The organism is Phytoactinopolyspora limicola (genome assembly GCF_011320225.1).
Taxonomy (GTDB): domain Bacteria; phylum Actinomycetota; class Actinomycetes; order Jiangellales; family Jiangellaceae; genus Phytoactinopolyspora; species Phytoactinopolyspora limicola.
Map to the genome: position 1 here is coordinate 115,343 of NZ_JAAOEN010000009.1, position 56,342 is coordinate 171,684.

At 67.6% G+C, this 56,342-nt stretch carries 57 protein-coding genes and 1 pseudogene (2 of these 58 running past the window's edge); 35 read left to right on the plus strand and 23 right to left on the minus strand.

The genetic code is table 11. The annotated features are described in order from the left end of the window. A protein-coding gene (locus G8760_RS30625) for a helix-turn-helix transcriptional regulator (protein ID WP_166354400.1) crosses the window boundary here: on the plus strand, positions 1–730 show its end. It extends 2,027 nt beyond the left edge of the window; the window shows 730 of its 2,757 coding nt (coding positions 2,028–2,757); its start codon lies off the left edge, out of view; the stop codon is at positions 728–730. Positions 731–749: 19 nt separating this feature from the next. On the opposite strand, the gene G8760_RS19865 is transcribed toward G8760_RS30625, so the two are convergent. After that, the gene (locus G8760_RS19865) at positions 750–1,292 is read right to left on the minus strand and encodes an RNA polymerase sigma factor (protein ID WP_166354402.1); all 543 of its coding nucleotides are present in this window, start codon (positions 1,290–1,292) and stop codon (positions 750–752) included. Between the two features lie 247 nt (positions 1,293–1,539). On the opposite strand from G8760_RS19865, the gene G8760_RS19870 reads away from it, so the two are divergent. Next, complete coding sequence (locus tag G8760_RS19870; protein ID WP_166354404.1) at positions 1,540–2,403, plus strand: hypothetical protein; 864 nt, start codon at positions 1,540–1,542, stop codon at positions 2,401–2,403. 118 nt (positions 2,404–2,521) lie between these two features. Here G8760_RS19870 and G8760_RS19875 read toward each other — a convergent pair whose 3' ends face one another. Beyond that, a complete protein-coding gene (locus G8760_RS19875) occupies positions 2,522–3,460 on the minus strand; it encodes a hypothetical protein (RefSeq protein WP_166354406.1) in 939 nt (312 codons plus the stop codon). Beyond that, positions 3,453–3,974 (minus strand): SigE family RNA polymerase sigma factor, encoded by a 522-nt coding sequence (locus G8760_RS19880; RefSeq protein WP_166354408.1) that lies wholly within the window; start codon positions 3,972–3,974, stop codon positions 3,453–3,455. The genes G8760_RS19875 and G8760_RS19880 overlap by 8 nt, the downstream gene beginning before the upstream one ends. 345 nt (positions 3,975–4,319) lie before the next feature. Between G8760_RS19880 and G8760_RS31190 the strand changes: the two are divergent. Then, positions 4,320–4,445, plus strand: a pseudogene (locus G8760_RS31190) (di-trans,poly-cis-decaprenylcistransferase); the annotation flags it as partial. A 17-nt stretch (positions 4,446–4,462) separates the two neighbouring features. Here the strand turns inward: G8760_RS31190 and G8760_RS19885 are convergent. Further along, the gene (locus G8760_RS19885) at positions 4,463–4,855 is read right to left on the minus strand and encodes an SHOCT domain-containing protein (protein ID WP_166354410.1); all 393 of its coding nucleotides are present in this window, start codon (positions 4,853–4,855) and stop codon (positions 4,463–4,465) included. Positions 4,856–5,233: 378 nt separating this feature from the next. Between G8760_RS19885 and G8760_RS19890 the strand changes: the two genes are divergently transcribed. Beyond that, positions 5,234–7,348 carry a phosphoinositide-specific phospholipase C-related protein gene (locus G8760_RS19890; protein ID WP_166354412.1) on the plus strand — a complete coding sequence of 705 codons (2,115 nt, stop codon included), beginning with the start codon at positions 5,234–5,236 and terminating at the stop codon, positions 7,346–7,348. Between the two features lie 178 nt (positions 7,349–7,526). On the opposite strand, the gene G8760_RS19895 is transcribed toward G8760_RS19890, so the two are convergent. The 5 genes from G8760_RS19895 to G8760_RS19915 form a co-directional block, all read right to left on the minus strand. Continuing rightward, positions 7,527–8,498: a type 2 periplasmic-binding domain-containing protein gene (locus tag G8760_RS19895; RefSeq protein ID WP_166354414.1), complete on the minus strand. Its 972-nt coding sequence runs from the start codon at positions 8,496–8,498 to the stop codon at positions 7,527–7,529. A gap of 106 nt (positions 8,499–8,604) precedes the next feature. Further along, complete coding sequence (locus tag G8760_RS19900) at positions 8,605–10,065, minus strand: aminopeptidase P family protein (protein ID WP_166354416.1); 1,461 nt, start codon at positions 10,063–10,065, stop codon at positions 8,605–8,607. Continuing rightward, positions 10,065–10,928 carry an alpha/beta fold hydrolase gene (locus G8760_RS19905; protein WP_166354418.1) on the minus strand — a complete coding sequence of 288 codons (864 nt, stop codon included), beginning with the start codon at positions 10,926–10,928 and terminating at the stop codon, positions 10,065–10,067. Before G8760_RS19905 ends, G8760_RS19900 begins: the two co-directional genes overlap by 1 nt. Then, on the minus strand, positions 10,925–11,497 hold the full coding sequence (locus G8760_RS19910; RefSeq protein WP_166354420.1) for a CGNR zinc finger domain-containing protein: 573 nt from the start codon (positions 11,495–11,497) through the stop codon (positions 10,925–10,927). The genes G8760_RS19905 and G8760_RS19910 overlap by 4 nt, the downstream gene beginning before the upstream one ends. A 108-nt stretch (positions 11,498–11,605) precedes the next feature. Further along, positions 11,606–12,334, minus strand: a complete 729-nt coding sequence (locus tag G8760_RS19915; protein ID WP_166354422.1) for a class I SAM-dependent methyltransferase — start codon at positions 12,332–12,334, stop codon at positions 11,606–11,608. A gap of 172 nt (positions 12,335–12,506) precedes the next feature. Here G8760_RS19915 and G8760_RS19920 point away from each other — a divergent pair, with 172 nt between their 5' ends. The 3 genes from G8760_RS19920 to G8760_RS19930 all read left to right on the plus strand — a co-directional run bounded on the left by G8760_RS19920 (position 12,507) and on the right by G8760_RS19930 (position 14,552). After that, complete coding sequence (locus G8760_RS19920; protein WP_166354424.1) at positions 12,507–12,788, plus strand: hypothetical protein; 282 nt, start codon at positions 12,507–12,509, stop codon at positions 12,786–12,788. Positions 12,789–12,872: 84 nt separating this feature from the next. After that, a complete protein-coding gene (locus G8760_RS30930; protein ID WP_343074430.1) occupies positions 12,873–13,061 on the plus strand; it encodes a hypothetical protein in 189 nt (62 codons plus the stop codon). 48 nt (positions 13,062–13,109) lie between these two features. Further along, positions 13,110–14,552: an ATP-binding protein gene (locus tag G8760_RS19930; RefSeq protein ID WP_166354426.1), complete on the plus strand. Its 1,443-nt coding sequence runs from the start codon at positions 13,110–13,112 to the stop codon at positions 14,550–14,552. Between the two features lie 98 nt (positions 14,553–14,650). On the opposite strand, the gene G8760_RS19935 is transcribed toward G8760_RS19930, so the two are convergent. From G8760_RS19935 to G8760_RS19950, 4 genes are read right to left on the minus strand one after another with little or no spacing between them, the layout of a single operon-like run. Continuing rightward, positions 14,651–15,676: a FecCD family ABC transporter permease gene (locus G8760_RS19935; protein ID WP_166354428.1), complete on the minus strand. Its 1,026-nt coding sequence runs from the start codon at positions 15,674–15,676 to the stop codon at positions 14,651–14,653. After that, positions 15,673–16,752 (minus strand): FecCD family ABC transporter permease, encoded by a 1,080-nt coding sequence (locus G8760_RS19940; protein WP_166354430.1) that lies wholly within the window; start codon positions 16,750–16,752, stop codon positions 15,673–15,675. The genes G8760_RS19935 and G8760_RS19940 overlap by 4 nt, the downstream gene beginning before the upstream one ends. After that, positions 16,719–18,479 carry a siderophore-interacting protein gene (locus G8760_RS19945; RefSeq protein ID WP_166354432.1) on the minus strand — a complete coding sequence of 587 codons (1,761 nt, stop codon included), beginning with the start codon at positions 18,477–18,479 and terminating at the stop codon, positions 16,719–16,721. The genes G8760_RS19940 and G8760_RS19945 overlap by 34 nt, the downstream gene beginning before the upstream one ends. A gap of 3 nt (positions 18,480–18,482) precedes the next feature. Next, complete coding sequence (locus tag G8760_RS19950; RefSeq protein ID WP_166354434.1) at positions 18,483–19,478, minus strand: ABC transporter substrate-binding protein; 996 nt, start codon at positions 19,476–19,478, stop codon at positions 18,483–18,485. Positions 19,479–19,596: 118 nt separating this feature from the next. Between G8760_RS19950 and G8760_RS19955 the strand changes: the two genes are divergently transcribed. Continuing rightward, positions 19,597–20,316 (plus strand): AraC family transcriptional regulator, encoded by a 720-nt coding sequence (locus G8760_RS19955; protein ID WP_166354436.1) that lies wholly within the window; start codon positions 19,597–19,599, stop codon positions 20,314–20,316. On the opposite strand, the gene G8760_RS19960 is transcribed toward G8760_RS19955, so the two are convergent. Further along, positions 20,306–20,914: a histidine phosphatase family protein gene (locus tag G8760_RS19960; RefSeq protein ID WP_166354438.1), complete on the minus strand. Its 609-nt coding sequence runs from the start codon at positions 20,912–20,914 to the stop codon at positions 20,306–20,308. The genes G8760_RS19955 and G8760_RS19960 overlap by 11 nt on opposite strands. Positions 20,915–20,932: 18 nt before the next feature. Next, complete coding sequence (locus G8760_RS19965) at positions 20,933–22,111, minus strand: PEP/pyruvate-binding domain-containing protein (RefSeq protein WP_166354440.1); 1,179 nt, start codon at positions 22,109–22,111, stop codon at positions 20,933–20,935. Positions 22,112–22,170: 59 nt separating this feature from the next. On the opposite strand from G8760_RS19965, the gene G8760_RS19970 reads away from it, so the two are divergent. Both G8760_RS19970 and G8760_RS19975 read left to right on the plus strand, forming a co-directional pair. Then, positions 22,171–22,563 (plus strand): DNA-binding protein, encoded by a 393-nt coding sequence (locus tag G8760_RS19970; protein ID WP_166354442.1) that lies wholly within the window; start codon positions 22,171–22,173, stop codon positions 22,561–22,563. Continuing rightward, the gene (locus tag G8760_RS19975) at positions 22,560–23,195 is read left to right on the plus strand and encodes a transcriptional regulator (protein ID WP_166354444.1); all 636 of its coding nucleotides are present in this window, start codon (positions 22,560–22,562) and stop codon (positions 23,193–23,195) included. The genes G8760_RS19970 and G8760_RS19975 overlap by 4 nt, the downstream gene beginning before the upstream one ends. A 10-nt stretch (positions 23,196–23,205) precedes the next feature. Here G8760_RS19975 and G8760_RS19980 read toward each other — a convergent pair whose 3' ends face one another. Then, positions 23,206–23,628 (minus strand): uL11 family ribosomal protein, encoded by a 423-nt coding sequence (locus G8760_RS19980; RefSeq protein WP_166354446.1) that lies wholly within the window; start codon positions 23,626–23,628, stop codon positions 23,206–23,208. A gap of 117 nt (positions 23,629–23,745) precedes the next feature. Here G8760_RS19980 and G8760_RS19985 point away from each other — a divergent pair, with 117 nt between their 5' ends. Next, the gene (locus G8760_RS19985) at positions 23,746–24,525 is read left to right on the plus strand and encodes a MerR family transcriptional regulator (RefSeq protein WP_246222623.1); all 780 of its coding nucleotides are present in this window, start codon (positions 23,746–23,748) and stop codon (positions 24,523–24,525) included. Between the two features lie 205 nt (positions 24,526–24,730). Continuing rightward, on the plus strand, positions 24,731–25,960 hold the full coding sequence (locus G8760_RS19990) for an NAD(P)/FAD-dependent oxidoreductase (protein WP_166354448.1): 1,230 nt from the start codon (positions 24,731–24,733) through the stop codon (positions 25,958–25,960). Positions 25,961–25,991: 31 nt separating this feature from the next. Here G8760_RS19990 and G8760_RS19995 read toward each other — a convergent pair whose 3' ends face one another. Beyond that, on the minus strand, positions 25,992–27,281 hold the full coding sequence (locus G8760_RS19995; RefSeq protein WP_166354450.1) for an MFS transporter: 1,290 nt from the start codon (positions 27,279–27,281) through the stop codon (positions 25,992–25,994). Between the two features lie 252 nt (positions 27,282–27,533). Between G8760_RS19995 and G8760_RS20000 the strand changes: the two genes are divergently transcribed. Both G8760_RS20000 and G8760_RS20005 read left to right on the plus strand, forming a co-directional pair. After that, positions 27,534–28,292 carry a PIG-L deacetylase family protein gene (locus G8760_RS20000; protein ID WP_166354452.1) on the plus strand — a complete coding sequence of 253 codons (759 nt, stop codon included), beginning with the start codon at positions 27,534–27,536 and terminating at the stop codon, positions 28,290–28,292. After that, positions 28,289–29,137: a methyltransferase domain-containing protein gene (locus G8760_RS20005; RefSeq protein WP_166354454.1), complete on the plus strand. Its 849-nt coding sequence runs from the start codon at positions 28,289–28,291 to the stop codon at positions 29,135–29,137. Before G8760_RS20000 ends, G8760_RS20005 begins: the two co-directional genes overlap by 4 nt. A 29-nt stretch (positions 29,138–29,166) precedes the next feature. Here G8760_RS20005 and G8760_RS20010 read toward each other — a convergent pair whose 3' ends face one another. Next, the gene (locus G8760_RS20010) at positions 29,167–30,648 is read right to left on the minus strand and encodes a cation:proton antiporter domain-containing protein (protein ID WP_166354456.1); all 1,482 of its coding nucleotides are present in this window, start codon (positions 30,646–30,648) and stop codon (positions 29,167–29,169) included. A gap of 46 nt (positions 30,649–30,694) precedes the next feature. Further along, on the minus strand, positions 30,695–30,922 hold the full coding sequence (locus G8760_RS20015; RefSeq protein ID WP_166354458.1) for a cation:proton antiporter regulatory subunit: 228 nt from the start codon (positions 30,920–30,922) through the stop codon (positions 30,695–30,697). 205 nt (positions 30,923–31,127) lie between these two features. On the opposite strand from G8760_RS20015, the gene G8760_RS20020 reads away from it, so the two are divergent. After that, positions 31,128–34,367 (plus strand): M14 family zinc carboxypeptidase, encoded by a 3,240-nt coding sequence (locus G8760_RS20020; RefSeq protein ID WP_166354460.1) that lies wholly within the window; start codon positions 31,128–31,130, stop codon positions 34,365–34,367. A 1-nt stretch (position 34,368) separates the two neighbouring features. Here G8760_RS20020 and G8760_RS20025 read toward each other — a convergent pair whose 3' ends face one another. After that, a complete protein-coding gene (locus G8760_RS20025) occupies positions 34,369–34,794 on the minus strand; it encodes a helix-turn-helix domain-containing protein (protein ID WP_166354462.1) in 426 nt (141 codons plus the stop codon). Positions 34,795–34,808: 14 nt separating this feature from the next. Continuing rightward, positions 34,809–35,537 (minus strand): hypothetical protein, encoded by a 729-nt coding sequence (locus G8760_RS20030; protein ID WP_166354464.1) that lies wholly within the window; start codon positions 35,535–35,537, stop codon positions 34,809–34,811. 258 nt (positions 35,538–35,795) lie between these two features. On the opposite strand from G8760_RS20030, the gene G8760_RS20035 reads away from it, so the two are divergent. The 20 genes from G8760_RS20035 (at position 35,796) to G8760_RS20130 (ending at position 55,310) form a co-directional block, all read left to right on the plus strand. Then, complete coding sequence (locus G8760_RS20035) at positions 35,796–36,863, plus strand: FecCD family ABC transporter permease (RefSeq protein ID WP_207782532.1); 1,068 nt, start codon at positions 35,796–35,798, stop codon at positions 36,861–36,863. Beyond that, positions 36,863–37,678: an ABC transporter ATP-binding protein gene (locus G8760_RS20040; protein WP_166354468.1), complete on the plus strand. Its 816-nt coding sequence runs from the start codon at positions 36,863–36,865 to the stop codon at positions 37,676–37,678. Before G8760_RS20035 ends, G8760_RS20040 begins: the two co-directional genes overlap by 1 nt. A gap of 10 nt (positions 37,679–37,688) precedes the next feature. After that, positions 37,689–38,693: an ABC transporter substrate-binding protein gene (locus G8760_RS20045; protein WP_166354470.1), complete on the plus strand. Its 1,005-nt coding sequence runs from the start codon at positions 37,689–37,691 to the stop codon at positions 38,691–38,693. Continuing rightward, positions 38,693–39,943, plus strand: a complete 1,251-nt coding sequence (locus G8760_RS20050) for an MFS transporter (protein WP_207782533.1) — start codon at positions 38,693–38,695, stop codon at positions 39,941–39,943. The genes G8760_RS20045 and G8760_RS20050 overlap by 1 nt, the downstream gene beginning before the upstream one ends. A 46-nt stretch (positions 39,944–39,989) precedes the next feature. After that, complete coding sequence (locus G8760_RS20055) at positions 39,990–40,256, plus strand: putative sulfate exporter family transporter (RefSeq protein WP_166354472.1); 267 nt, start codon at positions 39,990–39,992, stop codon at positions 40,254–40,256. Positions 40,257–40,280: 24 nt separating this feature from the next. Further along, the gene (locus tag G8760_RS20060) at positions 40,281–40,511 is read left to right on the plus strand and encodes a hypothetical protein (RefSeq protein WP_166354474.1); all 231 of its coding nucleotides are present in this window, start codon (positions 40,281–40,283) and stop codon (positions 40,509–40,511) included. A 114-nt stretch (positions 40,512–40,625) separates the two neighbouring features. Continuing rightward, positions 40,626–41,363: a FadR/GntR family transcriptional regulator gene (locus G8760_RS20065; protein ID WP_166354476.1), complete on the plus strand. Its 738-nt coding sequence runs from the start codon at positions 40,626–40,628 to the stop codon at positions 41,361–41,363. After that, a complete protein-coding gene (locus G8760_RS20070) occupies positions 41,363–44,095 on the plus strand; it encodes an alpha-L-rhamnosidase (protein WP_166354478.1) in 2,733 nt (910 codons plus the stop codon). Before G8760_RS20065 ends, G8760_RS20070 begins: the two co-directional genes overlap by 1 nt. Continuing rightward, a complete protein-coding gene (locus tag G8760_RS20075; RefSeq protein WP_166354480.1) occupies positions 44,092–45,096 on the plus strand; it encodes an ABC transporter permease in 1,005 nt (334 codons plus the stop codon). The genes G8760_RS20070 and G8760_RS20075 overlap by 4 nt, the downstream gene beginning before the upstream one ends. Then, positions 45,093–45,917: an ABC transporter permease gene (locus G8760_RS20080; RefSeq protein ID WP_166354482.1), complete on the plus strand. Its 825-nt coding sequence runs from the start codon at positions 45,093–45,095 to the stop codon at positions 45,915–45,917. Before G8760_RS20075 ends, G8760_RS20080 begins: the two co-directional genes overlap by 4 nt. Continuing rightward, positions 45,917–46,936, plus strand: a complete 1,020-nt coding sequence (locus G8760_RS20085; protein WP_166354484.1) for an ABC transporter ATP-binding protein — start codon at positions 45,917–45,919, stop codon at positions 46,934–46,936. The genes G8760_RS20080 and G8760_RS20085 overlap by 1 nt, the downstream gene beginning before the upstream one ends. Then, positions 46,933–47,751 carry an ABC transporter ATP-binding protein gene (locus tag G8760_RS20090; protein WP_166354486.1) on the plus strand — a complete coding sequence of 273 codons (819 nt, stop codon included), beginning with the start codon at positions 46,933–46,935 and terminating at the stop codon, positions 47,749–47,751. The genes G8760_RS20085 and G8760_RS20090 overlap by 4 nt, the downstream gene beginning before the upstream one ends. Beyond that, the gene (locus G8760_RS20095; RefSeq protein WP_166354488.1) at positions 47,748–49,376 is read left to right on the plus strand and encodes an ABC transporter substrate-binding protein; all 1,629 of its coding nucleotides are present in this window, start codon (positions 47,748–47,750) and stop codon (positions 49,374–49,376) included. Before G8760_RS20090 ends, G8760_RS20095 begins: the two co-directional genes overlap by 4 nt. Positions 49,377–49,404: 28 nt before the next feature. Continuing rightward, positions 49,405–50,223 carry an SDR family NAD(P)-dependent oxidoreductase gene (locus G8760_RS20100; RefSeq protein WP_166354490.1) on the plus strand — a complete coding sequence of 273 codons (819 nt, stop codon included), beginning with the start codon at positions 49,405–49,407 and terminating at the stop codon, positions 50,221–50,223. After that, entirely contained in the window at positions 50,220–51,173 is a 954-nt protein-coding gene (locus G8760_RS20105) for a C-terminal binding protein (RefSeq protein ID WP_166354492.1), read from the plus strand. Before G8760_RS20100 ends, G8760_RS20105 begins: the two co-directional genes overlap by 4 nt. Continuing rightward, positions 51,170–52,099, plus strand: a complete 930-nt coding sequence (locus G8760_RS20110) for an alcohol dehydrogenase catalytic domain-containing protein (RefSeq protein WP_166354494.1) — start codon at positions 51,170–51,172, stop codon at positions 52,097–52,099. The genes G8760_RS20105 and G8760_RS20110 overlap by 4 nt, the downstream gene beginning before the upstream one ends. Positions 52,100–52,121: 22 nt before the next feature. Beyond that, entirely contained in the window at positions 52,122–52,919 is a 798-nt protein-coding gene (locus G8760_RS20115) for an MBL fold metallo-hydrolase (protein ID WP_166354496.1), read from the plus strand. Then, positions 52,912–54,480, plus strand: coding sequence for an AMP-binding protein (locus G8760_RS20120; protein WP_166354498.1), 1,569 nt, complete (start codon positions 52,912–52,914; stop codon positions 54,478–54,480). Before G8760_RS20115 ends, G8760_RS20120 begins: the two co-directional genes overlap by 8 nt. A gap of 3 nt (positions 54,481–54,483) precedes the next feature. Continuing rightward, the gene (locus tag G8760_RS20125; protein ID WP_166354500.1) at positions 54,484–54,951 is read left to right on the plus strand and encodes a helix-turn-helix domain-containing protein; all 468 of its coding nucleotides are present in this window, start codon (positions 54,484–54,486) and stop codon (positions 54,949–54,951) included. Beyond that, positions 54,948–55,310 (plus strand): HepT-like ribonuclease domain-containing protein, encoded by a 363-nt coding sequence (locus G8760_RS20130; protein WP_166354502.1) that lies wholly within the window; start codon positions 54,948–54,950, stop codon positions 55,308–55,310. The genes G8760_RS20125 and G8760_RS20130 overlap by 4 nt, the downstream gene beginning before the upstream one ends. Here G8760_RS20130 and G8760_RS20135 read toward each other — a convergent pair. Further along, entirely contained in the window at positions 55,284–56,303 is a 1,020-nt protein-coding gene (locus G8760_RS20135; protein WP_166354504.1) for a phosphotransferase family protein, read from the minus strand. The genes G8760_RS20130 and G8760_RS20135 overlap by 27 nt on opposite strands. Next, on the minus strand, positions 56,300–56,342 hold the final stretch of the coding sequence (locus G8760_RS20140; RefSeq protein ID WP_166354506.1) for an acyl-CoA dehydrogenase family protein. 1,148 nt of this gene lie beyond the right edge of the window; the window shows 43 of its 1,191 coding nt (coding positions 1,149–1,191); its start codon lies beyond the right edge, outside the window; its stop codon occupies positions 56,300–56,302. The genes G8760_RS20135 and G8760_RS20140 overlap by 4 nt, the downstream gene beginning before the upstream one ends.

Consider the following 56,342-nt stretch of genomic DNA (forward strand, 5'->3'; position numbering starts at 1 on the left):
GAACGCCTTGGTGGCAGCCGAGACGGGGGCGCTGTTGTTGACTCTGGGCCGGGTCGGTGAAGCAGTGGCGACCCTTGGTGCGGCGCGTTGCTACGCCGTGGAGCATCCCGATCCGGCGATGTTCGCGACTGAACCGGACTACATCGAGGCCTGTGTCCGCAACGGCGAACATGAGCGTGCCGTCGCCGCCCTCGAAGTGTTCGAGGAACGGGTCATCGCCGTCCCCACCGCGTGGGCCCACCACACGTTGGCCCGCTGCGCGGCCCTGGTGAGCGCGCCGGAGCCGTCGGTACCGTTGTTCGAGGAGGCCATCACCACACCCGCTGACGGGGTCTCCCCGGTTGAGCTGGCCCGCACCATGATCTGCCTGGGGGAGCGGTTGCGTCGGCTCGGTCACCGGATCGACGCCGGCCGGTGGCTGCGGCAGGCGATGGCCGTGGCTGAGTCCATCGGTGCCACGGCGCTCGTCGCACATGCTCAGGAGGAGATACGTGCCACCGGCCAGGGCCCCGTCGTCGATGTGGCCACGATCAGTGGGCTCACCCGCGCGGAACGGCGGGTGGCCGCTCTTGTCGCGGCCGGGCGGCGCAACCGGGAGATCGCCGCCGAGTTGTACGTATCGGTCCGGACCGTCGAGACCCATCTCGGCCGGATCTACCGCAAGACGGGTATCGGTTCGAGGGCCGAGCTCGCCAGTTTGGCCGCGGAGACGGCTGAACCCCGACGTTGAGATCCGTCAGACGGGGACCTTAGCCTTGCTGGGCCTGGAACTCCGCGCGCAGCGCCTGGCGGGCCCGGCTGGCCAGGCTGGACACCGCGTTCGCGTTGAGCGACATCTGTTCGGCCAGCTCGGCGGGTGTATACCGGTCCACCTCCGTGAGCCACAGGACGCCGCGCCACCGCGACGGTAGCGCCGCCAGGGCCGCGGCCGCGGCGTCGCCCTGCGGGTTGGGGTGGGCCGGCGCGAGGTGGGGTTCCAGTTGGGCGGGGTCGTCGACGTAGATGGTATGGGTATTCCGACGGGTGTATCGGTAGGCAAGCCGGCGCACCGCGGCCATCACGTAGCCCACGTACGAGTCCGACGGGCCATGGCCGGAACTTATCGCCTTCAGCATCGAATACATGGCGTCGTGGACGATGTCCTCGGCGACGATCGGGTCTCGGACGATCCGGCACGCCACCCGTTGTGCCTGCGGCGCGACCCTCCGATAGAGCGCGGCGAACGCGGCTTCGTCCCCGGCTCGTATGCGTTTGAGTAGTGCTGTCGAATCTTCGCTCTCCACCCCATTCATCACGATCACCACACTTGTGGTGGGGGCCGTGGGGGCGCGTCGAGGTGAGCCACATCATCAACTCGGGGCGACGTGTGTACGTACCCAGCAAATAGGGCATATGGGGTATATCAGGAAATCGACCGCAATGGGCGGGTCGACAACCGATCTCGCGTTATCTCCGTACACCTAATGACAGGAGAAATCGAGCTCGAGGCGCTATTTGCTCAGCGCCCCTGTCTGCCGACAACCAAGAAAGGCAGGCATGATGAACAGCGACATTACCCGCCTGGACGATGGTCCCAGGCGTGCACGCGTCTTCTGGATCGGTGGAGTGGGTGCACTCGCCGCTCTCGCGACCGCCACCGCCTTCGCGCTTCCAGGAGCTGCGGGCAACGACGACGCCACCGCCACCGCTGCTGGTCAGGAGCATCCGTTTGGTGCTGTGGACATGGCCGACGACGAACTCGCGGCCGCCTACGAGCGGTGTACCGAAGGTTGGGACGAACTTCCGGAATACGACGACGGCGACCCAGAGATCGACGACGGCATCGACTTCTCCGACGTCGATTGGACCAAGGTCGAGCCCTCGTTCGGTGTCCGCGCGGCGGACGTGCCGTCCGACTGGGAGTACAACAGCTGGATCGTGGCGCGTGAAGGTGCCAGCTATGCCGTCTTCACTCCGGGCCCGGATGGCGACGAGTGCTCCGGGACGGCAATCGAGTTCGATCCGGGGGATGCGGAGAAAGACCTGTTGTGGACACCGGTGGAGCAGCAAAGCGCCGATGGCGGACGGTACATCTCGTCTGTTGCGCGGGTGACGGTCCAGATCGGCGACGGGGCGGAGCAGGATGCCTTCATGCGCGACGGCTTCTGGTTCGTGCCGGTATCGACGGAACCGGACTGGGATGATGCAGACCTCGAGTTCGGGGATGACTACGACGGTCCCATGGATGTCTTCCCCGGATACGTCCTACGGGGGTATGACGCCTCAGGCCAGCTGACCTACGACTCGTCGACCTACAACGAGTCCGCCGCGTTCGACGCCTGCGAGGAGGAAGCCCTCAACGCGGATAACCCCCAATACGACGACGTCTTCGACGACTGCATGCTCCACGAATGGGGTTTCTGAGGCAGGTTCACCCTGCCACGTAACCCACAGGTCGCCCCGCGTCCAACGGAGGACGCGGGGCGACCCGTGGGTTGAGGTCTGAACGGACGGTTCACGCGGAGAGTGCGGTGGTGGTGGTTCAGTCGACGCTCCACACAACGCCCTCGCGGCAAGTCTCCGGATCCGGCTCAGGCATGATGCCGTTGCCCGGATATACGAGGACGAACCCCGTCTCCGGATCTCTGACACACTCGTCCGACATTACGGAGTCGGTGGAGGAGTCGAACACCAGATTGCCCGCGGCATCGTAGCCCCGCACGACATGCCCGGCTGGAAGGTCCATGTGGGGGTACGGCTCGCTGTCGAGCTCGTCCGACTCACCCATCTCGTCGACCTCGTCGTCTGGGGAGTCCGGATCCGCATCCGCGGGGTAGAACCAGAACCCGTTGAACGTGATGGCGTTCCGCTCCGGGCCGTCAGCCTCCTGCACCGTAACGTGGGTGACCGGCGCCGCATACCGCCCCTGCCCCAGGTCGTCCAGCTCGACGAGGGCCGTCAGATTGTCCTGGCCACCGGGGTGCGCACTGAAATACATGGCATACCACGACTCGTCCACGGCGCCGCTAGGATACAACTCGCAGACCCACCATGTGTCGCCATCCTGGGCGAGCAGCCACGTCGAGACGTCCCGGCGCTCAGCTCCGGCCGCGGCGCGCACGCCGAACATCGGCTGCGCGCCTTCGATCTCCGCTCGTTCGAAGTTGGGCTGCTGGTCGCGACATGCTGCGAAGTTGTCGGCGAGTTCCGCGTCGTTCATCTCGACGAGGGGCACCGTTTCGTCCGCTGGGCCGTTGGCAGGGTCGAGGCTCGGGCTGGAGAGCTGGACGTTCGGTAGTGCCACGGCCGCGCCCACCGCGACGATGCCCAACGCGACGGTCCCCGACGACCACATCGTGATGCGTCGGCGCCGAAGACCGCGTTGGCCGCGGTGGAGGTCGTCCGCGCTGGTGGACGTCATCGGTGGTTCGCTGAAGTCGAGGTTCCGGAAGGTCTGGGTGAGGTCGGCGTCGTTAGTCATCGCACATCTGCCCCTCTGTGTCGGCGGGTCCGAGTGCGGCTCGCAGGCCCACCACCGCGCGGGCGGTCTGGCTTTTCACCGTGCCGGGAGAGCAACGTAGGTCGTCCGCAGTCTCGTCGACCGAGAGGCCGTACCAATACCGCAGGACGACGGTGGCCCGCTGCCGTGCGGGTAACCCCTTCAGTGCGGCCAGAAGTGCATCGCTGTCTTCCAGCGGAAGGGACTCCGGTGCGGCCATGTCGAAGCCGTCGAGACCAACCTTCTCCCGCCGCCACGGCCGCCGCTTCTCGTCCAGGAACGCTCGGACGATGATCCGGCGGACATAGGCGTCTTCGGCGCCGTCCCGACGAACCCGGCGCCAGGCGATGTAGAGCTTGACCAGGGCCGTTTGCACCAGGTCTTCGGCCATGTGCCAGTCGCCGCAGATGACGTACGCGGTCCGCCGCAGATGATGCCGGCGCGCGTCGACGTACGTGGTGAATTCGTCATCCCGGGTTGATCTTCGTGTGGCCACGGCCCACGCCCCATCCGCGTTGCAGGTTGTCCCTAGATAAACGGAGGTGAGGCGAATTTGGTTGTCGGGCCGGCGAGGTTTTCCGGACGACGCCACATCCGATCGGCGTAGTGCTCCAGTCGTCGATCGTGGTCTTCATGGCTGCCCCTATTGGCGCGGTCCGCGTTGCGACGTTGGTGCTGTTGCTGATCATGAGCGAGTTTTCCCCCTCATATGGGGTGTAGGTCGCACATGATCAAGCCAAGCTCAGCATCATCGAGCGGTGGCCGCTCCATATCCGGCACCGACACGACCAAGATCTACGGCTGGAGTACTAGTGCGACACACTAGTGTCGCCCGCTGGCCTTGGCTGTTGGGTGTGAGCCGATCAAGGCCATCGATGTCATGATGAGAACCAGCGGCGAGCGCAACGTTTCAGGCATCTTTCCCTGGCCGAGTGTGCACGCCGAGATTCATTTCAGCGACACGACGTGGCCGGCTCTTTGGGGTCAAGCGGCGAGGAGCTTGGCCTTCTGTGCGTCGAATTCTTCGTTGGTGATGACGTTGGCATCGCGTAGTTGGGCGAGTTTGGTCAATTCGTCTGCTGTGCTGGGGCCAGTACTGGCGGCATCGCGCACATAGGAACGGAATGCCTCTTCTCGCTGTTGGTGTATTTGGAAACCGCGCTCGGTCATTCCGGTTCCGCGGGCGATGATGTAGATGAGTACGCCGAGCAACGGCACGATCATGATCAACAGGGCCCACAGCGCTTTGGCCCAGCCAGACAGATCCTTGCTGCGCACGATGTCGGCGAAGACCGAGAACAGCACCCATAACCAGGCGATGAACAGGAAAAACCAGAGCATGGTCCAGAACAGGTTGAGCAGTGGGTAGTTGTCCATCTGAGCTCCTCCGGTGGCAATCGACGTGATTCCCTCAAGCTCGTGCGCCGCGCAACTGCACGCGGATCGTGCCGGGCCCACACCCTAGACTGGCTCATAATACCGCCGGGAAGAGTCATAACGAGCGAGGACAGGCCGGTCGAATTGGACGACCGCTATGCTGCTCGGGTGGCCGAATGACTTTGCTCGAGATCGGCTGTGGGTGGAGTCAATTGTTATTTCTTTCGAGCGAGGGGCGTGGCATTTGTCTAGTCCGGTCGAGATCTGCGGCCGCACGGCCGGCGGGAACTTGAATACGTATGGCCTACCGGAAAACACGTCATCACGTCACGTAGGGGATGGTTTCGACGCTTCCCGTCGCGGGTGGGGAGTTGTGTGATGCGTTCGACTGCCATCGTCCGGGTGCTGATCATTGTCGGGACAGTGCTGGCGGCGTTGGGCCTGATCGCCGGACACATGAACCGTCACCTGCTCGACGGCCCGACCTTCGCCGGCCACGTCGACCAGATCCGTACCGACGCCGCGGTCTCGGGTTTGTTAGGTGAGTCGATCTCGACTCAGATCGTCGGCGCGAACCCTGATCTCGTTGCCGTCAGGCCGCTGATCGACGATGTGGCCACCCGGGTAGCGGGCAGCGACGTGTGGTCCGGCCCGACCCGCCTGGCCGCACAGGCGGCTCACCGTGTGCTGACCGACGGTGACCCCAGTCCGGTCGTGTTGCGCATCGCCGACACCGGCGGGGTGGCCACAGCTGTGCTGGCTGCGGTGGCTCCTGAACGAGCAACGGCGGTCACTGGTGTGTCGGTGACCCTGCTGAACGTCGGTGACCAGGGGTTGGGGAGGGCACCGTTCGAGACGCTTCGGCTGGCTGGGGTGCTGGCGTGGGTGTTCCCGCTGGCCGCTTTGGCGAGTTTCGGGGCGGCGTTGCTGTTGTCCCGTCGCCGTTGGCGTACGGGGGCGGCGATCGGCCGGGCGTTGGTTGGGGGAGCCGTTGTTGTCGGCCTGTTGCTCGCCATCGGTGGATTCGCGGTCCGCCGTCTCGACGATGGGGTGATCAGCGGTGCCGTGACGAGAGCGGCATGGGGCGAGGTCATGAACCCGATGTGGTGGGGTGTCGCCGTCCTGGCGGCAGTGGGTTCGACGATGGTCCTCGCCTGCGAACCGTCAGGACCGCGGGCGCTGGCCCGCCTCGCCGCCCGAGCCCGGGCCGCCCTGCTGGGGCGGCCGAGTAAGCCGGTCGGCGTCGTCACGCGGGCCCTGATCGCCGGCCTCGTCGGCGTCGCCGCGCTGCTCGACCCACTCGGCCTGGTCGAGTTGGCGATCATGGCGGGCGGCGTCGTACTGGTGCTGTTCGCGATCTCCCAGATCGCGAGCCTGGCCCGCGCGTCGCGGGCTGACGCGGAAGCTGAGTCGGGGGAGTCGGAGCAGCCCGCACAGCAGACCACACGATGGGCGATCCCACGTCCCGCCGCACTGATCGTGGTGGCCCTCGCCGGATTGGCTGTGGTGGCCGGTGGCATCGCCCAGGGCCGCCCAGGCGGTCCAGTCGAGCTCATGACCAGCGGCAGCGGGCTTGTCTGCAACGGCCACGCGGAGCTGTGCGACCGCGGGTTCGACGAGGTCGCCTACGCGGCGACACACAACTCGATGTCCGCGGTGACCGAGCCGCGCTGGTTCCTGCCGGAGCAATCCGACCGGATCCCGGTCCAGCTCGACCAAGGGGTCCGGGCGCTGCTGATCGACGTCTGGTCAGGGCATCAGGCGGGCGAGATCGTACGAACCGCGCCGGGTAGCCACGACGAGGCGTTGCGGGTCGCCGAGGACAAACTCGGCCCGGACGTCGTCGCGGCGGCGTTGCGGGTGGCCGACGCGATCGCGGGTGAGGTCGAGGGTCCGGAGAAGCGGTTCCTGTGCCACGGTCTGTGCGAGACCGGCTCTACGCCGTTCATCGACAACTTGGTGCAGATTCGAGACTGGATGCTGGCCCACCCCGACGAGGTCGTCACACTCTTCATCCAGGACGAGACGGAGGCTTCGCTGATCGCCGCGGACATCGAAGCAGCCGGCCTGCTGCCGCTGGTGTATGAGCCGGTCCTGGGGGAGCCGTGGCCGACCCTCGCCGAGATGATCACCTCCGGGCAGCGCCTCGTCGTCATGCTCGAAGAAGGTTCTGGTGGTCCAGATGCGCCGTGGCTGGTCAACGGTTTCGAGCACACCCAGGACACACCATTCGTCTTTCCGACCGTCGAATCGTTCAGCTGTGAACTGAACCGGGGCCCGGCCGACGCGCCATTGTTCTTGCTTAATCATTGGCTGGCCGGTTTCACCTCGCTCGTCAGCGACGCCCAACTGGTCAACGGCCGTGACGTCCTGCTGCCGCGCGCCGAGACATGCCGCGCCGAACGGGGGCAGATCCCCAACTTCGTCGCGGTCGACTTCGTCACCCTCGGCGACGTCTTCGAGGTGGTCGACGTACTGAACGGCGTCGACTGAGTTAGAACCCGCGCGAATAGGGAGTCGCCGGGCTCGCGTGCCCGGCCATGCGGGTTTGCTTGGCACTACCAGCGTTCATCGTCAGTCGACGCACAACCCCAGTGCGACTCCTTCCTCGGCCTTGCTATCCAGGCGCCCGACCCCGCTCGCTATCCGGCGCCCCTATTCGCGCGGGTTCTTAATCCTCGACGACGTTGACCAGGGGCTCCGGCGGGGGCAGGCTCGGCAGCCCGTGTCGGTCCATGATCTGCGCGTACTGGCCGCTCGTGGCGAGTTCATCGATGGCCGCCGCAAGTGCATCGGCCAGGCCGTGGTCTTGCCCGACGATGAACGTCGACGTGCTGAGGCCGGTCAGCGGGCCGCCCCAGTCGAGTTCCGGGTGCTCGTCGATGGTGGTGATGCCGGCCAGTTCCCCCGCGGGGATGGCGTCGACGTTGCCGGCGATGACCTCGTCGATGGTGTCGTCTTCACCAGGGGTGTAGGTGACCAGCTCGATCGGGTCTCCGTTGGCCTGACAGAGCCCTTCGATCTCCGCGAGATAACCAGCGGACCCACGTGAAGCGTGCTCGCCGTCGTAGCGGCCGATCTCCAGCCCGCACAGGTCGGCGGGGTCGTCGCCGATGCTCACCCCGCCGGCCAGCAGGAAGCGGTTCTCGTACTGCGTGAACCCCACCATGTCGGCGTGGTCGACGGGGAAGTTCCGCGGCGACGCCACCAGCAGATAGACGGCGGGCAGGCCGTCGAGATACGCCTCGTTGAGCTCGTCACCTTGCTCGAAGTCGTGCGGCTTCGTGTCGAGTCCGAGTAGGTCTGCAGCGGCCCGCACGAGGTCAGGGAGTGCGCCGTCGACCGTGTCGTCCGCGACGTCCAGATATCTGGGCGAGCGCATGTCCTCCGGCGGCACCCCCAACGCGATCGTCGTCGCGTCGAAGTTGTCGGGCAGCAGGCTGGCCAGCGACCCATAGGTGTCCGGGGTCGGTTCGGGTGTGACGTCGGCTGGCTCGGGCACAGCCGGGGTCGCCGCCGGCCCGGACGCGGTGGCGTCCGGCGCGGGATCCGGGGTGTCGTCGTCGGCGGAGCACGCCGTCACCGCGACGGTGAGCAGCAGGCCGATGATGCAGAGACGGGAGCGGGGGCGGGCGCGGGACAACGGTGGCCTTTCGGAGATCCGGGTCTAAGAGTCGCGCCGGTGCTCCGGATGAGAGCACGGCACGGGCTCGCCGGAGTCTATCCAATCGTGGGTGGCAGGGAGTTGGTTATGCCCCTGGTATACGAGGGCCGGCCGCACGTTGGTCGTCCAGCCAGGATTCGAGGTAGTCCGGGTCGGTGGGGAGTCCCGACGAGAGCACGGTGGCTCCGCCCCGGGTCACGAGCACATCATCCTCGATGCGGATGCCGATGCCGCGGAGATACTCCGGTACCCGCTCATCGGTGTCTTGAAAGTACAAGCCCGGCTCGACGGTAAGCACGTAGCCTTCTTCGAGGATGCCGTCCCGATACTTCGACGGCCGGGACTGCGCACAGTCGTGGACGTCCAATCCGAGCATGTGACCGGACGGCGCCAGTGTCCAACGCCAGTAGAGCATGGAGTCCTTGTACAACGCCTGTTCGGCGCTGACCGGCAGCACCCCCAGATCGTCGAGCCCATGCGCCAGAACCTCCATACATGCCTGGTGGATCTCGGCGAAGGCGACTCCGGGCCGGATCGCGTCGATCCCGGCCCGTTGTGCGGTGAGGACGATCTCGTACAGGTCTCGCTGGATGGCCGTGAACCGGCCGGTGACCGGGATGGTGCGGGTGACATCGGCGGTGTAGAAGTGCCGGTTCTCGACCCCCATGTCCATCAGCAGGAGGTCACCCGGGACGATCTGGCCGTTGTTGCGGGCCCAGTGCAGGATCGTCGCACGCGCCCCGCTGGCCACGACCGACAGGTAGCCGACGTCGTTGCCGTCGTGGCGGGCGCGCGCCGCGAACAGCCCGTCGACGAGCCGCTCGGACACCGGCCGGTCCGCGGGAAGGGCGCGAGCGACGTCCTCGAAACCCAGCACCGTCGCGTCGACCGCCGCCTGGAGTTGTTCGAGCTCCCAGTCATCCTTGACCAGCCGCAGTTCGGCGAGCACCTGGTCGAGTGCGGCATCGTGCACCGGCGCGGAAAGGTCAGGGGGAAGGAACTGGTCCACCGATTCGTCGTACCCGCGCAACACACGAGCACGCGAGCTGGTGAGGCGGGTGAGATCGGTGCTCAGGGAGGTGAGGTCGACGGTCGTGATCTGGAGCAGCTCTTCCTTCTCCGCGAGCGAATGCCTGCGCCCGGTCCACAACTCTCCGTGCTGCGTATCACGGAAGAATTCGCCATTGGTTCGCGACGAACGTCCCCGGGAATACAGGACCGCCGTATGGCCACCGCTGGCCGGGTAGAACACCAGGACACCGTCGGGGTCGTAGTCTCCGGTCAACCAGGCGAAGTTGCTCGACGGCCGGAACGGATAGGTCGTGCCGTTGGAGCGCGTCTTCTCCTGGCCGCTGGGCACGACGATCGTCTCGCCGGGAAATGCTTGTGACACCGCTGACCGGCGTTGCGCGTGTGCCACCGGCTGACCATCGTCCGGTGGCGCCCCGGCGTCGGCCGCGGCATCGCTCCATCCGTCGCGCATGAACTCCATCAGCGCGGGCGGGAGATTGGGCTCGTGAGCACGTACGCTCGGCGCTTCGGTCATCACACCGTTCCTGTTCTCGGGTTGGCCGCGGACGCGATGAAATCGGCGACCAGGGCCGCGAACCGCTGTGGGTGTTCCTCCGCGGGGTAGTGGCCGCAATCGGGCAGGACGACGCCCGTCACGTCGGAGGCCGCCTGGCCGATGCTGGCTTCGACGGCGCCCGCCATCGCTTGGTCTCCGCCAACGGCGAGAACGGGAGTAGTCAGGGGCTCTTCGGCGGTGCGCCGGTTCAGCTCGGCGTCGTCGATGGCCGTTCGGTAATAGGCCAGCGCGACCCGAAGGGAACCGGGGCGCATGTACGCCCGGCGGTACTCCTCCACCACGTCTGGTGGAAGGGGGTGACCGGCGGCCGTGAGCGCCCAGAAGATTCCGAGGTATTCCTGCTCCCGGCCGGTGATCAGTAGTTCCGGAACGTCGTCCGCTGCGTGGAAGGCGTTGTGCCACCGTGGATAACGTTCGTTGACCAGGGCTGGTGACACGTCCAGGCCGGGAAGCAACTCTTCCTCGACGACGAGATGGCTGACGTTGTCCCGATAGGCGGCGGCGAGCGCGTACGCCACCGACCCTCCGAAGTCGTGTCCGACGAGTGCGAACCGGTCGGCTCCGACATGTGCGGCGACGGCCACGACATCGTCGGCCAGCGTACGTTTGTCGTAACCGCCTGCCGGCCGATCGGAGTCGCCGAGGCCGCGCAGATCCGGTGCGATCACCAGATGATGCTCCGCCAGTACCGATATCGTCGTTCGCCAGTGGTACCACGTCACCGGCCAACCATGGAGCAAAACAACCGGACTGCCACGGCCGGCGACGACGGTGTGAATCCCGACGCCGTTGGCGTCGACCCGGAGATGCCGGACGTTCATGGTTGTATCGACGCCTTCCGGGCCCGATGGGCGGCGACCTTGGCCCGGTTGCCGCATTCACGCATCGAGCACCAGCGACGTGTCCGGCCCCGGGACCAGTCGATGTACGGCATCCCGCAATCGGCCGCTTCGCACGCCTTCAGGAGCGCCGTACGCGAGTCGCCGAGCAACTCGATGAGGTCGACCGCGATGTAGGCGAGTGCACCGTCGACCCCGATACCAGAGGCGGAGGCCAGCTCGAACGTCCCCGTGGTCGCCAGCTGAGGGGGAGCCGGGCGCTGCAACGCCCACGCATTGACTTCGGCGACATCGGAGACCGCTGCCGCCCGTCCAGTCATGCGCGCGCTGATCAGCCGATGCGCCGCCTCGCGCAAGGCCCGGGCTCGGGCGAGGTCCTCCTGGGTAGCGGTGATGTGTTCACGGCACAGGTCGGCGCGCCGTAGCCAGTCGGCGAGACGCTGCGGGCTGGTCAGGCGTTCTAGCCCACCGGCGCCGCGTCGGCCCACGGTCGCGACGAAATCGGTGGCGAGTGAACCCGTGTAGAACCGGAACTCGTCGGCGGATGCCATGGATCGAATGTAACCTGCTTATGTGGTTACCGCAAGATGGAGTGGTGCGAGGTCCCCTGCGCTCGCGAGGTGGTGGGCCAGGGGCCAGTAGGTGTGGTGAGACCTGCGTCAGCAGGTGGCTCGGAACACGGCAATCCTCGAGTTGTCGTCGAGCGGGGTGCCGTCCCAATCCCCGTAGTAGGCGACATCGGTGAAACCTGCCGCGTACAGATCCCGTCGAAGCTCCTCCGCGCTGCGGAAGTACAGGACGCTGGTGTACACCCGGTCCTCGCCGTCGGGGAACACGTTGTGGGCGTCGAAGGTCACTCGCCCCTCGTGGACGTCGATGACGGTGAGCCATTCCCGCAGGTGTCCGACCGGGGTGTCGCGTTCGTGATAGGTCGCCTCCGGTGTCCAGGATTCCCATGCGCGGCGGGCCGGATTGCGGGACTCGAAGCTGAACGTCCCGCCGGGGCGTAGTGCACGGGCGATGGAGGTCAGGGTCCGGGGTAGTTCCCCTGGGGCGACGTGCATGATGGCGTTTCCGGTACAGATGGCGAGATCGGTGGTTGCGTTCGGCGCGAGCGCGGACGCGTCGCCGTGGATCCACGTCACAGAGTCGGCGCCCGGCTGCCGGCGGGCGTAGTCCAGCATGGTCTGGCTCGGGTCGACGCCGATCACGGTGCGGCCGGGAGTGGCCAATGACCGGGTCAGCAAGCCGGTGCCGCAGCCTAGGTCGATGATCGAGTGCGCATCGAGTTCGTCGGCCAACGTGCGGTAGAAGGCGCGGTCTTCGCCGTCCGGGTTGTCGATGTCGTACAACGGGACGAGCTCCGGGTCGCGGTAAGGATCATCCACCGCCCAGACGATAGCCGGGAGATTGTGTCTCCAGCGAGCTCTTTTCAGCCGCCGGTGATGGTGCTTGCTGTGCCTGAGGCGAGCATGCTATGCCGCCGAACAGACCAACCGGTCGGAAGAAGTCGCCAGTCCTGGAAGTCCTTCCGGGTGTGTTCGGCGGTAGAGGAGCGCGATGAACCAGTTCATAAACGCCGATGATCAGTATGGTCTCTCGTCCGGTGCCATCGCGGGTGACCTGGTTTTCGCCGCGGCCATGACGCTGATCAGGGGAACGATACAGCGTGACGCGGAGGCAGTGACCAGTGCCGAGGAGTTCGCGCGGGCCATCGCCCGTGAGACCGGCAACGCCCTGTGCACCCAAGCGCGCGGCGAGGTTCGGCTGTCGATCGACACCCTGTATTACTTCGCCGGCCTCGCTGGTGAGCTGAAAGGAATCACCATTCCCCTCGGGTGAAGGGGTGCTGAGTTATACCGGCCGGGAGCCCATCGGGGTGTAGGTGGGATCATCCCGTGGAACGGGCCGGTCGGCCTGGCCTGCCTGAAGCTCGGACCGGCGCTCGCGGCCGGCAACTCGGTGGTCATCAAGCCGAGGAGGACGCCTCGCTGTGCGTGCTGCTGCTGGCGGAGATCTTCCACGATGTGTTCCCGCCCGGGGTCGTCAATGTCATCACGGGTCTGGGGGAGGAGCGCAGTGCACCAGCAGCGTTCGCTAGATTACTCAAACTGATCATAGTAAGATTTATTTGACTAAGTTCAATTTGAGTAAGGGAGTTCGATGGTGGGTTTCGTGGGGCGCGAGCGCGAACTGCGGCTAGTGAGTCAACATCTCGATTGGGTCGAAGAAGGACGAGGCGACCAGCGCGGACGTGCGCTGCTGCTGCGAGGACGGCGACGCGTAGGCAAATCGCGATTGATCGACGTCTTCTGCCGACGTGCGGGAGTGCCGTACGTCGTGCATCAGGCGACTCGCGGCCGGCGGCCCGATGCCGAGAGGGCGGCTTTCATGGAGTCGGTGCTTCGATCCAGCCTTCCTGACCGCGAGCAACTACGTGGTGTTCAGGTCGGCAGCTGGGAGGCAGCTTGGCGTCAGCTGAGCATCGCCCTTCCGCATGATGTCCCCTCTGTCGTCGTGTTGGACGAGATGCCATGGCTGCTCGAGCAGGATCCCGAAGCTGAAGGGATCCTCCAAACCGTCTGGGACAGAGATCTGAGCGCCAAACCTGTATTGCTCATCTTGATCGGGAGCGATCTGGCGATGATGGAGCGGCTGTCGGAGTACGGTCGCCCATTTCACCAGCGCGCCGTGGAGATGGTGCTCGCGCCACTCACGCCATACGACGTAATGACGATGACCGGCCTGCCGCCCGCGGAGGCCATAGACGCACACTTGATCACTGGTGGCCTTCCGCTGATCTGTCAGGAGTGGCGTGCAGGTTGGAGCCGAGAACAGTTCCTTGCGCAGGCGTTGGATGACCCGACGTCGCCTCTCCTTGTGTCGGCCGAGAGAATACTGGCCGCCGAGTTCCCCGCGGCGCTTCAATCTCGAACCGTGCTGTCGGCCGTCGGGAGCGGCGAACGAACGTTCAGCTCGATCGCGTCCAAGGCCGGCAACGCCGACGCTCCACTGGCCCCAGGCTCGCTCAACCCGGCACTCAAGGCCCTCGCACGCAAGCGGCTGATCGCTGTCGATGCTCCCTTGTCCACGAAGCCAGGTGACAAAGACCGTCGCTATCGGGTGGCCGATAGCTATCTTCGGTTCTGGTTGTACTTTCTCGAGAACGGACTGCCCGAGGTTGAGCGGGGAGCAGGAAGTCGTGTTGTCGAGACGATCGAGCGTGGATGGCCTTCGTGGCGGGGGCGTGCCGTGGAACCGCTGGTGCGGGAGTCGTTGACGCGATTGCTTGCCGGCGGAGAATGGGGCGACGTCCGAGTGGTGGGTGGCTGGTGGCCGCGGACTAACAATCCTGAGGTCGATGTCGTGGGAGCAGATCGACAGGCGCCGGCTCGAAAGGTCTGTTTTGTCGGTTCGATCAAATGGCGGGAGCACGACGCCTTCGACCACCGTGATCTCGTGGCTCTCGTCAACGAGGCTCAGCTAGTGCCAGGTTCGTCACCGGAAACGCCACTTATCGGGGTATCGCGCTCCGGCTTCTCGGCAGCCGAAGGGCTTGCCGCGACAGTTGAGCCTGATCACCTTGTCGACGCGTGGGCCCTCTGACACTGCTGGCCTGGCGCACTGACTACGGCACCGGCCGGGACTGGATATGTTCCTCGCCGAGTCCGTGCTCGCCGCCCGGCAGGAGAACCTGTGGAGTTTCATCGCCGGCGGGTGAGCAGCCACAGCAGGTACAACCCGCCGATGCAGACGGTCACCGCCCCGACGGGTACGGTCAGCCCGCTGAAGGCGTGCTGCGCGATCAGGTCGGACAGGGTCAGCAAACTGGCCCCCACCAGCGCCGCCGTGCTCAGGGTGATCGTGCCGGTCCGGGTGAGCCGCCGGGCCAGCTGCGGGGCGGCCAGCGCGACGAACGAGATCGGTCCGGCCACGGCGGTGACAGCGGCGGTGAGACCGACGCCGACGACGATCAGCGCGAGTTTGGTGGGCTCCGTCCGCACCCCCTGCATAGCGGCCGTCTCGTCGCCGAGCTCGAGCTGGCGCATGGCAGGAGCGGCGAACACGAGGAGCAGCGTCAGGATGGCCACCGCGACGATGCCGGGTACCGCATGGCTCCAGCGCAGCCCGTTGAGGGTTCCCGCCCCCCAGACCGCCGCCCGTAGCGCGATCCCGAGCTCGGCCTTGACGGTGATCCAGGTGTTGACCGACGTCAGCATCGAGCTGATCGCGATCCCTACGATGATCAGCCGGAACCCCTGCATCCCGTGCCGGAAGGCGACGAGGTAGATGATGGCGGCGGTCGCCAGCCCGCCCGCCAGCGCACCGGTGGCGGTCGCGTGAAAGCCGACGCCACCGGCCATGATCACGACGAGTACACCGGTGAACGAACCCACGGAGAACCCGACGATGTCCGGGCTGCCGAGCGGGTTGCGGGTCAACGATTGGAAAATCGCCCCGCTCAGGGCGAGTGCCGCCCCGAAGACGGCTGCGGCGACCGCTCGTGGCGCTCGCCACTGGAAGACCACCGTCGTGGCTTGATCGGCGCCCTGGCCACCGAACACCGCGACCAACTCGTCGAGGGGAATGGTGTAGGAGCCCAGCATGAGCGCCGCCGCGGTGGCGGCCAGGAGCACTCCGAGCAGGGCACCGTTCACCACGAGGACCCGGCGCGGTATCCGGCCGGAGAACGGTCCGGCACGCAGGACGAGGGTGGTGGGTGTGGTCATAACGCGCTCGCTCTGGTGCGCCGGATCAGCAGCATGAGAACGGGGGCGCCGATGAAGGCGGTGACGATGCCGACCTGCAACTCGCCCGGCCAGACCACGAGCCGGCCGACGATGTCGGAGACGAGCAGCAGCGTCGGCGCCAGCAATAGCGTGAACGGCAGGATCCACCGCTGGTCAGGACCGGTGAGCCAGCGCACCGCATGGGGCACCATGAGGCCGACGAAACCGATCGGGCCGGCCGCGGCAGTGGCGGCGCCACACAGGAGGGTGACGGCGACGATGCAGGTCACGCGCATGGCGATGACGTTGACACCGAGCGCGCGGGCGGTCTCCTCACCCAGTCCCATGGCGTTGAGCGAGCGCGCGCACACCATGGCGAGCACCAGCCCGGCGACGATGAACCCGGCCACTGACCCGATGGTGCCAGGGGGCCGGTCGGAGATACTTCCCGCACCCCAGAACCGCATGTGGTCGAAGGTCTCCGCATCGAGCAAGGTCAGCGCCGAGGAGATCCCGCCGAGCACCGCCGACAACGCGACCCCCACCAGCGTCAGCCGCAGGGGTGTGACGCCACCAGCGCCTCCGGCACCCCGGGCGGCGATCGTATAGACGAGAGCTGTGGCCAGCAACGCTCCAGCAAACGCCAGCGGAAGGTATTGATATGTGCGGGTGACCCCGAGCAGCGCGACACCGACGACGACGGCGAAGCCGGCTCCGGCGTTGACGCCGAGGATTCCCGGGTCGGCCAGCGGGTTGCGGGTGAACGCCTGGATGAGCGCGCCGGACACCCCGAACGCGGCCCCGGCCAGGACACCGAGCACGGTCCGCGGCACCCGTAGCTCCCGGACCACCAGGTGTGCGTCCGATCCGTCCGGCGCGGTCAACGCGTCCAGCACGGTCGGGAACGAAATCGGCCGGGAACCGATCGCCAGGCTGGCGATCACCGCCACGGCCAGGCAGAGCGCGGCGACCATCAGCCAGACCACGCGCGCCCGTGCGGGCGTCGTGGTCGACTCTTCGACGATCCGGCCCGGCCTGGCCGTTACCGACACAGCTCGAACGCCTCGTAGTCCCATCCGAGGGCGACGTGGCCGACCAGCCGCCAGCCCGCGGCGAGTGCGAGCGACTCGATGCGGGCCTGGTCCCGATGCCCGGTGCCCACGGCGGCCAACGCGAGGAGTTCGTGCTCGGCGGCGAGATCGGGGCCACCGGGGCCGGTCTGGTCGAGGGCGTCGATGAGCAGCAGCCGGTCGGCGTGCCGGGCCAGGCCGGACAGCAGCCGGCCGATCTCGGCGTCGTCCCGGTATCGCGTCTGCAGGGTGCTGACGACGAGATCGACGATGGGAGCCGTCGCCTCCGGGACGAAGGAGGCGGGTACGTCGGCACCGAGGTCGCTCAGCACGGTCAGCGGTACGGGCGCAGCGCTGATCAGCGCCTTCGGTAGGACACCCCGCTCGGCGGCGGCGCGCACGAGTACCAGTGCACCCGGACCGGTGACGGTGACCTCACCGGCGTCGGCCCAGGCGGGCAGGTCGGCCACCGCGCCGGCGACGAACGAGAAACTCTCGGCGGCGTGGACCCGGTCGGCGTAGAGCACCGGGTCGGTTTCGACGTCGTCGGCGAGGGATCTGGTGTTGGCGGCCTGCCATGCGGAGCCGCCGCCACGCAGCGCCGGCGCCAGCTGGGTGAGGGCGTCGAGCAGCCGTGCCTCGTATCCGGCGCCGAAGAACTCGTCGCGCAGGTGATCGTCGGCCTGCAACTCCGCCCCGACGGGGCCGATCGTAACGTCGTCGCCGTGCGCGGCCAGCACACCGATGGTGGCCAGGTAGGTCACGAGTGGTCGTAGCTGGTGGGGCTCGACGGCGGCGGCCGCGGCGATGGTGTCCAGCGGGACCGCCCGCTGACCAGCCTGGTCCAGCAGGCCGAGGGCCACCGCGGCGCGGGTGGCCAGCCACGGCAGCGGGTTGAGCAGCGCCTCGGCGTCGACGTGATCGTCGCTGTCGTCGCCGGACGGTTCGGTATGCCAGTAACCGGTGACGTGGACATGGCTGGCCGGTAGGCCCTGGTCATGGCGGAGCCAGGCGCGCAACGGGATGAGCGAGCGGCTTTCCCCGGCCGCCCAGACGTAGGCCTGCCCGGGGTGCCAGGTGATCTCCCGGACGGCGGGGGCCAGCGCGGACGGTGCCGACTCGGGGGTCACCAGCCAGCGGATCGAATCCGGGTCGCGCAGCGCCAGGTCCTGCCGGGCCGACTCGTGCCGGATCTCGATCACCACCTGCACGGGAACGTCGACCGGCCGCTCGTCGAGGAACCGGCCGATGGCCGGCAGGGCGGTTTCGTCGCCCGCCAACAGCACCCAGTCGATGTCGTCCGGCAACACCAGCGACGATTTCGGCCCGGCGAAATACAGGGTGTCGCCCGGTTTCGCCGTCGTCGCCCAGGTAACTGCCGGGCCGTCGCCATGCAGCACGAAATCGAGGTCGAGTTCGCGCGCCTCCGGGTCCCAGCGCCGGGGTGTGTAGTCGCGGCCGCGCCGGTGTTCGGAGACCGGCCAGTCGATGCTGCGGGCCCGCTGGACAGGTAGTGCGGCGGCGATGTCGCCGTCGGCGGCGAACACGAGTTTGACGTGGTCGTCGAAGGCGACACTGGTGAACTCGGGGAGGTCGAACTCGCCGGTGGAGAAGGCACCCAGCTGTGGGCCGGTGAGTGTCACTCGGCGCATCCGTGGTGTGACGTCGACGACGCGGGTGACCTCGACCTGGCGCAGGACGATGGGGTGTTTGCGGAGAGTGTGGTGTGCCATCGGTTAGCCGAACAGCCCTTCGATGTGGTCGAGCAGTGCCATCGTCGCGTAGTAGTCGGCCCGGTGTGCCCAGAACGGCAGGTGGTAGGCGTGTCCGGACTCGAAGGACGGCAGCGACGCGTACACCCGGTTCTCGGCCAGTTCGTCCACCCCGATGACGTCGCTCTGGAATCCGAGCACGAACACCGTGGGGGTGACGAACACCTGCCCGACCTGCTCGGTGGAGAGCTCGAAGGAGTCACCGGACCCGTAGAGCTCGAAGTCCGGGTTCTCCTCGATGATCGGATACGGCTCCAGGCCGACCGCTTCCAGCGTGACGGGGAGCGACGCCGTCTCCGGGATCGACCACGGACGCAGGTCAGGCAGCGTCATCAGGTACGACACCGGCGTCGGGGGAAGCTCGATGGTGTCGCGCACCTCGGCGACCCGGTTCTCGTAGGTGGCCAGCAGCTCCCCGGCTCGCTCCGGTACTCCCAGGATCTCGTCGGCGATGTAGTCGAGTTCTTCCTGCCACGTGGTCAGGGTGGAGCTGACCAGGACGGTTGGCGCGATCTCGGAGAGCTGGTCGTAGGCGTCGGCGGCCTGCGAACCGGGGAATCCTTGCCCGCCGCCGACGATGAGGTCGGGGCCTTCGGCCAGGAGGGCCTCGAGGTCGAAGCCGTCGTTGCTCCACGGAACCATCAGGGTTCCGGCCGCCGCGGCCTGTTCGGCCCACAGCTCCGGGAACTCGTCGGCCTCGGTGTTGATCGGGATGGTGCCGTGCAGCGGCACGTCGAGTGCGTAGAAGTATCCGGCCAGGGCGGAGTTCAGGACGACGATGCGTTCTGGGGCGGCGGGGATGTTCACCTCGCCGTGCTCGGTGTCGACCACCCGCGTGGACGAGGCGACGGGTGCGCCGTCGTCGCTGACGGCACCGTCGCCGTCATCGCCGGAGGAGCAGCCGCCGAGGACCAGCGCGGCGATGATCGCCGTCGGAGCGCAACGCAGCAGCAGACGCATAGAGACCTTCCAAGGACATGGCCACCGACAGAATCGCCCCTAATGTTAGCCTTACCTAATTAGCCAGATATGACATTGATCTGGACCAAGGTGACACGATGGGGGAGGAGTGTTGTCCGTGTTGCTCACGGAGCTCGGACGCCGAACGCCCCGCCACGACGCGGTGCGTTTCGACGGGCATCCACCACACCGGCATGAGCGCCCGCAGGTGGTCTACGTCGTGCTCGGCACCGCCACGTTGAACGCCGGCGACGACCACTTCACCATCACCGAAGGCACCGGTGTGTGGCTGCCGGCCACCATCGAACACCACCTGAGCCTCGAGTCCGGCGGAGTGGTGATGGGTCCGCTGCTGCCCACGTCCGCCCAGCCGCCCGGCGGGCAGGCGTGCCTGGTGGACAGCCCGGCACTACGCCGGTTGATGACGACCCTGCTCAGCGTCGCCCCGCGGACCGAGGTCGACATCCGTCTCTTCCGGAGTGAGCTGGAGCGGACCCTACGAGATGTGACGGCCACGCGATTCACGGTTCCCATGCCGCATCACCCCGCCGCCCGCGAGATCGCGCAGCAGGCGGTCCCGTCGTCGGACTCACTCCAACGGCTGGCGGCCCGCCACTACATCAGCGCCCGGCACGCACAGCGGCTGTTCATGGAAGAGACCGGTCTGCCCTTCGGCCGGTGGCGCACCCGGGCCAGGCTGAACGCGGCGCTCGCCGTCCTCGGAAACCAGCAGGACATGGCCGCGGCGTTGGCAGCGTCCGGTTTCACCACCCGCCAGGGCCTACGGCGGGCGCTGGCCCGCGAGGGGGTTACGTCGGTCGACGCCCCTATGGTCTGACGACGGCGGGGAACCCGGTCCAGCGCAGGTCGGCCGGGAGGTGGCCGGTGTCGTTGAACGTCACCACCGTGGGCGGCAGCCCGGTGCGGTATTCGATGATGGTGAGCGCGGCGTTGGCGCTGTCCAGCCCGAGCCACCGGGATGGGGGTGCGTCGAGGGCATGACACACCAGCCACGCGATCGGGTAGGCATGTGTGACGAGGACCTCGTGGGTGTCGGCCTGATCCGACGACGGGTGCAGGGCGGTCGCGAACCGGGTGAGCAGGGCTTCGGCGCGCCGGTGACCATCGGCTGCCTCCGTTGCGTCGTAGCCGTCGAAGAACCCGACCCACGGCGCGGGTATGTCCGCTGGCGGAGGGACGTAGGGCACGTGGTCGATCAACTCGGTGGCCGCGGCCACGGCAACGGGCGGAAGGGCGCGGGCTAGCTCGGCCGCGCTGCCCGCCGCGCGAGATAGCGGTGAGTGCCACACCGCGTCCACGGGCACGGTGGCGAGCCGTTCGCCCAGCAGACGGGCCTGCCGGCGGCCGAGGTCGGTGAGTTCCCCGAAGGTGTCGGCGGCACCGTGCCGGGCAAGGTACAGGTGGCGGGTTCCCATGTGCTGTTCCTCGTGTCGTCAGGGACTGGTGATGGTGACCGTGCCGGCGGCGCCATCGATGGTGACGGTGGCGGCGTCGTTGATCCGGGCCGTCGCGTTCGTGATACCGAGGACGGCGGGAATGTTCCGCTCCCGGGCGACGATCGCGGCGTGTGAGAGTAGGCCGCCGGTCTCGGTGACGACACCTGCGGCGATACGCAGCAGGGGGGTCCAGCTCGGGTCGGTATATGGGCAGATCAGGATGTCACCCGCGTGGACCCGGGGGAAGTCATGGGGGCCACGGACGGTCCGGGCGGACCCGGTCGCGTTGCCGAAGCTGCCCGGGGTCCCGGTGAGGGTTGTTGGTGTTGCGGCCGGTGCGGTCGGCAACGTGGCCGGCGCGGGTAGGGCGGCGGTGATCGGCCGGGACTGGACGAGCCAGACGTCGCCGCCGGCGATGGCCCACTCGATGTCCTGGGGGCTGCCCAGCAGCGCCGAGACCTGGTGCCCCAGCTGAGCCAGGCCCCTGGCCGTGGCGTCATCGAGGACCGGGCGGCGCCGGTCGGCAGGGGGCACGTCGTGTGTCACCAGCGCGGTGCCGCGCCGGTCGAGGCGGGTGCGTTTGTCGGCGACGGTGGTGGTGACCGATCCATCACCATGGACGGTGTATCTGTCCGGGGTAACCGTGCCGCCGGCGACACTCGGGCCCAACCCCCAGGATGCCTCGATCTCGACGGTGTCGCGTGGATGGGTCGGGGTGAACATCACCCCGGCGACGTCGGCGTCGACGAGGCGCTGGACGAGTACGGCCATCGCCGGCTCCGTGCTGGAATGGCCGCGACCTCGAGCATCCCGGTAGCTCCGGGCCCTGGGCGAGTGCAACGACGCCCAGCAAGATCGGACGGCGTCGCCCACCGCTGATGCGCCGAAGACCGCGAGCACGCTCTCGTGTTGACCGGCCGCCGACGCTGTCCCGGAGTCCTCGTCGGCTGCCGACGAACGCACCGCCACCGGAGGATCGCCGAGGCCGTGCAGCCCGCGTCCGAGGGCATCGAGTAGGCCGGCGGGTAAAGACTGGCCACGTGCCGCGGCCCGGTGGGCGTCGAACGGGACAACGAAGCCGTCGGGCACGGGGAGGCCGGCCCGGAGCAACACGCCCAGGGGTGCGGCCTTGCCTCCGCTGGTATCAGCATCGGCGTCGATCAACGGCACGATCATCCGGGGCGCCTTTCAACAGAAGATTGACAACATTTTGTTGATTCTGCATGATCGGCTGCATGGACCGCAAGGACGACCTCACTCCAGCCGCCCCCGATCACTACCAGGCGCACCGCGAGCAGATGGCCAGCCGGCACCTGCTCGAGCTGGGCGCGAAGGCGCTCGACGCCCGGCCTTGGCGGCCCGCACCGGTCCCGCCGTCGGCGGTGGATCTGGTGCAGTTCGCCCTGTGGCGCGCTGGCGAGCTGGCGCCCGACGACCTCTTGAGTGCGCTGACGCTCCTGCCCGCGGCGCGTGCCGAGGTGGAAGGTCTCGAGACGGGTCTGCTGTTCGTGGCCCGCGCGGCCGGCCTGACCTGGGCACAGATCGCGGACGTGATGGGGTTCAACTCCCCGCAGGCGTGTCAGCAGCATTACCAGCGGTTGACGGCGCGTCGTGGTGCCGGCTCATGACCCGGGAGTCGCCATCCGAACTCTTGGTGCTCCATGCGGTCCGGGTGACCGGGTTCGCCGGCACCGCGAGGATCGCGCGGCGCTTCGCCCTCGACGAGTATGAGACGGCCGAGATCCTGCTGGACGCGGAGGCGCGTGGCTGGGTGGGGCAGGCCACCTTCGCCGACGTGCACGGCTGGTCGCTGACCGAGCGGGGCCGGGCCGAGAACGAGCGCCAGCTGGCCGCCGAGTTGGCGCGGGTCGGGGGCACCGGCGAGGTGCGTGCCGTCTATCGGGAGTTTCTTCCGCTGAACGGGCGCCTACAGCAAGCGTGCACCCATTGGCAGCTCCGGCCCGACTCCAACGGTCGGCTGCTCACCAACGACCATTCCGATCCCGGGTGGGACGCCGGCGTCGTGGACGAACTCGGCACGATCGGCGAGGGCTTGGCTCCACTCGCTAGCCGCCTCGAAGGTATCCTGCGACGTTTCCGCGGTTACCACACCCGGTTCGCGACGGCGCTGCGCAAAGCGCACGGGGGCGACGGCGGCTGGATCGACCGCACCGACATCGACTCCTGCCATCGCGTCTGGTTCGAGCTGCACGAAGACCTCATCGCCTCCCTTGGTCTCGACCGGGGCACCCAGCCTTAGAACCCGCGCGCTACCGCGTCACTCGCACCCCCATCGACCGGGCGGTGCCTTCGATCTGTCGTATGGCCGCCTGGATGTTCGTGGTGTTGAGATCCGGGAGTTTGCGACGGGCAATCGCCTCCAGGTCCCGCGCGGTGATGGTGGCGACGGACTGGTGTCCCGGCCGGGCGGCTCCGTCGCGGCGGATCACCTGCTTGATGAGAAACGCGGTGGGAGGGGTGGTGGTCCGCAGGTCCCACGAGCGGTCGTCATACACCGAAACGATGGCAGGGATGATCTCGCCGGCGTGCCGGGCCGTGTCGGCGTCATAGCGCCTCTTGACCTCCATCGTCGCCACCCCGTGCGGGCCGAGTGCCTTGCCCAGGTCGACCATCGCCGCGTTGCCGGCCTCGAGCTCGATCTTGATCACGGCCAGGGGCTTCTTCGGCGCCATCCGTTCCTCCTTGTGTTCGTTGGCGCCGATGACGCTATAAGTTGACGTTGCGTAAGAGTCAATCCGGATTTCCGGGGCGACGGCGGAGTTGACATTGACGCAGCGTCAAGTTTTACCGTGAGTACTCAAGGAGGTGGCAGTACGCCGATGGAGTGGTCGATCCAGGAAGTCGCCAAGATGACGGGGACCACCAGCCGAACCCTGCGCCACTACGGCGAGGTCGGACTGCTCACCCCCGCACGTATCGGACGCAACGGCTATCGGTTTTACGACCGGGACGCCCTCGTGCAGTTGCAGCGCATCCTGCTGCTGCGAGGCCTCGGCCTCAGTCTGCCGGTCATCAAACAGGTGCTCACCGAACACACCGACGTGGACGAGGCACTACAGGCCCATATCGGGTGGCTGCACCAAGAGCGAGAGCGGATCGGCCGGCAGATCGCGTCCGTGGAACGGACGCTGGCAGCGGTCCAACAAGGAGAAGAGTTGACGATGGAAACGATGTTCGACGGATTCGACCACCACCAGTATGAGGACGAGGTCCGCCAGCGATGGGGCGACGACGCGTGGCGGCGCAGCACTCAGTGGTGGACCAGCCTGTCCGCCGCTGAGCAGCAGGCGTTCAAACAACGCGCCGCACAGGTCAACGGTGCCTTGCGGGAGGCGGCCGAAGCCGGGCACCCTCCCGACTCGGAGCCATTCCAGCGTGCGGTCGAGGCACATCACACATGGCTGGGGGAGGCTTCCCCGCACGATCCCGCCGCGACGACCCGCGAGCGCTATCTCTGCCTAGCTGACATGTACGTCGCCGACGATCGTTTCGCCGCGGTCTACGGCGGACGGGTATGTGCTGAACGGATCCGGGAGGCGGTCGGCGTCTGGGTCGAACGCAACCTCTGAGCGACTTGTTCCTGCGCTCAGCTCCCGTTGAACAGCGCGGCGTACCGGTCCAGGTACGCCCACGCGTCATCCATTTGGTAGGTGGCCACGAGCGGTAAGCATCGACGAACATAACTATCGTCGGCAAGGCGACGGAGGGCCGTCGGCTCGGGTATCGCCACGAAGGCGTTGACATGGGTCGGTGTGCTCGGCAAGGGTCGAGGGTATGGCTGCTGCGCAAACATTCGTCATCGTGGGCGGCGGCCTGGCCGGCGCCAAAGCTGCCGAGACACTCCGGGCCGAGGGTTTCGACGGCCGGGTCGTCCTCATCGCCGGTGAGGCGGAGCTGCCCTACGAGCGGCCACCGCTGTCCAAGGGGTACCTGTTGGGCTCCGATGATCGCTCCAAGGCGCTGGTGCATCACCGTGATTGGTACACCGAGCAGGACGTCGAACTCCGGCTCGACACACGTGTCACGGCAGTGGACTCCAGTGCGCACGAGGTCGAGCTGGCCGGAGGAGAGCGGATCGGCTATCACAAGCTGCTGCTCGCCACCGGGTCGGTTCCCCGCCGGCTCGACGCGCCGGGTGCGGATCTGGCATCGGTGTTCTACCTGCGTGAGCTACCCGACGCCGACCACCTGCTCGACGTGTTGGAGCCTGGGCACCGAGTGGCCGTTGTTGGTGGTGGCTGGATCGGTCTGGAGGTCGCCGCTGCCGCCCGCACACATGGTGCCGAGGTCGCCCTTGTCGAGCTGACCGATCTGCCGCTGCTGCCCGTCCTGGGGCCCGAGGTCGCGCAGGTCTTCGCCGAGCTACATCGCGAGCACGGCGTCGACCTCCATCTCGGCACCGGGATCCGGGAGGTGATCGGCGCCGACGGTCGAGTGGTGGCGGTGGTCACAGCCACGGGTGCCGAGATCATGGCGGACACCGTCGTCGTCGGCATCGGCGCACGTCCAGCGCTGGAGCTCGCCGAGATGGCCGGGCTGGCGGTGGACGACGGCGTTCTGGTGGACGCATCGCTGCGCACCTCGGATCCGGACATCTACGCCGCTGGCGACATCGCCGAGGTCGACCACCCGTCGCTGGGCGGCCGGGTGCGGGTGGAGCATTGGGCGAACGCACTCGATGGTGGCCCCGTCGCGGCGCGGGCGATGCTGGGGCACGACGTCAGCTACGACCGGTTGCCGTACTTCTTCACCGACCAATACGACCTCGGCATGGAGTACATCGGGCACGCCCCGCCTGGTTCGTACGACGATGTCGTGCTCCGCGGCGACGTAGCGGGCCGGGCGTTCTATGCCTTCTGGCTCTCCGCGGGCCGGGTTCTGGCCGGCATGCACGTCAACCTGTGGGACGACGGCGTCGGCCCGGTAGAAGCATTGGTGCGCTCCGGACGTACGGTCGACGCGAGCAAACTCGCCGATCCCGCGGTGCCGATCGACCAGGTGTAGCGGCTCCGCGCTACGACGGCCCCGGTGGCGCTCAGCGTACCCGGGTCGTGGGACGCAGCAACGTCGTCACCGTGAGGGCGGCGACGAGCGCCGTGATGGCGAGTCCGATGGCCACCACGCGGATGCCGTCGTCGAGTCCGGCGCCGCCGAGCTGTTCTCCGGTGGCGCTGGCCAGCGTGGCCGCGACGATGGTCAGACTGACCGCTTCGGTGGCGAGCCGGGCGGTGTTGAACAGGCCGGCGGCGGTGCCCGCTTGATCGTCGGGGAGGGCTCCGACGGCCATGCCGTCCACGACGCCGTTGGTCAGGCCCGGGCCGGTACCGATGAGAATGAACGGAATAGCAAGCATCCAGACGTGCGGTTCCTGGAACGCGACCGGCAGCAGCGCCGCTCCCGCCGCGGTGCATACCAGCGCGGCGGGCAGGAAGAACCGGATCGGAACCCGGCGGGCCAGCCGGGCACCGAGTGGCGGGAACACCAGAGCGGGCACGGTGAGCAGCAACATGATCGTGCCGGCGGCCGCGGTGCCGCGTCCGGTGACCTCGATCAAGTACGTCGGCAGGTAGATGACCAACGGGACCAGCACGGCCATGAACACGCCGGCGGTCACAGCGCAGGCGGTGAAGCGGCGGTTACGCAGCACCTTCAGGTCGAACATGGCTGAGGTGGTGCACCGTTCGACGACCACGAATGCCGCTGTGAGCAGGACGGTCGTCGTCACGGTGGCGAGCGAGAATGGGTGTGTCCAGCCTCGCCCGGGCGCCTCGTTCAGGGTGACGACAAGGCCGAGGAGGGCTGCGGTGAACAGCAGGCCGCCGGCCCAGTCGATACGGCTGGTCCGACTCGGCGGGCGAAGGCCTGGAATCGCCAGGGCCAGCAGGCCTGCCACCGCGGCCGCCACGGCGGGTACCGCGAACGTCGCACGCCAGCCACCGGCGGACACCAGCATGCCGCTGACGGTGGGGCCAAAGGCGAGCCCGGTGCCGAGGACCATGCCGAGGCCGGCGAACGCCCGGGCGCGGGCCGCGACGAGCCCAGCGGCGCTGAACACGGTGGTGCCAACCAGGAAGATGCGGCGCCGGCCCAGGACGTCAGCGAGGGTCCCGCAGAGGGCGAGGAAGGCCGCGAAGACAGCGTTGTAGCCGGTGACGACCCAGGCCGTGCCGGCGGCGTCGGCGTCGAAGTCGGCGATGATCCCTGGCAGGGCGAGGGAAGCGCCGGTGATGGTCAGCGGGAAGATCAGCGCCGCGGTCAGTACCGCGGCAGGAACGAGAACATGGACAGGTCGGCGAGCACGCTCGCCAAGGCTCAGAGAAGACACGGTTGGCCCCGGAAAGAGATAGGTGGGAGCCAGCGCCTGGCGCCGGCAGCGGAAAGGCTGCGCGGCGGCCGGAGATCTACGTAGGGTTCAGGCCGCCGCTATCGGGCGGCAGCCCTGTCTGAGATGCGCACGGAAGTATGTTACCCCGCCTTGACCGTGCCTTGACCGTCGGAGGTGACACTGCGGGTGCTCCACGGCCCGCATCCGCACGGGGGTGTCCGGCCTTGTTCCGTACCGCATTTCAGGTGGCGCATGATGGTTCTGGATCCACATCACCTCGGCACGATCCTCGGCGTCTGGGCACATCCCGACGACGAGGCATACCTCTCCGGTGCGCTGATGGCCACCGCGGTCCACGACGGGCGGCGGGTCGTGTGTGTCACGGCCACGCAGGGCGAGGCGGGTTTCCCCGATGACGACGCACGCGACGTCGCCGAACGCAAGGCGGTACGCGCCGCTGAGTGTGCGGCGTCGCTGGAGATCCTTGGTGTCACCGAGCATCTGTGGCTCGGCTATCCCGACGGCGGGTGCCACCTCGTCGATCCGGCCAATCCCGCGGCGAAACTGGCCACGTTGATCGACGAGGTCCGCCCGGACACCATCCTCACCTTCGCCCCGGACGGCATGACGGGGCACGGGGACCATGTGGCGGTGAGCCACTGGACCACGCTGGCGGCCCGCCAGGCCGGGTCGGGGGTACCCGGCGGTGCCCGGTTGCTGTACGCCACCAAGACCGCCGACTGGAACCACCGCTTCAGCACCTACCTCGATCTCGACGCCGTCATGATGGTCGAGGGGATGCAGCCGCCGGAGGTCGACCCGGCCGAGCTCGCTCTCTGGTTCCGTCCCGCCGGCGGTGTGCTCGACCAGAAGCTGCGGGCGTTGCGGGCCCAGGCCAGTCAGATCGAACCGCTGTATGAGGTGGTGGGTGAGGCCGGCTTCCGTGACCTTGCCGCCGAAGAGTTCTTCCGGGAGCCGCACCCCGACGACTGGCCGTGGGGCCCGTCATGACGACGAAGCAGCCGGCCCTCGATGCTCAGCTGGGTTACTCGAAGGTCGACGGACAGCCCGACGTCGCCGCCGTGCTGGCCGGCATGGACGCAACCGCCACCTGGCCGGCCGTGCGGTATCTGCGGGACTGGGAGCACACCCGGCTGGTGCCAGGTGTGGGCGACCGGGTCCTCGACGTCGGTTGTGGCCTTGGTGACCTCGCCATCCGCTTCGCCGCGCACGTGGCGCCGACGGGTCGGGTGGTCGGCGTCGATTCGAGTGCGGCCATGCTGACGGTGGCCGCCGAGCGAGCCGCGGCGGCGGGACTTCACGTCGATTTCCGCGCCGCGGACGCTGCTGCGCTCGCCGAGCCGGACGAATCGTTCGACGTCTGCCGCTCGGAGCGGGTGCTGCAATGGTTGGACCGGCCCGAACGCGCGGTCGCCGAGATGGTGCGGGTCCTCGCACCCGGCGGCCGGATCTGCATCGCCGACACCGACTGGCAGACCTTAACCGTCGACCTCCCCGACGATGACGTCGTCGTCGCCTTCCGGGCGGCGATCCGGCGGCTGCGCGGTGCTCCCGCGTCGGTCGGAAGTGCACTGTTCAACCTCTGCCGAGATGCCGGCTTGGTGGATCTTGATGCCACCGCCGCGACACACATCTGGACCCGCTGGGATCCGGACACCGAGCTGGCACCAGAGGGTATCTTCCCGGTTCCGCCGATCGTGCGGCAGATGATCGATGCCGGGGTGCTCGACGAAGCGATCGGTGAACGGTTCGTCGAGCAGCTGGTCGACGCCGCCCGGGCCGGCCGGTTCTTCATGTCGATCGGGATGTTCGCCGTGTTCGGGCGGCGGCCCTGACGGTGCGGTTGGGCAGCGTGCCGGTGTGGTCAGGTGGTGTGCTGGCGGCCGATGGGGGCCCGGACGAGTGTTTCGTCGATGAAGCAGTACCGCCATGGGTGGCCCGGCTCGAGCGACTGGATGATGGGGTGCGCCTCGTTGGCCGCGTGGGCACTGGCATGCCGGTTGGGTGAGTCGTCACAGCACCCCACCTCCCCACACGTCACGCACAGCCGCAGCTCAACCCAGCTGTCGCCCAGCTCGACGCAGGTGGGACAGACGGTGGTGGTGGTGTTGGTGACCCGGATCTGGTCGAGATGGGTGCACGACGTGCTGGTGGTCTCCTCCCGGACGTAACGCCAGCCGCGTCGGAGCACCCAGTCGGGCATGACCCGCGCCAGGTAGTGCGACTGTGCCGCCAGTAGCGGGCTGACGATGGCCAGGATCAGCACGTAGAGCGCGACGAACGGTCCGATCCGGGGGTCTAGCCCGGCGGCGAGCGCCAGCGTGGCGAGGATCAACGAGAACTCACCTCGGCCGAGGATGGTCAGCCCGATGTTGGCGGCGCCGCGCTGGTTGAAGCCGAATAGCCGGGCCGCGACGATGCCGGCGGTGATGTTGCAGACGAGGGTCAGGCACACCGCCAGAATGACCGGCACCGCCACCTGGCCGAGGTCGCCGATGTCGATGGTGAGCCCGAACGCGACGAAGAAGACGGCGGCGAACACGTCGCGCAGGGGGAGGGTGAGGCGTTCTACCCGTTCGCGGACCGCGGTCTGCGAGACCACTAGGCCGACGAGGAGTGCGCCGATGGCGTCGGACACCCCAACCTCCTCGGACACGCCGGCGACGAGCACCACCAGCCCGACGACGAGAACCGCGAGGAGTTCGTCCTCGCGGCTGCCGATCAGGGTGCCGACGGCGCGGGCGCCGTACCGTGCGACGGCGAACAACACCAGCAGGAAGCCGAAGCTGACGGCGATGTCGCGGACCAGCTCCAGCGGTGACTCGGCCGCCGACAATACCGGTGCCAGCAGCGCCAGATAGAACGCGAGGAAGATGTCCTCGATCACGATGATGCCCAGGATCACCGGCGTCTCGGCGTTGGTGAGCCGGTGCAGCTCGATCAGCAGCTTGGTGACGATCGCCGACGACGAAATACCCACCGCGCCGGCGATGACGAGTGCTTCGGCGGTGCCCCACCCGAACGACAGTCCGAGCAGGAACCCGGCCGTGACGTTGAGTCCGATGTAGAAACCGGCGGCGAGGAACAGCTTGCGGCCGCTACCGAGCACCTGTTCCAGCGGGAAGTCGACGCCGAGGTGGAACAGCAGCAGCACCAGGCCGAGTGCGGCGAGCATCGCGAGATCCTCAGGGTGCTCGACCAGCACGGGTCCCGGTGTGCCCGGTCCGAGGATGATACCGGCCACCATGTAGCAGGGAATGGTCGGCAGCCCGATCCGGCGGCCGAGCCGGGCGAGGATACCGGCGAGGAGAACAACCGCACCGAGTCCGACCAGGTCAACGTGCATCGTTCACTCCCCGTGGTGAAACGCCGAATCACCCGCGACGCACGGATCACGCCTCGAAGAACGTCTGCGCCAGGACCGCCCCGAGCTTGCGCGCCTGCTCCTCGTTGAGCTCGATCACCGCGGTTGGGTCAGCCGAGGCCGACGCGAAGACGTAGAGGTCGCGTACCCCGCCCGTCCGCACCACCACCGACACCCGCTGGTCGGCGCGGCCGAGGTCGACATCGTACTTCTTGCCGACACCCGGCAGATCCTGAACGTGTACACCTTTGCCCATAGCCGTATCTTGGCACCCGGGCCCGGCAATTGACCCATCTTTCCCATGATCATGAACACTTCGTGTCCTATATGGATCACTAGTGTTCATGATCATTGGCGAGGGGGCGCCTAGATCTCAAGAGTTGCTCAAAGCGGGTTACGCCAACGCTGGGGTCACTGGTTGCGTGTGCGGAAAGCGGCATGCGGCGAGAGGACTGGTCGGCATGATTCGACGTGCGCGTCAGGTACCTGTGAGACGCAGCGGTGTGGTCGTCACGGCGGTGGCGATGGTCGCTGGGCTGATGTCGGTCGCGGGAGTGGCTGCCGCGGAGACACCTGTAGCGCGGGCTCCAGCCAGCACGTCCGGCGCGCCCCAGGTTCAGATCACGGCGCCTTCCGCGGATGAGCCGCTCGTCGCGCAGGCCGGCGATACAACCGAGGTGTCATTTACCGCGAACCGGTCCTGGCCGTTCGTGGTGGACCTCCGGGATTCCGCGGCCGACGGCGCGTGGCTGGAGTTCGCCGACGGCACCGGCAGCGGAACGGCGGAATCAGGCGGCAATGATGTTGCGGTATTGATCCCGGACGATCTGGCCGAAGGCGAGTACGACCTGCGGGTGCGGCTGTTCACCCCGGGGGCCGATCCCGGCCGCCATAGGGCGGTGGCCGAAACTCAGGCCGATGCCGGCTTGCATGTAGAGACCGATTCGGAGCTGGGAACCTTCTCGACCGATTTCTCGGGCTACCCGGCCTGGGATCAGCCAGCCGACTGGTCGGCGCTGTGGGCTCCGAGCAACTTCTACATCCAGCACGACCCTAATCGCCTGATGCACTACGGCCATTTCAACACTGGTGGCCGGAAACTGATGACGCCCGACGCGGTCGGCTCGGTGTCCGGCGACGTCGAAGTGGCCACACTCGTCCGGATCGACGAGCCGATGCCAACGACCCGGTTCCAGCTGCATCTGCACGCGTCCGGCGAGCGCGGCGACGAGAATGCGTACTACCTGGACGTGCGGCCGGAGGTCACCCGGATCAACCGTGTCGTCGACGGTTCGTTCAGTGTCCTGGACAGCGGGACCACCGATCCCGCGTTCGAGTCCGACCGCTGGTATCACGCGGTTCTTGCCCGTGACGGTGAGGTGTTGCGCGCCAAGGTGTGGCCATACGGGGAATCCGAACCGGACGAATGGCTCGTCGAAACCACCGACACCAGCCACTCGGCCGGGCACGTCGGCGTAGGCGCACCTCCGGGAACCAACAACGACACCGCGCAGTTCGCATGGTTCGGCGTCGGCTACGACGGCAACGAAGCGCCGCGCGCCCCATCCGGCGTGGTTCCGCTGCCGTCCGAGCCTGCCCAGGTCACCGGGCTGACCGCTGTCGCCTCGCTCAAAGGCATCACCCTGCGCTGGGACGCAGACCCGCAGGCCGCCTGGTTCGACGTCGAGCGCGACGGCGCCGTCATCACCGACCGGTGGCGGCAGGCGTCGTACTACGACCCGCTAACGACCGACGGCGTATCCGGGACCTACCGGGTCCGCACGGTCGACGCCGTGCACGGGCCCGGCGACTGGTCCGAACCGGTAACCGTCAGCGCCACCGACTGGCCCAGCGACCTGCTCACCGCATTCGAAGCCTCGGCCGCTGGTGAGTGGACCACCCATGAAGAGGAGCTGGACTACACCGCCGCCTTGGCTGACGCCTCCGGACGGGTCGCCGTCGAGGAGATCGGCAGGTCTGGACAGGATCGCTCGATCCAGCTCGTGCGGGTGGGATATCCCGAAGCGCCGGGCGACGACGACATCAGCGACCGGCCCGCGGTGCTGTTCAGCTGCAACCAGCACGGCGACGAACCCGCCGGGCGGGAGGCCTGCCTGATCGAACTGCGTGAGCTGGCCTTCTCCGACGACCCCGAGGTACGTCAGTTCCTCTCGGAATGGGCGGTTTTGTTCGTGCCCACCCTGAACACCGACGGCCGGGAAGAGAACGAGCGGCGCGCCAACGGCATCGATACCAACCGGGATCACGTCGAGTTACGGTCACCGGAAGCGCGAGCGCTGACCGAGCTGATCCGTGATACCGAACCCATCCTGCAAGTCGACTTACACGAGGCCCAGTTCCAGCCGGACGGCCGGCGCGAGGCCGAGTTCCAGTCACCGGGCAACTTGAACAACCATCCCGATCTGAACGACCTGTCGTGGTCAATGGTGACCGACGACCACCTGCCCGCCGTGGCAGAAGGTGGTTTCCACGGCGGCTACTACATGGTCCGCAGCTCCGGCTATCCGGGACCGGTGGGGCTCACGCAGGCCGGCGGGGCGCGGCACATGGCGGCCATTCTGGTTGAGACGTTGCGGCGGCCGACGTCATACCGTGCCGAGGAGACCGGCGACGAACACGACCCGCATGTCCGGCAGCGACGAGTCAGCAATCACCGGTTCTCCAGCCTGGAGCGGACCCGGAAGATCGCCTTGGAACGCCGGGAAGAGATCGAAGCAGCGTCGGCGGCCTCGGCTGCCGCCGCGGTGGCCAACGAAGGCCCGCTCTACTTCAGCGGGAGCGTCGTCGTCGATCCGGATCCCGATCTGGTGATCGATCCACCGTGCGGTTACGTTCTCGAACCACTGGCGTTCGATACCGTCGAACCGGTGCTCGACGCGCACGGGATCGACTCGTACACGTCGCCGGCCGGTCACGTCATACCGCTCGGGCAACGCAACCGGATCATGGTCGCGACCATGTTCGACGAGTTGTCCGGCAACGCCATTGCCGCTGGCAAGCGAGTGGATGTCTGCCCCGAACCGGGCGAGATCGAACCGCCGGACGGAACGACGTTCACCTTCGACTTCAGCGATCAGGAACCTGGAGCCGCGCCCTCGGGCTGGACCGAGATCTGGCGGCCGGGAGACTGGACCGTTCTGGACAACCCCGCGCGCCTGCGCCACACCACGACGGAGGACACCCCTGGCCGGCAGGTGCTCGCCGCCGACGAACTGCACGCCATCGAAGGTGACGTCGACATCAACGCGGTCGTGCGGGTGGGGGAGGACGCACCGAACCTGCGCCTGCAGTTGTGGCTGCGCGCCGACCCTGGCAGCCCAACCGGATCCGAGACCGGGTATTACGCCGACGTCTTCGGCGACAGTGTCCGGCTGAACCGGTTACACGAAGGTTCGTTTGTGTCCGGTTCCAGCCACGACTTCGGTGGCATGGAACCGCACACCTGGTATCAGATCCGTGCTCAGCGGTTGGGGCCGCGCAACTACGTGAAGATCTGGGTCTACGGCGAACCTGAACCGGACGAGTGGATGACCGGTTCCACACCCGGCGACACAATCGACAGCGGCGCGATCGGCTTCGGCCACAGCGGGTCGGCCGGTGCGGACATCGACTGGGCGTTTCTCAGTGTTGGTGTTGACGGCCAGCCAGCCCCACAGCCGGAGCTGCCCGACGACTATTAGTTCACCGGGTCTGGCGGGCGATATCCTCGATCTGTTCGAGGATGGCTGCCGAGGGCACTACCTTGCCGGATGCGTAGGTAGACAGTCGGGAGGCCGAAGTGCCCAGGCGTTCAGCGAACTGCGTCTGAGATAGCCCGGAGTAGGCGATGGCTTCCCGGATCTTGCGGGCGACGCGTTCCTTCGGTGTCTCGCGGGCGCGGTCGAGCACCAAGCGCAGTACCGCGGCGCTCGACTGAGACTCGGCCATGTCGAGTGCTTCGGCGAGATCCTGGGCAACCTCGCCGTGTGGGTCCTTCACAACCCGTCCCGCGATTCGCCGCCAGTCGGTGAGGTCGCCGCGGTCGATCGCTGCGAGGATGCCTTCTACGCCCCACATCTCGACGGGATCGTCAGGGCTAACGTTCAGGTTGCGAAACTTCAGAGCCACGGTGCCCCCTTTCTTTAGCGGTAGTCTCCATAGGCAATCAGCCTTGCCACCTGCTGGCACTGGCTAGCGACGTTGGTCCAGTCATGCCAACGTGGGTGCAGCCCCTTGTAGTCCCGTAGACGGCGAAGCACCCGTGAGTCTTTAGGCTGTGGGTCCGCCAGCTGCCGGGTCAGCTGCGTGATGACCGAGCCCTCACGAACATCGGAGTAGTAGCGGTCAATATCGCTGAAGACGCGAGCTGAGGGTCCGGCACCATAGCGATCGCTTAGTGCCGCGACATCAAGATAGTCGCGAACGGCGTTGCGAGCGACGATAAGGAAGCCCTTGATGCGCAGCGTTTCCTCGAATGTCGGTACGGTCACGACCTGATCAGAGGGGAGCCGAACACGGATCGTCTCCAGCGGTGTGGCACGGCGCAGTTGCCTCACGCCGCTTTCGATGCCCCCTAGCTCACCGAGAACGACCTTCCCGGCCGCGGCACGATTGGTGACCCAGTCACCTTCGCGTTCTAGTGCGTCCAGGACGACGTCGAAGCGTTGTTTCAGGTCGTGTAGGACATGGTCGTGGTCGTAGGAAACCCGGTGACCCGCGTATAACGCCGCGGCAGAGCCGCCAACGAGTACGGCATCAGGTACCCGCTGTTGGAGTTCGGCAGCCGACTCCAGCACTGCAAGCAGGTCTGCGTGCCGGTCGGGCAACTCCCGCTCGACTTGTGCGGCGCTCGGTTGTTCAGGGTGTTCCATGACGGCAGTTTATCTGAACTGATAATAGTAGGGCGGGGTAGCCGGATCCGTTCGGCGTATTCGTGCCACCTGGCTACCGTGGCGAGGCCGGTCTTGGAGTCCGTCCGCGAGGCTTGCTGGTACTAGCTGACCAGGTGGCCTCGCTGCATCCTGCTCGGCGCCGGGTAAGGTTATATTGATTCCCAATAACTTTAACTCCTGCGTAGAAGGTGGCGGTGTCGCTTGGCCGTGTCGACCAAGGCTGCGAGTGTTCCCTCTGTGCAAGCCTCAAGACCGGCCCGGCGGCGAGGTTCTCGTGCCGCCACTGCCGGGCTGATTCTGGGTTTGTCCGTCTGCCTGATCGGTTCGGTATTCGTGGCGATCGGCCTGGGGTCGGCGGTGGTGCCGCCGGCGGACACGGTCCGGTATCTGTGGGCGTCGGTGACGGGTGGGACGATCCCGGCGGACGAGGTGACGCGCTACCAGATCATCTGGCAGATCCGTACGCCGCGGGTGCTGCTGGCGGCCATCGTGGGGGCCGGCCTGGCCGTCGTAGGTGCGGCGATCCAAGCCCTGGTGCGCAACTCGCTGGCCGACCCCTACATCCTGGGAGTTTCGTCCGGCGCGTCAGTGGGCGCGGTGACGGTCTCGCTGTTCGGGGTGTTGTCGACGCTCGGGATCTACGCGGTGTCAGTCGGCGCTTTCGCTGGAGCGCTCGTCGCCACGGCGTTGGTGTACCTGATCGCCTATGGCCGGGTCGGCGTGACCCCGCTTCGGCTGGTGCTGACCGGGGTGGCGTTGTCCTTCGGCTTCCAAGCGGTGATGAGCGTGATGATCTATTTCACGCCCACCAGCGAGTCGACCTCGACGGTGCTGTTCTGGACTATGGGCTCCTTCGGTGCGGCCACGTGGGGGTCGCTGCCGGTGGTGGTGGCCATCGTCATCGCTGGGATCGTGGTGTTGCGCCGGTTCAGCCGGCCCCTCGACGTAATGGCGCTGGGCGACGAGACGGCGGCGAGCCTGGGCGTCGACTCGGTCCGGGTACGCCGGGGGCTGTTCGTCGTCACCGCGGTGATGACCGGCGCGATGGTCGCCGTCAGTGGAACCATCGGCTTCGTCGGCCTGGTGATCCCACACATCACCCGCATCCTCATCGGCGCTCCACATGCCCGGTTGCTGGTGATCGCGCCGTTCCTCGGGGCCATCCTGATGGTCTGGGTCGATCTGATCTCTCGCACACTGGTCGCTCCGCGCGAGCTTCCGCTGGGTGTCCTGACCGCACTGATTGGGGTGCCGGTGTTCATCATGCTCATGCGGCGCAAAGGCTACGTCTTCGGAGGCCGGTGATGGAGCTGCGCACCGAGGATCTGACGGTTGAGATCGACGGTAAGGCGCTCGTCGCGGACCTGCGCCTGGACGCGGTGTCGGGCCAGGTGCTCGGCCTGGTTGGCCCCAACGGCTCGGGCAAGTCGACCGCTCTGCGGTGTATCTACCGGGCGTTGAAACCCAGCAGGGGAGTGGTCCGGATCGGCGGGGCGGACCTCACCGACCTCCCGCTTCGGGAGAGCGCCCAGCGGATCGCGGCACTCACCCAGCAGGGCGAAGCCGATTTCGACTTCACGGTTGACGAGGTCGTCGCGCTCGGCCGCACCCCACACAAACACGGCAACCAGCCGCTGACCGCCGCGGAGCGCGAGTTGTGCCGAACCGCGATGGCCCAGATGGATGTGCTGCACCTCGCCGACCGCGGGATCCTCGGCCTGTCCGGCGGAGAGCGGCAGCGGGTGCTGGTGGCGCGGGCCCTGGTTCAACAGCCGGAGATCCTCGTCCTGGACGAGCCGACCAACCATCTCGACATCCGCCACCAGATCGAACTACTGGGCTACCTGCGCGGCTGCGGCCGCACGGTCATCGTCGTCCTACACGACCTGAACCTAGCCTCGGCCGTCTGCGATCACATCGCCGTGCTCGCCGGAGGGCGCCTGGTCACCCACGGCACCCCGACGAAGGTGCTCACACGTGAGCTCATCGTCGAGGTCTTCGGGGTGGAGGCCGTCATCGTGCGGCATCCCCTCAGCGGTGACCCGCAGATCTTGTTCGCCCTCGACGGCATGCCGTCGTCGACACCCACATCCGCGCCCACCCCGGCGCGACTCGTTTGAAAGGGACACCATGCATTTCCCCAGGTACACCAGCCTGTCCGCAGCCACGGCCGCCGTCGTCGCGTTGACGCTGAGCGCATGTGGTGCCGAGACCGAGACGGCAGCTGACGGAGAGGCACAGACCAGCACGGTGAACCGGTGTGGCGAGCCAGTGGAGTACACCGTGCCGCAGCGGGCGGTGGTCTACGAAGGGGGTAGCGCCGACAAGCTGTTCGCTCTGGGACTGGTCGACCACGTGCACGGCTACGTGATGCCGCCGGCCAACCCGCCGGTGGAGGAGTCGCCATGGGCAGCGGACTACGAGCAGGTCGAGTTCCTCTCCGACGACCTGCTCAACCGGGAGCTCGTCGTCGACGCCAACGCCGACTTCGTTGTGGCCGGCTGGAACTCCGGCTTCTCCGACTCGCGTGGCATCACGCCGGAGATCCTCGACACCCTCGACATTCAGAGCTTCATGCACGCGGAGTCCTGTTTCAACTATCCCGGTTTCCCGGAGCAGCACACTCCGTTCGACGGGTTGTACACGGACCTGGAACGGCTCGGCCAGATCTTCGGTGTCGAAGACCGGGCCGCCGACCTCGTCGCCGAGTACAAAGAACGGGTCGCCGCGGTCCAGGATCAAGCCCCGGATGGCGACCCCGTGAAGGTCTTCCTCTACGACTTCGGTACCGCGAAACCATTCACCGCCGCCAGCCAGGTGCCACCGAACGACATCATCCGGTTCGCCGGCGGCGTCAACATCTTCGGCGACGTCGAGGCGCGATGGACCGAGACCAGCTGGGAATCGGTGGTCGAGGCCGAGCCAGAGATCATCATCATCCTGGAATACAACGATCAGCCGGCCCAGGAGAAGATCGACTTTCTGAAGGAGAACCCGACCACCGCGACACTGCCCGCCGTAGTAAACGACGAGTTCTACATCCTCGACTACAACGAGGCGATCTCCAGTCCACGCAACATCGACGGGTTGGAGAAGTTCGCCGAATACCTGCGTGAGTACGTCGCCACGCCGTGATGAGCTCTGCCCCCACCGAGCCACGGCCAGCCACCGATGGCGCGATCATCCGTGCCCTGTGGGTGGTGCTGCTCGCCGCGATCATTGGGCTGTTCCCGTTCACCATCTACTCGACCTTCCTGGTCCCCATCGCCGAAACGGCCGGGACCGACGAGGCGGTGGCCGGGAGCCTACGCGGGCTCGGTGGGGTGGCGGCGTTGGCCGTCGGGATGGGGTTCGCTCCGCTGCTGGCCCGATGGTCGCGGCCGCACACCATCGCCACCAGCCTCGGCCTGCTCGCGGTCGTCAGCGTCGTCGGCGCCACCGGCTCGTTGCCGGCACTCATCGTGTTCTGTCTCGGGATCGGCGCGGCGACGGCGGTCCTGACCCCCGCCCTGCTCGGCGCCGCCACATCGGCTTTCACCGGGCCCGGCGACGCGGGCCGGGCCGCGACGATCGTGACCGCCACCCAGTCTCTTGCTGCCGTCCTCGCGGCGCCCGTGATCGGGGTGATGGGCTGGCGGTGGGGCTGGCAGGGGGCGTTGTTGGCGACCGCCGGGCTCGCGGGTGTTGTTGCCACGACGACGATCCGAGTGGCCCGGCAGAGCTCCGAAGGGGATCGGCGCGAGTCCAACAGCCCATCGGAACCTCCCCTCGGATACCTCGCGTCGTTCCGGGCGCTCCGGGCGCGGCCCGATCTCCTGGCGCTCATCACCATCGCCGCGCTGCGGACCGCCTCCTTCATGGGGTACCTGGCCTTTCTCGCCGTGCAGTACAACGACACTTTCGGCATCGGGCCCGAGGTCTTCACGCTGATCTGGACGCTCAGCGGAGCTTCCTTCTTCGCGGGCAACTACCTCGCCGGGCGCTGGGTCCGATCCGGTTCCGGTCTGCGCCCCCGGGTGTTCTTCGTACTCGGGCTCACCGGGGCCACCGCCGCGGTGCTAGTGGTCTTCACCGTGCCGTGGTTGCCGCTGGCCCTGGCCGCGACCGTCGTCATGGGATTCGGTCACGCGATGGTCGCCGCCCAGGTCACCACCTCCATCGCCCATCGTGGCGGGCCGCTGACCACCACCGCGTACAGCATCAACGCCGCCGGTATGAGCCTCGGAGTGTTCGCCGGCGCGGCTTTTGGTGGCCTCGGCCTCGCCGTCGCGGGCTCGACCGGCCTCGCTATCGCCCTCGCGCTGCCCACCCTGATCGCAGCTCTGCTGGTCCGGGCCGCGACAGCTGTGTCCTCCGTCGTCGCGTTCAGCGAGTCGGACCAGTGACGCGGCGGGTTCGGTCAGGCGGCGCCGCCGCGCCCCGAGCTCAGCGTTGACGCTCGTCGTGGTCAGCGTGTCGGTGACCTACGCCGGGACAGTGCTGCTAGGCCGGATGTTGGGCCTGTCGGCCGAACGTAGCTTGTTGATCGCCACCGGATTCTCCATTTGTGGTGCCACCGCGGTGGCCGCGGCGCGCAGTGTCGTGGACGGAGACGACGACGATGCCGCTGCGGGGATCGCGCTGGTCACCATCGTCGGCACGCTCGCCGTTGTTGTGTTGCCGCTGCTGTACGGGCCACTGGGGCTCGATCCGGAGTAGTTCGGCATCTGGGCTGGAGCCAGCGTGCACGAAGTGGCCCAGGTAGTCGTTCGCACTATGGACATCATCCCCGCGGGTGTGGTGGACGCGGCTTCGGTGGCGCAGACCGTCCTGCTCGCCGCCGCCATGTTCGGCGTGGGTTCGTTGGTCCGGGTGAACCGGCTGATCCGCGGGGGCGGACCGGGCCTGGTTGTCGGCCTGTTATCCACCCTGTTGATCAGCCTGGTGTCCGTCGCCGGCCTGTCTCTGTTGTAGATCGTCACTCGAGGGCGTCACGGCCGAGAAGTCGTCATATGAATTTGCGAGCCTGTGCGGTAAATTCTCGGTAAACCTTGACATTCATCATATGACTTGCCAGGATCAGCGGCGATGCGGAACAACAAAGGAAAGCGGAGCCAGGCCATCGTCGGCGAGTTCATGCGACTGATCGCCTCGGGTGAGCTGGGCGAGGGTGCGGCATTGCCGACCGAGCCGGAGCTGTGCGAGCGGTTCGGCGTCGGCCGGGGCACGGCGCGGGAGGCGATCCAGGCGCTGGCGGCCAAAGGATTGGTGACCGTTCGGCACGGTAGCGGCACCGTGGTGGCTCCGCGGTACTTGCATCACCAACTTGACCCGGACTACCTCAGGGTGAAGGGGCACGGCGACGACCTAGCCGAGTTCGTCGTCGAGGCCAGAGAGGGCCTGGAGCCGATGATCGCTCCGCTGGCGGCGCAGCGGGCCACCGACGACGACTTGAACCACCTTCGCGAGCTCGTCGAGGAGCTGGCCAACGTCGGCGAGGCCGACCCGGAAGTACATGCGAGGGTCGACATCGCATTTCACGCCGCCCTGGCCGCCGCCAGCGGCAACCCGGTCCTGACGGCGATGCATGACCTCATCACCCAGCTCGGCCTGCGCTACCGGCAGTTCTCCGTGCAGGTTCCGGGAGCGGTCGAACGGGCGGTGATGTGGCACCGGCACATTCTCGAGGCCATCGAGGCACGGGATCCGGGAGCCGCGGCCGACGCCATGCGGATGCATCTGCGCCAGGTCAGGTCCGAACTGGAGCACGTACCCAGGCAGTTCCTGAGCCCCGATGACGACGGCGGAAACCGAGAGGACGTGTGATGAGTGCTACGGGGGTATCTCCGCACCGACTGGTCACGGGGCATCGGCATGATCCCCTCGGCCTGCCGGCCCGCCATCCACTGCTCTCGTGGTCGGTCGACGGCGGCCCACTCGCACCCGGTTCGTTCGAGGTGCGGGTGGCCGAGTCTCGGGCCGCGCTCGCGGAGCCCGAACAACTCATCTGGAGCACTCACACCGAGCGGCCCTGGGTGGTGTACGACGGCCCGCCGCTGGGCTCGCGAGACCGGCGCTACTGGCAGGTCGTGACGGCGGCCCCGTCGGGGCGGGCCAGCAGCGAACCGGCCACCTTCGAGGTGGGCCTGGCCGGTCTGGCGGACTGGCACGGGAGTTGGGTCGCACCGGTATCGCGCCCGTTCCGGCGGGAGAGTTGGGATCCGTGCCCCCACCTGCGGCGGACCTTCACCCTCGAAGACCAGCCGGAACGCGCGCGGCTCTACGCCACGGCGCTCGGGATCTACCGCGTGTGGGTCAACGGCACCGAACTCACCGCGGACGCACTATTCCGGCCAGGCTGGACGGACTACCGCCGCCGCCTGTACCACCAGACGTTCGACTGCACACATCTGCTCCGACGGGGGACCAACGTCATCGCCGTGGTGCTGGCCAATGGCTGGTACGCGGGACGGCTCGGTTTGCTGCGGGAGCCGGGGTTCTACGGGAACCGGCCGGCGTTCCGGGCGCAGCTGGAGACGTCCGGCCCCGACGGCGCCACCTCGACGCTGGTCACCGACCAGGCGTGGCGGGTTGGTTACGGCGCCATCCAGGCCACGGATCTGATCCGCGGCGAGGTCCAGGATCTGCGGCAGGAGCCGCGAGGCTGGCGCGACGCCGGGTTCGACGACGGCGGCTGGGCCGAGCCGGACCAGCTTGATCACCCGGCCGGGGTGATCCTCGAACCACAACCCCATGACTCCATCCGGGCTCACCGGGTCCACGAGGGACGGCTCGTGCACGAGCATGGCCGTGGCCCGGCCGTATTCGACTTCGGACAGAACATCGTCGGCTGGACCCGGATCGAGTCTCCGCTGGAACCGTCGGTTGAGCTCATCGTCCGGCACGGCGAGATCCTCAGCCCGCACCGGCGGGTCTACAGCGAAAACCTGCGGGGTGCGTTCCAGGAGGATCGCTACGCGGTGGGGGAGCGCGGCCCGCACCGGCTCGAGCCGCTCTTTACTCTGCACGGGTTTCGGTACGCCGAGGTTTGGGGGCTGCCCCAGGCGCCCGGTACCGATAGTCCGGCGAGCGATTCAGAATCCGACGCATCGCCGCAGCGGGTTGGGTTTCAGGTTCACCCCGACGCCGCCGTCACGGCGGTGTCGGTGGAGACCGGCCACGACGCCGTCGGCACGTTCGAATGTTCCGACGAGCGGCTCAACGCCCTCGCGCGCAGTATCGAATGGACGGTCCGGGACAACTTCCTGGAGGTCGCAACCGACTGCCCACAGCGGGATGAACGGATGGGCTGGCTGGGCGACGCCGGCGTCATCGCGCCCACCGCGGCGTACATGTTCGACGTCGGCGCGTTCCTGGCCAAGTTCACTCAAGACGCGGCCGACGCGCAGACCGCCGACGGCGCTATCCCGTCGTACGTGCCGTCGGTGCCGCCGTCGGAGCACATTCCTGGTGCACCCGGCTGGGCGGACGGGTTCGTGCGGCTGGTCCATCTCCTCGTCGAGCGTTATGCCGACGTGGTGTCCGCAGCGCGGCTCTTCGACCACGTCCGGCGGTTCGTCGACCATGTGGATCGGCATAATCCCGACGGGCTGCGGGTCAGCGCGGTAGGGGCGGATTTCGGTGACTGGTTGTCGCTGCCCGAACACGACGGGCACACCATTCACCCCGGGTACGAATACACCGGTGCCTACTCGACCAGCCCCCGGGCCGTGGTTGGTACCGCGCACAGCTACCGGACCTTCGTCGAAGCGGCCCGGATCGCCGGGCGGCTCGGCCACCTGGGGGAGAGCGAACGTTACGCCGCCCGGGCGGAGGAGATCCGCGCTGCCTACCGCGCCGCGTTCGTCGCCACCGACGGCACGATCGACGGCGCCACCCAGACGGTATACGCGCAGGCGGTCGGCTACGGTCTGGTGCGCGACGAAGAAGCCGAGATGGCCGTCGAGCATCTGGCCGGTCTGATCGAGCAGCGTGGACACCTCACTACCGGGATCCACGGCACCGGGCATGTGCTTGCGGTGCTGGCGCGGCACGGACACGAGGAACTCGCCGTGCGGATGTTGCTACGCGACGAGTATCCCGGCTGGTTGCACATGCTCGCCTCGGGCGCGACGACGATCTGGGAACGCTGGGACGGCATCAAACCCGACGGCACGGTGGCTACCTCGGAGATGAACTCGTTCAACCACTACGCGCTGGGCGGTATCGGCACCTTCCTCTACGAGCGCCTGGCCGGGCTCGACGCGTCGGCCTTGAGCTGGGATGGGCGGGTCGACGTCCGCCCGCTGTATACACCCCGGCTGGACTGGGTCCGGGCGTCGTACCAGAGCCCGAGTGGAACCATCGAGAGCGGATGGCGCCGCGACGGGGCCACGATCACCCACCAGCTGAACGTGCCGGCTACCGCGGTGGCCCACATTTACCTCCCGGACGGGTGGACGCTGCGTTCTGGTGCACCGGCCGCTGCCGGGCCGGCGGATGTCCGGCTCGGTCCGGGCCGCCATGACCTGGTCATCGCCTCGGCGGAGAGCCGGTGACCGGCGGCGCGGGAGTGCCGGCGGTCGCCCTGCGGCGCGTCCTGCTGAAGCTGCTCCGGCTGGTGGCGGTGCTGCTGGTAGTGGGCACCCTGGTGTTCCTCGGCATGGAGTTGCTGCCCGGCGGTCCGGCCGAGGCGATGCTCGGTGTGTCGGCCACCCCGGAATCCGTCGCCGCGCTCAACCATCAGCTCGGCCTCGATCAGCCGCTGCTCGAACGGTACGCCAGCTGGGTTGGTGGGCTGCTCCAGGGTGATCTCGGGCAGTCGTTCCGCACCGGCCAGGACGTGTCGGCCATCGTGGCCACCAGGCTGCCGGTGACGCTGGAGTTGGTGATCGCCGGTCAGATCGTCGCTCTGGGCCTGGCGCTGCCGCTGGCCATGGTGTCGGCCGCCCGGCGCGGCACCGTGGTTGACCGGGGCATCAGCATGATGGTCTTCTCCGTCCTGTCGACGCCGCACTTCGTCATCGGCGTCGTGCTCATCTGGTTGCTGTCGGTGAATCTCGGCTGGCTGCCGGCCACGGGGTACACACCACTGAGCGACGGAATCTGGCCGTACCTGTCCGGGATGATCATGCCCGCCGTGGCCCTGGCCGCCGCGCCGTTCGCCCAGTACCAGCGGGTGCTGCGGGCCGATCTGATCGAGACCAACAGCCAGAGCTTCATGCTGGTGGCCCGGGCCAAGGGGATCTCGCCGATGCGCAGCGCGTTCCGGCACGGGTTGCGCCCAAGCCTGCTCGGTCTGAGCACCGTCATCGGGATCACGATCGGGACGTCGATCGGTTCGTCCGTCGTCGTGGAGTCGTTGTTCGGGTTACCCGGACTGGGCGCTCAGCTGGTCAACGCGGTGCAGGCCCGCGACTACCCCGAGGTGCAGGGGATCGTCCTGGTGGTCGCGGCATCGTTCGTGGTGATCAACGCCATCGTCGACGCCTTGTACACGGTGATCGACCCGCGGCTGCGCCAACGCCGCCCGACGCGACAGGAGGCGGTGACCCGATGAGCGCATCGATGCGCAAGGACCGGACTCACCTGTTCGCCCTCGCCTGGTTGGGGTCGCTGATAGTTGCGCTGCTGGTGCTTCCGCCGCTGCGGAGTTTGGATCCGCTGGCCCTGGACTCCACCGCCCGGTTCAGTGGCCCGTCCGGTGAGTATTGGCTCGGCACCGACGATCTCGGCCGTGACCTGCTAGCCCGGGCGTTGGACGGTGCGAAGATCTCGCTGCTGGTGGGGCTCGGGTCGACGGCGATCGCGGCGCTGATCGGGGTGCCGATGGGGATGATCGCCGGCTACCGCGGAAAAGCCGCGGACGCGGTGGTGTCGTTCATCGTGGACGTGGTGCTCGGGTTCCCGGGCCTGGTGCTGGCGCTGGGGCTGGCCGCGTTCCTCGGGCCGTCGGTGACCAATGTGATGATCGCCATCGCGGTACCGCTGATCCCCGCGTTCGCCCGGCTCGCCCGGGCGCAGACCATGTCCTTGCTCACCCGGGAGTTCGTCGAAGCCAGCAAGGTGATCGGCACCCCGACGCTGTCGATCATGCGACGCGACATCGTGCCGAACATCTCCGAGGCGGTGCTGGCCTTCGCGCTAGTGAACGTCGGGCGGGCGATCCTCATCGAAGGTGGGCTCAGCTTCCTCGGTATTGGTGTGCCACTGCCGCAACCCACCTGGGGAACCATGATCAACGAGGGCCGGGTGTATCTCACCCAGAGTCCGGCGATCATCCTCGTGCCGTCGGTGTTCATGATGCTCACCATCCTGAGCATCAACATGCTCGCTGACCGGTACCTCCTCGACCGCACCACCGTGACGGGAGGTTCGTGATGCCTGAAACCACGCCACTGCTCAGCGTCGAGAATCTGCGGGTCCGATTCACCACCCCGGACGGGGTCGTGACCGCGGTCGACGGCGTCGATCTCCGGCTTGGCCAGGGGGAACGGCTCGGCATCGTCGGGGAGTCGGGATCCGGCAAGAGTGTTCTCATCCGCACCATCATGGGGTTGCTCCGGCCGGGAGAGGCCGACATCGACGGGCAGGTGATCTTCGACGGCCGGCCGGTGCTGGCGATGAAGGCTCGGGAGCGGCGCCGGATCTGGGGCAGCGAGATCGGGATGATCTTCCAGGATCCGATGAACTCCCTGCACCCGATCACCCCCGTCGGAGCCCAGATCGCGGAGGTTCTGCGGCTGCACCGGGGGATGAGCGCCAAGGCGGCCCACGAGCGGGCGGTTGAACTGCTGGATCTGGTCAAGATCGCCGAGCCGGGACGACGCAGCCGGCAGCGCGCACACGAGTTGTCCGGCGGGATGCGCCAGCGGGTGATGGTCGCGATGGCTATGGCGTGTGAGCCGAAGCTCCTACTGGCCGACGAGCCGACCACGGCTCTCGACGTCACCGTTCAGGCCCGCATCCTGGAGCTGTTCGACACCTTGTGTGATCAGTTCGGGATCGGGTTGATCCTGGTCAGCCACGACCTCGGCGTGGTTGGCCGGCACACGGACCGGGTCGCGGTGATGTACGCCGGCCAGATCGGTGAAACCGGCCCGGCCCACCAGGTCCTCGGCAATCCCACCATGCGCTACACCCGGGCCCTCATGGACGCGGTACCTCGCTGGGGGCTGGACCAGCAGATACTGCCGACACCCATCGGCGGGCAGCCTCCCAACCTCCTGGCCCTCGAACCGGGGTGTCATTTCGCGCCGCGGTGCGTGGCAGCTACCGAGCAGTGCCACACCCATCGCCCGGCGCTGCTCGCGGTGCCGGACGAACCGGACCACTATGCCGCCTGCTGGCACCCGGTAGCCAGTGACGACCAGCCCGAACGGGAGGTGTCTCAGGTATGAACCACCCCAGCGCCATGACATCAGGGGAGCGCCATCCGGTGCTGGCCCTCGAACACGGCCGCGTCGTGTTCCCAGGCCCGGCTGGCACGAAGTTCGAAGCGGTCCGCGGGGTGTCGATGGCACTGCACGCCGGGGAGATCGTTGGCCTGGTCGGTGAGTCCGGGTCTGGGAAGTCGACGACGGCCCGCGCGATGCTTGGTCTCACCCAATTGACGTCCGGCACCCTGGCGTACCACGGACGGCCGGTGACGTGGGCCGACCGGACTCTCCGAGCGCGGGTCCAGGCGATCTTTCAGAACCCGGTTGGTTCGTTCAACCCGAAACGGTCTCTGCTCGACTCGGTGGCCGAGCCGCTGCGGGTGTGGAAACGGGGCACCAAGGAGCAGCGCCGCCGCACCGCCCTGGAGGTGTTGGGCCAGGTCGGGATCTCTCCCGAGGTCGCCGCCCGGCGGCCGACGAGGGTGTCCGGCGGTCAATGTCAGCGGGCCGCGATCGCCCGGGCCATCGTGCTCGAACCAGAGGTGCTGATCTGTGACGAACCGGTCTCCGCCCTCGACGTGTCCATCCAGGCGCAGATCCTCGAACTTCTGGCCCGGCTACGGACCGAGCGGAACCTGGCGATGTTGTTCATCTCGCACGACCTCGCCGTGGTGTCGGCGCTGTGTGACCGCACCGCGGTGATGTACGCGGGGGAGATCGTCGAAGAAGCACCGACGCTCACCCTCGCCAACGCGCCGACCCACCCGTACACCGAGGCTCTACACGCGGCCGCGGCCGCGGTCAGCCCAACGACGAGAAGGAGTGCACGGCCATGAGACGACGTTTGCTGGCTACACCGGTGAGGTTGACCGCACTTGTCATCGCCACCGCCATGGCCGCCGCGGCGTGTGGTTCGCCGGACGACGGTTCGGGTTCACCCACGTCCGAACGGAACACATCCGATGCCGACGCTGACGCCGACGGCGGCGCCGGTGGCGACACCGAGCTGGTGGCCAATCTGGCCGAAGCATTGACTACCCTCGACCCGGCCCGTGGTTCGGCCAACGCGATGGCCACGGTTGGGTACGCGATCTACGACACTTTGATGAAGGTGGAGAAGCTCGGCGACGAACCCACCCCGAACATCGCGGAGTCGCTGGAGCCCAACGACGACTTCACCGTGTGGACGATGACGCTGCCCAGCGGGGTGAAGTTCAGCGACGGCACGGACTTCGACGCCGACGCGGTGAAGTACAACATGGACCGGCACATCGACCCCGACGTCGGCTCCACCGCGGCGGCGCTGTTGTCGTCGGTCGAATCGGTGGAGGCACCGGACGAGACAACGGTGGTGTTCAACCTCGCGTACTCGTTCGCGAACTTCCCCACCGTGCTGGCCTTCGACGGATCCGGCACGGCCGGTTACGTCGCGTCGCCCACCGCGCTCGAAGAGTACGGCGACGATTACACCACCCACGCGGCCGGTGTTGGTCCGTTCGCTCTGGAGTCGTGGTCGCCGGGGGCCGACGTCGTTCTGGTCCCCAACCCGGAGTACTGGAACCGCGAGAACAAGCAGATGCAGCTCAGCCGGATCGTGCTCAAGAACATCGAAGACGAGCAGTCCCTGTATCAGGCGGTCCAGGCAGGTGACATCGATCTCGGGTGGTTCGCCGAACCCAGCATTCTCAGCGATGCGATCACCAACGAACGCGTCGTCACGGTGATGGGGGTGGGCAGCGACCAGGAGAGTATCGCGCTCAATCTGACCGTGCCGCCCTTCGACGACATCCGTGCGCGCCAGGCGGTGTCGATGGCGATCGACCGGCAGGAGATCATCGACTTGATCATGGAGGGGATGGCCGAGCCGGCGTACAACCTCTTCCCGCCCACCGATCCGTTCCACAACGACGCCGCCAACCCGGACTACGACCTCGAAGCCGCCCAGGCCTTGGTAGCCGAGTACGAAGCCGACACCGGGCAGCCGTTCGAGTTCAACTACGACTGCCGCGGCGACATCCGGGCCACCTCGGTGATCGAACGCCAGCTCACCGCGGCCGGAATGAACGTGACGGTGCGTAACGTCAGCGGCGCGGATCGGCTGGCGGCCTACCTGGCGGGTGACTACCAGGCGGTGTGCTGGACGATGGCGGGATTCCTGACGCCGGACGCCCTGCCGTACCGGTTCTTCCACTCCGCCGGGGACCTCAACTCGATGGGTTTCGACAACGCCGACTTCGACGCGTACGTCGATGGTGCGCGGCAGGTGGACGACCCCGCGGAGCAGAAGGAGTTGTGGTCGTCCGCCGACGAGGTTCTCGCCACCGAGATGCCGTGGGTGTGGACCACGTCGCTGCCGATCGGATGGGTCTACTCGCCGGACATCGAGAGCATCGACTTCGACGAGCCGGAGCGGCTGCGGTACAAGATCCCGATCTTCGAGAACATGTCGCTGAACCGGTAGCACGGCGGCGCGAGGAAGGTAGGTACATATGAACGGGCGCGACCAGGTGGCCCTCGTCACCGGCGCCGCCTCCGGCATCGGGCGGGCCACCACACAGGAGCTCGCCGTCCGGGGCGCTCACGTGGTGATGATCGACATCAACGCCACCACGCTCGGCGAGTCGGCGGCGGCCCTGCGGGAGCAAGGGCTCAGTGTCGCCGCGGTGCCGGTGGACGTCAGCGACCGGCGGGCGGTGGATTCCGCCGTCGGTGATGTCGCGGGTGAGCACGGCCGGCTGGATATCGTCGTCAACTGTGCGGTCAACTTCCTGGCCCGCGGCGTTGACGTCACCCCGGACGAGTGGGACCGCGTGCTGCGGGTGAACGTCGGTGGGATCAGCAACATGGTGCAGGCCGCGCGGCCGTACCTGGCCGCCGCCGACGGCGCCGCGGTGGTGAACACCGCCAGCATCTCCGCTCATATCGCCCAGCCGGCCCGGTGGACCTACAACACGTCCAAAGCCGCGATCGTCAACCTGACCCGGTGTATGGCCATGGATCTGGCCCCGGACGGAATCCGGGTCAATGTGGTGAGTCCGGGGTGGATCTGGACGCCGGAGGTGAGCAAGGCCGCCGGCGGCGACCGGGACCGCTGGGAGCCGGTGTGGGGGAGGTACCACCTGCTGCGCCGGTTGGGCGAACCCCACGAGGTGGCCACCGCCATCGCGTTCCTGTGCTCGTCCGACGCCAGCTTTATCACCGGCACCGAGCTCATGGTCGACGGCGGATACAGCGCCATGGGGCCCGAGGGCCTCGGGGACACATCCACCTTCGCCGGCACCGAAACAACAGGTAGGAGCACCACATGACCCGCGGCCACTCGGTGGTCATCACCGACACCAACCTCGGCGATGGTTCGCACGAGCGTGCGGAGCTTGGCGAGGGGTTCACCGTGACCCGCCACCAGGTCACAACCGAAGACGAGGTCATCGATGTCGGCAAGGGCGCGGACGCGCTGATGGTCCAGTGGGCTCCGGTGACGAGCCGGGTCCTGGAGAACCTGCCCGGGCTACGGGTTGTGGTGCGCTACGGCATTGGGGTCGACAACGTGGACCTCGACGCCGCTCGGCGTTTGGGTATCAAGGTCGGCAACGTCGACGACTACTGCATCGAGGAAGTCGCCGACCATTCCGCCGCCGCTATCCACGCCCACAGCCGGCGGCTGGTCAGCGCGTCGCGCGGGTACACCGAGCGGGGCTGGACCACCGCCGGCATCACCAAGCCGGTGCCCGTGCGTGACGACGCCGTCGGCCTGGCCGGATTCGGGCGGATCGGCCGCTCGGTTGCGGCTCGGCTACGCGCACTGGGTTTCCCGGTCTTCGTCTGGGACCCATATGCCACCGACGTGCCCGACGACGTCACGATCGCGGGTTCGTTGACTGAGCTGGCCGCGTCCGTGAACCACCTGAGCCTGCACCTTGCCCTCAACGAGCAGACCCACGGCATCGTCGACACGTCGGTGCTGCGGGCGTTGGGACCGTCGGGACATGTGGTGAACACCGCACGTGGTGCGCTGATCGACGAACCCGCACTCCTCACGGCTCTTGACGCCGGCGAGGTCGGTTTCGCGTCGTTGGACGTGCTGGCCAGCGAACCACCCGAAGGGACCTCCGCGGAGCTGGCCGCACATCCGCGGGTGCTCGTCACCCCGCACGTCGCCTATCTGTCGACCGAGTCGTTGCCGCAGTTGCGGCTGCGGGCGGCCCGTAAGGTCCGGGACCTGCTGACCGGAACGGGTGACGGGATGGCGATCGGATGAAGGCCATGGTGTTCACCCGGCCGGGCACGGTGGAGATGTGTGACGTCGCCACCCCTGAGGCGGGTGCCGGGGAGGTGGTGGTCGACGTACGGGCCGTCGGGATCTGCGGGAGTGAGCTGCACGGCATCGGCGAGGGCACCCTGCGGCGGCCACCACTGGTGATGGGCCACGAGATCGCCGGCCTGGTCGGTGACCGGCGGGTCACCGTCAACCCGCTGCTGAGCTGCTCGGCCTGCGACATGTGTGGCTTGGGTGCGGACAACCTGTGCCGGAACCGCGCCATTCTGGGTATCGACCGGCCCGGTGGGTTCGCCGACGCCGTCGTGGTGCCCGAATCGGCGGTCCACGAGATCGACGACTCGATGACGTTCGCGGCGGCGTCCATGGTGGAGCCGCTGGCCAACGCCGTACATGCGCTGCGGCTGGCCGATCCGGGCCCGTCGGACCGGATCGGCATCATCGGCGCCGGCGCCATCGGGCTGATGTGCCTGCTGGTCGCGGCCGCTCAGGTGGACGACGTCGCCATCTGCGATCTTGACCCGCGGCGGATCGAGACTGCGCAGGAACTCGGCGCATCCCGGGTGGGCACCGCGCTGGACGGTGAGTACGACGTCGTCGTCGACGCCGTTGGTGCGGAAACCACCCACCGTGCTTCGCTTGAGGTGTTGCGCCCCGGCGGCACCGCGGTGTGGATCGGGCTGCAAAGTAGTAAGGCCGGCTTCGACGGGCAAGGAATCGTCCGCGAGGAGAAGCGGGTGGTGGGCTCGTACTGCTACACGCGCGACGATTTCGCGGCGGCCCTGAAGCTGGCGGTCGGATTGCCGCTGGACTGGCACACCACGTTCCCGCTCACCGCCGGCGTCGACATCTTCAATGAGCTCATGGCCGGTACCGCGAGCACGGCGAAGGCGGTCCTGGTCCGGTGACGAGCAGGCAAAGGAGGCAGGAATGAGCTTTGACGTCAGGTTGCTGCACGTGGGCGACGGCGACGTTCCCGGGCCCGAGGTGTACTGGATGTCCGACTGGGATCAGTGGTATCGGCTGGCGTTCCAGGCGTTTCTCATCCAGGGCGACGGCATCAACGCCCTAGTGAGTACCGGGCCAGCTGAGGATCTGACTCCGATGAACGACCAGTGGGCGTCGTTCCTGGGGGAGCGGGCGGCGATGCGCCGCGAACCCGGCCAGTGGTTGCCCGACCAGTTGCGGACGCTTGCGGTGGATCCCGCGGATATCACCCACGTGATCCTCACGCCGTTACAGCTCTACACCACGTCCAACGTCGGCCATTTTCCCAACGCGGAGATCTGTCTGGCCGAACGCGGCTGGCTGCATTTCCACCGCACCAAGCGGCACCCGCACGACAACCGGTGGAGTTCCATCCCGCCCGACGTCCTCACCTACCTCACCCACGACGCGTGGGACCGGGTGCGCCTGCTCGCCGACGAAGACCAGATCGTGCCGGGCCTGCGCACCTGGTGGGCCGGGTCACACCACCGCGCCAGCATCGTCGTGGAGGCGGACACCACCGAAGGACTCGTCACCATCACCGACGCCTACTTCACCCAACGCAACCTCGACGAGCGGCACCCGATCGGCATCTGCGAGAACATCTACGAGGCTCTCGCCGTGTTCGACCGGGTGAGCCGGGTGGCCGACCACACCCTGACGTTGTACGACGCCGATCAGCTGACGCGGTATCCGAGCCGGGTGATCGGCGGCCGTGGCGGCGGGACGGCCAGTGGCTGAGTTCACGTTCGAGGCCCTGACGCCGACCGCCTTCCTGCGGCGTTCGGCGACGGTGTTCCGGGACCGCGTCGCGGTGGTCGACGGTGAGCACACCTGGACCTACGGCGAGTTCGATCAACGCTCCAGGGCGCTCACCGGGCTGTTGAGCGGGCTTGGTGTCCGGCCGGGGGACCGGGTCGCCGCGTTGTGCACCAACAGCCACGTCATGCTGGAGCTTCACCACGGCGTGCCGATGTGTGGTGCGGTCCTGGTGCCGCTGAACATTCGCCTGGCTGTGGACGAGCTGGTGTACATCGTTGGGCACTCCGGCGCCACCGTGCTCATCGCTACGGCCGAGCTGGCGGCCGCCGCGCGGCAGGTCGCCGACGCCACCGGCGTGCGCGTCGTCGTCGCCGGCGGCCCCGACGACGAGTACGAGCGCCTACTGGCGTCGTCGTCACCGTCGCCAGTGGCCACCAGCGACGAGACAGCCCTGCTGTCGATCAACTACACCAGCGGCACCACCGGCCACCCGAAAGGGGTGATGTACCACCACCGCGGCGCGTACCTACAAGCGCTGGCGATGGCGATGCACAACGGCCTCGGACCGGCCAGCAGCTACCTGTGGACGTTGCCGATGTTCCACTGCCACGGGTGGTCGTTCCCTTGGGCGGTGACGGCGGCCGGCGGCACCCAGGTCTGCCTGCGGGCGGTCGACGCGGACGTCATCTGGCAGCTGCTGCGCCAGCACGGTGTCACCCATTTCAGCGCCGCTCCCACGGTGTTGTCGATGATCGCCAACGCGCCGTCGGCTGACGGCCCGCCCCTCCCAGCGCCGGTGGCGGTGACCACCGGGGGTGCACCACCGTCGCCCACCCTGATCGCCCGGATGACCGAGTTGAACATGGAGGTCACCCACCTGTACGGGCTCACCGAGACGTTCGGCCCGATCGCCATCAACCAGTGGAATCCCGAGTGGGACGCGGCGGGGCCGGACCAGCAAGTGATGCTGCGGGCCAGGCAAGGTGTGGGTAACGTCGTCGCCAGCCCGCTGCGGGTGATCGACGGTCACGGTGCGGACGTCCCCGCCGACGCCGCCACCCTCGGGGAGATCGCGGTACGCGGCAACGACGTCATGCTCGGGTACTACCGCGACGACGACGCCACCCGCGCGGCCACGGTCGACGGCTGGCTCCGGACCGGCGACCTCGCGGTATGCCACCCGGACGGCTACGTCGAGGTCAAAGACCGGCGCAAGGACGTCATCATCTCCGGGGGAGAGAACATCTCCTCGGTGGAGGTGGAACGCACCCTGGACAGCCACCCGGCCGTGCTGGAGAGCGCCGTCGTCGGCGCCGCACACGAGAAGTGGGGTGAAGTCCCGGTAGCGTTCGTGGACCGCAAACCCGGGTACACCGTGGACGAGCGTGAACTGATCCAGCACGTGCGCGCCCGGCTGGCCGCGTTCAAAGCACCGAAACGAGTGGTATTCGGTCCGCTGCCGAAAACCTCCACCGGAAAGATCAGGAAGAACGTGCTCCGCCAGCGCTGGCAGACCGATTATGCGTCGACATATAGTTGATCCGTGGATGCGGCACGTCGAGTACGTACAGCACGTGTCCGGGCGGGCATCAGCCAGAGCGAGCTGGCCCGCCGTAGTGGTGTGCCGCAGTCGCATATCTCGCGCATCGAGTCCGGCCAGGTCGAGCCGACCGAGCAGACGATGAACAAACTCGCGGCGGCGTGCCGGCTGCGCCCGTCGGTCTTGTTGAAGGAACACCGCAGCGAGATTCTGGAGCTGGCCAGCAAGAGCGGGGCGAGCAATGTGCGGGTGTTCGGCTCGGTCGCGCGGGACGAAGACACCCACGATTCCGACATCGACCTGCTGATGGACTTCGAGCCGGGCACGTCCGTGTTCACGCTGGCCGGGCTCCAAGCCGAGCTGGAAGAGCTGCTCGGTGTTCACGTCGACGTGGTGGGTGACAGCAAACGGCAGCCCCGCCGTGGCAAGACTATTCTGGCCAATGCTCGGCGCGAGGCAGTGGCGTTATGACCTCAGCGCGAACGGTGCGAGAACTGGCCGGAGACGTCGAAGTGCTCGCGGAGGTCGCCGCCGCCATCCGAGCCAAAGGTGAGGATGCCTTCTTCGACGACGGCATGGACGGCGAGATACTCCGGCGGGCCGGCCGCCAGCTTGTTGTTGATCTCTGGTCCGCGGTGGATCGACTTCCGGCGGATGTCACCGACGCACACCCACAGATTCCCTGGAAAGGGATCAAAGGAATGCGCAACCGGGTCGCCCATACCTATGAGCATGTGGACGACGAATATGTGTGGGGTGCCCTGGCGCAGGATTTTCGGCGAGTCTCGGATGCGCTGGCCGGTTCAGCTGTTGGTGGCCAGCGCCCGTAGACCGTTGGCGACGAGTGGCGGCACGGCGTCACCCACCGTGTCGAAACCCGAGCCGCGGGTCAAGCCAGCGGTATAGCGGGCGTGGATGCCCTCGGCGATGACGGCGATCTTGAAATACCCGAGGGCGACGTAGAAGGCCAGCCCGCTCAGGTCCCGGCCGGTCGTTTCGGCGTAGCGCTGCGCGAGCTCGTCCGTCGACGGCAGCCGCGGGCTGGTGGACGCGGCCGAGCCAGCGAGCACCGGCTCGAACACCGGATCCGCATAGACCAGGTGCAGGCCGAGGTCGGCCAGGGGATCACCGACGGTGGCCATCTCCCAGTCCACCAGGGCCCGCACCACACCTATGTCGTCGGGGTCCAGGATGGCGTTGTCGATGCGGAAGTCACCGTGCACGATGGCCGCGCCGGCCTCGGCCGGACAGGTGTCGGCGAGGCGGGCATGGAGGGCGTCGACATCGTCGAGCTGGCGGGTGCGCACCCGTTGCCATTGGTCGTTCCAGCGCCGTACCTGCCGGCGCAGGTAGCCTTCGGGGCGCCCGAAATCACCGAGCCCGACGTGTGCCGGGTCGACGGTATGCAGGCGGGCGAGGACGTCGACGAGCCCGAAGGCGCACCGGCGGATGTCAGCCGCCGGTAGCGTGTGCAGCTGCTCCTGGCTGCGCAGAACCGGCCCGTCGACGTAGCGGACCACGGAGAACGGCACACCCAGGACGTCGTCGTCGGCGTAGGCCACCGCGCGCGCCACGGGGACGTCGGTGTCGGCCAAGGCGGACACGACACGGTACTCCCGATACATGTCGTGAGCGGAGGGTGTCAGCCCACCCAGCGGAGGGCGGCGAAGGACCCACGTGGAGTGCCCGTCGGTGAGCCGGTAGGTCAGATTGGACCTGCCGCCCTCAAGTAGCCGAGCGGTGAGCCGGTCACGAAACCCGGGCACGTGGTCGATGAAGAAGCGCTCCAGAGCTAGTAGGTCGAGCCCGGCGTCGTCGCTCATTGGCCGCCCGCACTGTGTCGGCGGACAACTCGGCGGGCG

Coding starts and splice junctions, on each gene's coding strand:
- G8760_RS20095 (WP_166354488.1), top strand. CDS start 47,748: ATGAGACGACGTTTGCTGGCTACACCGGTGAGGTTGACCGCACTTGTC.
- G8760_RS19905 (WP_166354418.1), bottom strand. CDS start 10,928: ATGAACGTCCGGCATCTCCGGGTCGACGCCAACGGCGTCGGGATTCAC.
- G8760_RS20065 (WP_166354476.1), top strand. CDS start 40,626: ATGCGGAACAACAAAGGAAAGCGGAGCCAGGCCATCGTCGGCGAGTTC.
- G8760_RS19910 (WP_166354420.1), bottom strand. CDS start 11,497: ATGGCATCCGCCGACGAGTTCCGGTTCTACACGGGTTCACTCGCCACC.
- G8760_RS20100 (WP_166354490.1), top strand. CDS start 49,405: ATGAACGGGCGCGACCAGGTGGCCCTCGTCACCGGCGCCGCCTCCGGC.
- G8760_RS19865 (WP_166354402.1), bottom strand. CDS start 1,292: ATGAATGGGGTGGAGAGCGAAGATTCGACAGCACTACTCAAACGCATA.
- G8760_RS19870 (WP_166354404.1), top strand. CDS start 1,540: ATGAACAGCGACATTACCCGCCTGGACGATGGTCCCAGGCGTGCACGC.
- G8760_RS20115 (WP_166354496.1), top strand. CDS start 52,122: ATGAGCTTTGACGTCAGGTTGCTGCACGTGGGCGACGGCGACGTTCCC.
- G8760_RS19990 (WP_166354448.1), top strand. CDS start 24,731: ATGGCTGCTGCGCAAACATTCGTCATCGTGGGCGGCGGCCTGGCCGGC.
- G8760_RS20030 (WP_166354464.1), bottom strand. CDS start 35,537: ATGGAACACCCTGAACAACCGAGCGCCGCACAAGTCGAGCGGGAGTTG.
- G8760_RS19965 (WP_166354440.1), bottom strand. CDS start 22,111: ATGATCGTGCCGTTGATCGACGCCGATGCTGATACCAGCGGAGGCAAG.
- G8760_RS20090 (WP_166354486.1), top strand. CDS start 46,933: ATGAACCACCCCAGCGCCATGACATCAGGGGAGCGCCATCCGGTGCTG.
- G8760_RS19980 (WP_166354446.1), bottom strand. CDS start 23,628: ATGGCGCCGAAGAAGCCCCTGGCCGTGATCAAGATCGAGCTCGAGGCC.
- G8760_RS20050 (WP_207782533.1), top strand. CDS start 38,693: ATGAGCTCTGCCCCCACCGAGCCACGGCCAGCCACCGATGGCGCGATC.
- G8760_RS20110 (WP_166354494.1), top strand. CDS start 51,170: ATGAAGGCCATGGTGTTCACCCGGCCGGGCACGGTGGAGATGTGTGAC.
- G8760_RS19875 (WP_166354406.1), bottom strand. CDS start 3,460: ATGACTAACGACGCCGACCTCACCCAGACCTTCCGGAACCTCGACTTC.
- G8760_RS20040 (WP_166354468.1), top strand. CDS start 36,863: ATGGAGCTGCGCACCGAGGATCTGACGGTTGAGATCGACGGTAAGGCG.
- G8760_RS19950 (WP_166354434.1), bottom strand. CDS start 19,478: ATGCGTCTGCTGCTGCGTTGCGCTCCGACGGCGATCATCGCCGCGCTG.
- G8760_RS19940 (WP_166354430.1), bottom strand. CDS start 16,752: ATGGGACTACGAGGCGTTCGAGCTGTGTCGGTAACGGCCAGGCCGGGC.
- G8760_RS19890 (WP_166354412.1), top strand. CDS start 5,234: ATGCGTTCGACTGCCATCGTCCGGGTGCTGATCATTGTCGGGACAGTG.
- G8760_RS20045 (WP_166354470.1), top strand. CDS start 37,689: ATGCATTTCCCCAGGTACACCAGCCTGTCCGCAGCCACGGCCGCCGTC.
- G8760_RS20000 (WP_166354452.1), top strand. CDS start 27,534: ATGATGGTTCTGGATCCACATCACCTCGGCACGATCCTCGGCGTCTGG.
- G8760_RS19900 (WP_166354416.1), bottom strand. CDS start 10,065: ATGACCGAAGCGCCGAGCGTACGTGCTCACGAGCCCAATCTCCCGCCC.
- G8760_RS19945 (WP_166354432.1), bottom strand. CDS start 18,479: ATGGCACACCACACTCTCCGCAAACACCCCATCGTCCTGCGCCAGGTC.
- G8760_RS20005 (WP_166354454.1), top strand. CDS start 28,289: ATGACGACGAAGCAGCCGGCCCTCGATGCTCAGCTGGGTTACTCGAAG.
- G8760_RS20080 (WP_166354482.1), top strand. CDS start 45,093: ATGAGCGCATCGATGCGCAAGGACCGGACTCACCTGTTCGCCCTCGCC.
- G8760_RS19970 (WP_166354442.1), top strand. CDS start 22,171: ATGGACCGCAAGGACGACCTCACTCCAGCCGCCCCCGATCACTACCAG.
- G8760_RS19975 (WP_166354444.1), top strand. CDS start 22,560: ATGACCCGGGAGTCGCCATCCGAACTCTTGGTGCTCCATGCGGTCCGG.
- G8760_RS20135 (WP_166354504.1), bottom strand. CDS start 56,303: ATGAGCGACGACGCCGGGCTCGACCTACTAGCTCTGGAGCGCTTCTTC.
- G8760_RS20015 (WP_166354458.1), bottom strand. CDS start 30,922: ATGGGCAAAGGTGTACACGTTCAGGATCTGCCGGGTGTCGGCAAGAAG.
- G8760_RS20085 (WP_166354484.1), top strand. CDS start 45,917: ATGCCTGAAACCACGCCACTGCTCAGCGTCGAGAATCTGCGGGTCCGA.
- G8760_RS20105 (WP_166354492.1), top strand. CDS start 50,220: ATGACCCGCGGCCACTCGGTGGTCATCACCGACACCAACCTCGGCGAT.
- G8760_RS20020 (WP_166354460.1), top strand. CDS start 31,128: ATGATTCGACGTGCGCGTCAGGTACCTGTGAGACGCAGCGGTGTGGTC.
- G8760_RS19930 (WP_166354426.1), top strand. CDS start 13,110: ATGGTGGGTTTCGTGGGGCGCGAGCGCGAACTGCGGCTAGTGAGTCAA.
- G8760_RS20010 (WP_166354456.1), bottom strand. CDS start 30,648: ATGCACGTTGACCTGGTCGGACTCGGTGCGGTTGTTCTCCTCGCCGGT.
- G8760_RS19920 (WP_166354424.1), top strand. CDS start 12,507: ATGAACCAGTTCATAAACGCCGATGATCAGTATGGTCTCTCGTCCGGT.
- G8760_RS19935 (WP_166354428.1), bottom strand. CDS start 15,676: ATGACCACACCCACCACCCTCGTCCTGCGTGCCGGACCGTTCTCCGGC.
- G8760_RS19960 (WP_166354438.1), bottom strand. CDS start 20,914: ATGGGAACCCGCCACCTGTACCTTGCCCGGCACGGTGCCGCCGACACC.
- G8760_RS20070 (WP_166354478.1), top strand. CDS start 41,363: ATGAGTGCTACGGGGGTATCTCCGCACCGACTGGTCACGGGGCATCGG.
- G8760_RS19885 (WP_166354410.1), bottom strand. CDS start 4,855: ATGGACAACTACCCACTGCTCAACCTGTTCTGGACCATGCTCTGGTTT.
- G8760_RS20130 (WP_166354502.1), top strand. CDS start 54,948: ATGACCTCAGCGCGAACGGTGCGAGAACTGGCCGGAGACGTCGAAGTG.